Genomic DNA, 57,344 nt, shown 5'->3' with positions numbered 1-57,344 from the left:
ACGGCATTCTGCTCATTGTCTCCAACCCGGTCGATGTTCTGACCTATGCCGCCATCAAGATGTCCGGCCTGCCCGAGGGCCATGTCATCGGCTCCGGCACCGTGCTCGACACTGGCCGTCTGCAGCAGATGCTTGGTGCCCACGTCGAGGTTGACCCGCGCGATGTCCAGGCCTATGTCATGGGTGAGCACGGCGACTCTGAGTTTGTCGCTTGGTCCAGCGCCCAGGTTGCCGGCGTGCCGCTGAACACTTTCTGCGAGCTTCACGGTCATCTGGAGCATGAGGCTGCCGAGAAGCGCATCGCCGAGGACGTCAAGAACTCCGCCTACACCATCATCGAGAAGAAGCACGCCACCTACTATGGCGTCGCCATGGCCGTCAAGCGCATCTGCACCGCCGTCATGCGCGATGAGCAGACCGTTCTGCCCGTCTCCTCGCTCATGGTGGGCGAGTATGGCCTGTCCGATCTTGCCATCTCCATGCCGACCGTCGTCGGCCGCGACGGCGTCGTCTGCCGCGTCCCCGTGCCGCTGAACGATGACGAGCAGCATGAGCTCACCGCCTCTGCAAAGGCCCTCAAGGACATCATCGACAGCGTCGACTTCTCCTGCTAGATTAGGCTCGTTTGCCAGCAAGCTACAATGAAGGCGTCTGGGTCCACGCGACCCGGGCGCCTTTTTGGTGCAAGGGGGGACAGGTTGCTTTGCACCATTGTTGATGGGAGAGCCATGTCGGATTCGCCTAATTTTTTGACCTATGCCCAGACGGCGTTTGATCCGTTTGAGGAACGGTCGTTCTGCGCGGTTGATAGCCTGGTGTTTGCATGGCTGTCATATCTGCGTTTGCCGGGGGATATGCCGGAGCTTACCGGCTGGCAGGGACTGGACGTACGCGAGCTGCTGCGTGCCGAGTGCTATCGGGACATGATTGGCGACCTGTGGGATCCGGAGGGGAGCAGGGCCTTGTTGGAGGCTGTGGCAGCAAGCCCTCGCTTCCGTGGCGTTCGTGTTTGCGGCTATCGTACCGTGAGTAATGCCGAGACGACGGAGCAGTTTGCGGCTATGACGTTCCGATTTCCGGCGGGGTTTAGCTATCTTTCCTTCCGGGGGACCGACAGTACGATTGTGGGCTGGAAAGAGGACTTTAACATGGCATTCCGGTGTCCTGTGCCGGCCCAGGAATCCGCGGCGCGTTATGTGGACGAGGCGGTGGATGCGATTGACGGGCCACTTTTGTGCGGAGGTCATTCCAAGGGTGGAAACCTTGCGGTGTACGGTGCGGCGATGTGCTCCGATGTCGCCCGTGAGCGAATCGAACGGGTGTATTCCCATGATGGTCCTGGCTTCGTCGAGGAGTTTCTGAACGGCAACGCCTTTGCCGATCTTTCCGGCCGCATCGATAAGACGCTACCTCGGTCGTCGATCTTTGGCATGATGTTCGAGACGCAGGAGGACTATGCCATCGTTGAGAGCACCGAGTTCAGCCTGCTGCAGCACAATCCCTTTAGCTGGGTGGTTGATGGTCGCGACTTCGTGTACTGTGAGCGCCTGTCCGCCGGTGCTCGATACGTTGATGGCTCCATTCGCGAGATGCTGCTTGCAGTGGGGCCTAGCGAGCGCGAGCGTTTTGTAGATGCGTTGTTCTCCGTGTTTGAGGCTACGGGTGCTGAGCGGTTTGCGGATATCGCTGGGAATCTGCGCGAGAGCCTGCCCGTGATGCTCCAGACTGCGCAAGGTTTCGACAAGGATACACGACGCTTTGTCTCGCAGACCATCGTGGCAATCCTTAAGCGCGCACTGCTGCCCAAACGACCCCAGATCGACATGTCCGCCGCCGGTAAGAGTCTGGCAGAACAGCTCGAGGCTTGGCAGTCCGAGCTCTTGCGCTAGCCATTGGTGCAAAGCAACCTGTCCCCGATGCACCAATCTTCGATGCGCTCGGGGAGGGCTCGACCGCTATACTGGTTCGTGCCGAAATCGATCTAGAACGGAATGCCGTATATGAAAATCAATCACGCGATTCTGCATATCCTGGACTTTGACTCTGCCGTCAACGTTATGAGCCAGCGCGAGCTCGATATCGAGAGTCGTACCGTGCGCAACTTCGTGACCACGCATCTGCGCCGCGCACGTACCTCGGCCGACAATAAACGCGCCACGTTTGCCGAGAACTCTGCGTTTGGCGGCGAGCTCAAGGGCTATTTCTTTGGCGAGCGCGAGTTCGTGGACCTGTCGCAGCAGATTGCGGAGTTTATCTCCTCCGAGCTCACCAAAGCCGAGAAAGCCGAGTCCACCGACGTGCTCGTGGCCGATTTTGACGACGATGAGGATGCCCGCTGGTTTGCCGTGATGCTGCTGGGCTCCAAGCAGGCTTTTATGCACGAAGTGGGCCGCGAGGAGGGGGAGGTGCGCAACGACATCGCGCGCCATTACGCTATCCTGCCGAACCCCTCGCAGAAGGTGCCGAGCTATGCCATCGTGCGCGCGAGCACCATGGAGATCGGCTACGTAGACAAGAAGCGCAAGATTGCCGGCGAAGACCGCATGCTCATTCCCGATGGCCTGCTGCAGTGCGACACGGGCGTATCTGGCAAGGAGGTCATCGACACCGTGACGCGTGTGGTCGAGGAAGTCGCCGAGGAGCACGGCGCCAACACGGCCGTGGCGCTCGCCAAGGTTAAGGCCGCTGTGGCCGAGAAGGTCGAGGATGACGAGGAGCTTCCGCCTTGGGATATCGTCGATGAGGTCTTTGAGGACGAACCGGTCATCAAGGAAAGTGTGCGCGCGGCACTGACCGAGGAGAAGGTTCCCGAGCGCGTTCCCGTGGAGCGCAAGCAGGTCGAGCGCGCGGCGGTGCGCAATCATAAGATTCGTACCGATACGGGTATCGAGATCAGCTTCCCGGCCGAGATGGGTTCGAACTCCGAGTACATCGAGTTCGTCAACGAACCCAACGGCCTCATCTCCATCGAGCTCAAGAATATCGGCAGCATCGAGAATCGATAGCGGCTCGAGTAGATTGACCGTAACGAAAAGGCCAAAGCCCTTTGGGGCTTCGGCCTTCTTGGTAAAACCGCGTAACTATTAAAGCTGACGTAGTCCCTCTTCGAGGCCGGTCTTGCTGTCGGTTTTCTCATCGCGCATCTTGATGACGCGGGCGGGGACACCGGCCACGACGGCGCCGGCGGGGACGTCCTCGACGCATACGGCGCCGGCGGCAACGACAGCACCCTTGCCCACGCGCACGCCCTCCAGGACCACGGCGTTGGCGCCAATCATGACATCATCCTCGATGATGACGGGCGTGGCGCTCGCGGGCTCAACGACGCCTGCCAGCACGGTACCGGCGCCGATGTGGCAGTTCTTGCCCACGGTGGCGCGGCCGCCCAGCACGGCGCCCATATCGATCATGGAGCCCTCGCCGATAACGGAGCCGATGTTGATGATGGCGCCCATCATGATGACAGCGCGGTCACCGATCTCGACGCGGTCGCGGATGATCGCGCCCGGCTCAATGCGGGCGTTTATGCCCTTGAGGTCGAGCATGGGCACGGCGGAGTTGCGGCAGTCGTTCTCCACATCGTAGTAATCGATGGAATCGGCATTGGCATCGAGGATGGCCTTGAGCTCATCCCAGTCGCCAAAGACGGTCTTGCCACGACGGCCGCCGTAGACGTGCGCATCGCCCCAGGCAACCTTCATGCCGGGCTTCTCGCGCACATACAGCTTGACAGGCGTCTTTTTAGGCGCGGTGGCGATGTAATTGATAATCTCCTGGGCATCCATCTCGGCTGCGTTGCTCATTTGCTATCTCTCCTTTGGGCGGATTCGGTTGATACCTGGTTAGGCAAACATGACCTGGTCGAACGTATAGAAGCCGGGTTCACGGGCGACGAGCTTTTGAGCGGCGGCCAGAGCGCCGTTGACAAAGATCTGGCGGCTCGTAGCGCGATGGCTAAGCGTGACCTCCTCGTCCTGGCCAAAGAAGCTCACCTCGTGTACGCCGGCGACGGTGCCGCCGCGCAGCGAGTGCATGCCGATTTCCTTGGGATCGCGAACGCCGCACATGCCCTCGCGACCGTAGACGGGATGATAGCCAGCCTCTGGCTCGGCCTCGACCACGGCGTCGAGTAGCAGCTTGGCGGTGCCGCTGGGAGCGTCGACCTTTTGGTTGTGGTGCGTCTCGACAATCTCGCAGTCAAAGCCGGGCAGCTCGCGTGTGGCCTGTGCTACCAGATGACGCAGGGCTGCGATACCGATGGAGTAATTGCCGGAGTGCATGACGCGGACGTTCTGACCAAGCTCGCGCAGGCGGTCCATCTGATCGGGTGTGTAGCCCGTGGTGCCCGAGACCAACGCGGCGCCTGTACGCTCGACATAGGCGACGACGGCATCGAAGGTCACGACGTTCGAGAAGTCGATGATGACGTCGGCTGCCGGGGCGCTCTCGAGCTCGGACAGGTCAAAACCGATCTGGGCCACGATATCAAAAACGGGCTGCCCGGAGGCGTCGGCAATGCCTTCGGCGGTAGTGCGGATGAGCGAGCCCATGCGGCCCGTTCCCATAATGACGGTCTTAATCAAGCAGACCAGCTCCCTTCAGAGCATCGGTAAGTGCGGAACGCGTGTCGTCTGCCATGGGGCACAGCGGCATGCGGTAGTTGGCTTCGATCATACCCATCTGGGCGAGTGCTTCCTTGACGGGGATGGGGTTGACCTCGCTAAAGAGGGCGTTGATGAGCGGCTGGCCGGCAATCTGGATATCGCGGGCGCGCTCCACGTCACCGTCCAGATAGGCGCGGCACATGTCGTGCACGAGCTGCGGCTGAATGTCTGCCCACACGCTGATGGTGCCCGAGGCGCCCAGGCTCATGAGCGGTACGGTAAGTGCGTCCTCGCCTGAGTACATGCGGAAGTCGTCGGACAGCAGGTGAGCGATCTTGGCCGCGTAGGCGACGTTGCCCGAGGCTTCCTTAATACCCATGATGTTGGGGTGCGCGGCCAAGCGCTCTACGTTGCGCTCGCTGATGCCGCAGCCGCAGCGGCCGGGGATGTTGTACAGGATGCAGGGGATATCTACGGCATCGGCAACGGTCTTAAAGTGCTGGTAGATGCCCTCTTCGTTGGACTTGTTGTAGTAGGGGGTAATGAGCAGCAGGCCGTCGGCGCCCAGGCCCTGATAGGTGAGCGACTTGGTGAGCATGGTCTGCGTGGAGTTGGAGCCCGAGCCGGCGATGACGGGGACACGGCCTGCAACCTGCTTGACCACCGCGGCGACAACGGAGTTGTCCTCGTCGTCGGTCATCGTGGCGCTCTCGCCGGTGGTGCCCAGGGTGAGGATGGCGTCGGTGCCATTTTGCAGGTGGAAATCGATAAGGCGCTCGAGTGCGTCAAAGTCGACGCTGCCGTCTTTTTTAAACGGCGTCACAAGGGCGACGATTGAGCCCTCGAGATTGCGGATGTCCATGTTCTTCTCCTTCGCTCTCGCGATTTGGATGCGCTTGTTCCATTGGGCGGCGACCGCCAGGCGCTCGTCCTGGGCACGATGGCGGGCACTTTCGGCGCGCGACTTGGCCAGCAGCTCGCGGCCGCACGGCAGCACGTCGAGCGTGGCAAAGTAATCGCCCGGGCGCTCGGCACGGCGGATAAGGTCGGCCGAGCCATCGGGGCGCAGCAGCACCTCGGCGGAGCGCAGGCGCCCGTTGTAGTTGTAGCCCATGGAGTAACCATGCGCGCCGGTATCGTGGATCACGAGCACATCACCCATGTCGACCCGCGGTAGCTCGCGGTCGATGGCGAACTTGTCGTTGTTCTCGCACAGATTGCCCGTAATGTCGTACGTGTTTGTGACAGGCGCCGCGGTCTTGTCGGAGCCACCCGGCTGGCCCATCACCGTAATGTGGTGGTAGGCGCCATACATGGCAGGGCGGATCAGATCGACGGCGCTTGCGTCGACACCGATATAGTCCTTGTAGATTTGCTTCTCGTGGATGGCCTTGGTGACCAGGCAGCCGTAGGGGCCCATCATAAAGCGGCCCATCTCGGTGCAGATTGCCACATCGCCCATGCCGGCGGGAACCAGAATCTCGTCGTAGGCCGCATGCACTCCTTCGCCGATGGCATGGATATCGTTGGCCTGCTGTTCGGGCAGGTAGGGGATGCCGACGCCGCCGGACAGATTGATAAAGGCGACGTGTGCGCCGGTCTCGCGCTCCAGGCGCACGGCAAGCTCAAAGAGGATGCGCGCGAGCTTGGGGTAGTAGTCGTTTGTGACGGTGTTGCTGGCAAGGAATGCGTGGATGCCAAAGTCCTCGGCGCCCTTGGCCTTGAGCGTGCGAAAGGCCTCAAAGAGCTGCTCGGTGGTCATGCCGTATTTGGAGTCGCCGGGGTTATCCATGATGCCGTTGGAGAGCTGGAACAGACCGCCCGGATTAAAGCGGCAGCTGACCGTCTTGGGGATGGGGCCTGCGACGCGCTCAAAGAACTCGATGTGGCTGATGTCGTCAAAGTTTACGATGGCGCCCAGTTTATCTGCAAGGGCAAAGTCCGCCGCCGGCGTGTCGTTGGACGAGAACATGATGTCGTGGCCGGTGATACCCAGCGAGCGGGCGATCATGAGCTCGGTATAGCTCGAACAATCGCAGCCGCAGCCGTATTCGTTGAGGATGGAGATGAGCGCCGGGTTGGGATTGGCTTTGACGGCAAAGTATTCCTTAAAGCCCGGGTTCCATGCGAAGGCGTCGCGCACCTCTTGCATGTTGCGGCGGATGCCCGCCTCGTCGTATAGATGAAACGGCGTGGGGAACTGCTCGACGATATGCTCGAGCGTCTCCTTGTCCACAAACGGCTGCTTGGCCGCATACGCTTCGCTGGGGATCAATGCCATGTCCCGTAAACCTCGCTATCCAGACGGCGCCATCTGCGCATCGAATCCGCATAGCGTGGACCCAATGTCCGGATAGCGCTCCCGCATTGCTGCAGACAGTCCTGCGGGTGTTTCCCGCAGGCCCACCAGGTTGTTCGTGCCCGAAAAACCCAGTTCGGCGGGTTTCACCTCCCCGCGGGGTCAAAGTCTGCCGACTCGCCCGCGGCTCATCGTGCCCGCGCCTCTATCAAGTGGTAACGACCCTACCACGTTGCACTTTACCAAACAAGAGTATTCGTATATAACGTTTAAAAAATGCAGGGATATGCTAGAAACAAGGGTGCGGCAATCTTGCGGCACAATAAGACGGTAACTGGCGCGCACCTATGAAAGGAACCTTTATGACCGAGCTCCAAGAACTCCGTCGCTATCGCCGCGATCTCCATCGCATTCCGGAGCTCGACTTCGATCTTCCGCAAACCATCGCCTATATCGAGGGCGTGCTCGCCCCGCTCGCCTGCGAGGTGACCCATCCGTGCCCCAGCTGCGTCTGCGCTTTCTTCGATGCCGGCACGGGCGCCGCGCATGCCACGGCGATTCGCGCCGACATGGACGCCCTGCCCATCGCGGAGGCAACGGGCGCGGCCTTTGCCTCGACCCATCCCGGTAGGATGCATGCGTGCGGTCACGACGGTCACATGGCCATGGCGCTCGCGGCGGCGACTTTTGTCGACCGCACGATTCGTGAGCAGCCGGGCGCCATCAAGCGCAACGTGCTCTTTGTGTTTCAGCCGGCCGAGGAAACGACCGGTGGCGCCAAGACGGTGTGTGAGAGCGGCGTATTCGAGCGCTACGGGGCGGATCGCATCTTTGGCTTCCACGTATGGCCCGACCTGCCTGCGAAAACGTTGGCGAGCTGTTCCGGTCCGCTGCTGGCGCGCTCAAGCGAGACGCACATTCATATCCATGGCGCGAGCATCCATATCGCCAAGACCTACGGTGTTCCGGTCGAGGAATCGCATGATGCCGCGCTGGCAGCGGCCAAGTTCTTGGTTTCCGAGCGCGCGCTCATGGACGAGTTGGGTACCGACGAGCCCTGCATTGGTAAGTTCGGCCTGCTGCAGGCTGGCACCGTCTGCAATGCGGTGGCGGGGGAGGCCCATGTCGCGGGCAGCCTGCGCGTGTTTACGGACGGTATGTTCGACCGTGCGCGCGAGGGCGTGCGCCGCGTGTTGGACGAGGCCTGCGCCGCAACAGGCTGCACGTACGACCTCGACTTTGCCGAGGGCTATCCGCCGGTCGATAACGACCCCGAGCTGTTCGCCCACATTGCGCCTGCCTTGTCCGAGCTGCAACTTGTGGACGAGCCGCTGCTAATCGCCGAGGATTTCGCGTTCTATCAGCGTCATCTGCCGGGCGTGTTCTTCTTGCTGGGCACGGGCGTGCCGGAGGGTCAAGAAAACCCGAGCGATTCGGATGGCTGCCCCGCCTATGCCACGAGCGCTCTGCATACCGATACCATGCTCTTTGACGAGGAAATCCTGCTCAAAGGTCTCGATGTCTACAAACGACTGCTTTTGCTTGACTAAGGCGTGAAGGACTATTTGTTCTAGAAAATACGAACAAACGTACGATATAATAGAGATGTAAGTCTATAGAAACGTTTGACGTTACTAACGTAAGGCGATACTATGATTGCATCGTATAAAGATGAGGATACCGAACGCTTTGCCATGGGTGTGCGGGTCAGGAAGTTCGTGCCCTTTGAGCGTGTTGCGTTGAGGAAGATTCGCCAACTGCAGGTTTGTGCTTCGCTTGATGATCTTCGCGTTCCACCGGGCAACCGCCTGGAAGCTTTGAAGGGCGATCGTGCCGGGCAATATAGCATCCGTGTTAACGAGCGCTATCGGGTCTGTTTTGAGTGGAGACAGGAGATGGCTTGGAATGTCGAAATCGTCGATTATCACAAGTGATGAGACCTCGGCCGATTTGCTGTCGCCAGTGACTCCTGGTGAGCTTCTCAAAGAGGAGTTTCTTGTTCCCATGGGCATTTCTCAATATCGCCTTGCGAAAGAGACCGGGATTCCGGCTCAGCGTATCGGGCAGATTGTCTTGGGAAAACGTCGCGTGACGGCCGACACCGACCTCCGTCTTTGCCGTTATTTTGGCCTGACGGATGGTTATTGGCTGCGCGCTCAGATGGCGTTTGACCTTGAGGCCGAGAAAAGGCGGATCGAACCGGAACTCGATAAGATCGTTCCTGTTCAGCAGGCCATCGCACTGTAGTGCTCAGAGATGATGGGGGTGGCGCGGCGATGAAGCGACGCCGACAGTCTGCCGTGTATAGTCCTGGTGGGTGTGGGTGCGGCTTGCTGCTGCTCCCGGTTATTGCTGTGAGCATTGGCGTGATGTTTGCGCTTGCTGGGCTGGCTGCGGCGGCACTCGTACTGTTTATCACTGCCATCGGCGTGACGATTTGGCTCTGCCGCAATCGCGAGCGACGCCGTGCCGACGGTAAAACCAATGTCGGCTGGGTCATCTTTCTAATCATTGCGTACCTGCTGAGTGTCAGCTACCTTGTTTTCTTTGTCCTGTTGATGATCAGTGCCTTTACCGGGGAATCCGTCACGGTGGGTTGATCACCACTGGCAGACGGTCGCGCAAAGTGCGTTTGCTCGGCGCTTGGACAACTGCATTGGCCGTTTACCGCAACCTTAGCTCTCAGCTAATGAATTCAAGTTCAATCCTTCCTACGATGTGCTGTGTGCCGGCACGGTAGCCGGATCGTAGGAAGGATGAATAATGGCAAAAGAGGGAAAGAAGCCGATCGGCAAGATTGTCCTAGGCATCATCGTGGTGCTGGTTATCGTCGGTGCCGTGGGCTCTATGGGCGGCAACTCAACCGATTCGTCTGCGAGCGATTCGGCAAAACCTGCCGAGATGACACAGCAGGCTGAGGAGCAAAAAGAACCGCAAGAACCGTATACCATTGCTGACGAGGCTGAAGACACTTCCAATCAGTTTACCTATAAGATCACGGGCACGCTGACCAATAACACGGACAAGGAAAAGAGCTACATTCAGATTGAGTATGTTCTGTATGATGCCGATGGCAACCAGGTTGGAACGGCTCTTGCAAACACCAATCATCTGAAGGCGGGCGGCTCCTGGAAGTTCGAGGCGCTGGGTACGGTGTCTCCCGACCAGGTTGCTAGCTGGGAGCGTTCGGACGTAAGCGGTTTCTAGCATGTTGCATGCACTGGGGGAGGTGAAGTCGTATGCCCGATAAAAAGCTGACCGAGGAGTTGCTCAACGAGCTTCTCGATGCGCCGAACATCGATGGCTATATCAGGGAGCACGACTTTGCCGCCCCGTCGCTTTCGGACTATCTGAAGCAGCTGCTGCAGGAAAAGGGCTTGGAGCGTTCGCGCGTGGTTCGTATGGCCGATCTCAATGAGACCTTTGGCTATCAGATCTTTACTGGTGCGCGTCACCCGAGTCGCAATAAGGTGCTGCAGATTGCCTTTGCGATGGCGCTGACGCTCAAAGAGACCAACCGTGCGCTGACGGCTGCCGGGGTAAGCGTCCTTAACTGTAAGGATCGCCGTGATGCGATTATCATCTTTTGCATCGATCGCGGGTGTAGCCTCCAAAAGGTCAACGAGGAGCTGTATCGCTTTGGCGAGGAGACGGTGAGTTAGCGGCTGATATCTGAGCCGGCGGAGCTGCCGAACAACGATGCAAACGAACGGGGCGCGGATGCCATGGGGTGTCTGCGCCCTGCGCTATGATGGAGGCTATGGATACTCAGACCCCAACATATCCCGATGACGAGCTGACCGCAGCGCTTGCCGAGCACCTGGCGTCGCTCGATCGCGACGACAGCTATCGCGTGGAGCGTGTACTTAAGCGCTCGTCCGTTGAAACAACTGAGCTCGTGTACTTTGAAGGAACCGGCGGTGGTTCGCTCGGCCCCTTTGTCCGTAAACGCATCGATGCTTCGGCTCAAATCGGCGGGGCATACGAGCGTCTGTTTGCCGCTCAACGGGCGGGCAGGCGTTTTGAGCACCTGCCCAGAATCGTCGATTGCCGTCGTGTGGGCGACGAGCTTAACGTGGTTATGGAATATATCGAAGGAGAGACGCTCGGGGTGCTGGTGGACCGTCTGGGAGCCACCCCCGATTATGCATGTGAATTGTATCCTGCCCTTTGCGACGCCGTGGGCGAGCTCCATGCCGGTTTTGCAATGGCGGGGGAGACGTCGGCGCCGGTGATCCATCGCGACCTCAAGCCATCGAATATCATCGTGACAGGTGCGAGCCGTACGCTCGATGAGGGCCTGACGTTTTCATCGCTGGTGATTATCGACTTGGGGATCGCGCGCGTATGGCGCGATGGCGCCGATGCCGACACCGTCAAGTTTGGCACGCGACCCTATGCGCCGCCCGAGCAGTATGGGTTTGGGCAGACGAGTGTGCGCAGCGACGTCTACGCACTTGGCGCCCTGTTGTTCTTCTGCTTGACGGGAATCGACCCTAAACCAGGGCTCGACATGCGCGAGCAATGCGAGGCGCGTGGCATTCCCACTCCACTTGCCGATGTCATCTGCATGTCGATGGCGCTCGACCCGGCTAAGCGTTTTGCGAGTGCGGAAGCGTTGGGACGGGCTACGCGCGCGGCATACGATCTGAGTCGCCCCGTGCGGCCTCCTGCGCCTGCGCCTGTCCGTACTCCGGCCTCGGAGACGGTGTTGACGCCCCAAGGGCTCCAGAACCCCGCAGGGCTTCCTAGGCCTGCCGCCTCCGCTGCATGCGGTCTGCTCTCTCGCGTTCCGGAGTCTCTGGGGCGCATTTGGAATACGCTTGTCTGCTTCTCGCTACTTGTGTTCTTTGCCGGAAGTCACTTTGCCGTCTTTCACCCCACGGGAGCAAACCAAGGCTACCCGACGTGGCTTCTCATAATCGAGTATTTTTTCTTTGTCGATGGCCTTATGGTGCTTATGCATTTTGCGCTGCTCGATAAGCGCCGTCTTCGTCGGCGATTCGTACTGCTCGACAGCTATCGCGGCAAGAAACTCGCGAAACTCTGGCTCAAGGCATTGGGTGTGCTGCTCCTATGCATGATCGTCATAGTCGCGGTTGCCAATGCGACCGGCGTCGTCGATACCTCCGCTACCTAAAAGAAAGGGCCCCATTGGGGCCCTTTGCAGTTGCACCTAGATGCGGTTCATCTGAGCGGCGACTTTGTTGTACCAGTCCTGCCACGTGGGCGGGCAGTACTTTTTGGCCGCTGCCGGGGTAAGGGTGGAGCCGTAGTTGGCGCCCAGATAGGCAACGTGAGCGGAGATGCCCTCGCTCCAGCTGCCAAAGCTGCGCCAACCGCCGCCACGGGCACTCCAGCCCCAGGCGTTGTAAGAATTGGCGCAATAAGCACCCTTGGTGCTCTCGATGCAGGCGATGGCGGGGGACCAACGGGGGTCGACACCGGTATTCCAAGCGGCGACGGCAAAGTTATAGCCCTGGCCTGCCATGGGGGAGCCGGCGAGATAATTGTCGATGCGGCTCGTCCACTCATTAATGAACGAATCGTAATCGGAACTACCGGTATTGGAGTTGTTCACCGTGGTGTCTATGGTGGTGTTGGTGTTGGTGGCCTGGCTGCTGGAATTGCCGCCGCTTACGCCCTCGCCCGAGAGCTTCTCGGCGGCAGCGGCCTTATCGGCCTCAAGCTTGGCAAGCTCGGCGGCATTTTCCTGCTCGGCTTTTGCCTGTGCCTCGCTGCGGAGCTGCTGGGCCTGCGCCAGCGCATCCTCGGCGTTTTTCTGCTCTGCCTCAAGCTGTGACTTGGCCTGCTGGAGCTCGGCCTTGTTCTGCTCGAGTTCGGTTTGCATATTATTGAGCTCTTCGATCTCGTCGACGCTCGAGCTCGTGATCTGGTTGGTGTATTTGCAGGTCGTGATGAACTCACCCAGGCTCTGCGCATTGACCAGGAAGCTCACGATGGGATTGGTGCCTTTCTGATACTTGTACAGATCGCGCATGGCGGAGCTTGCCTTGGCCTGCTGCTCGGGAAGTTTAGCCTCGATTTCCTCGATGCTTGCCTCATTGGAGTCAATCTGCTTTTGCAGGTCATCGAGTTTGGTGCGGGCGTCGTTGTAGGCGCTCGTGGCGGCTTCGATCTTCTGCTGGGCTGCGGAAAGCTGATCCTGCGTTGCCTGCGAGGCGGCATAGGCCGCGACGGGGGAGAGCATCGGCGTGGCCGTCAGCGCGACGGCGAGCGCGGCGCTCGTGATGATACGAGCCGGCTTCGACGCGATGAGCGCTGCGGTGCGATGGTTCGAATGCTGCATCCAGTCCCTCTGCAATCAATCGTAGGTTATTGGTCGAGGTGTATTCTACTACTGCTTTCGACCTCAACTTGAACCTTAAAGGTTCTAAAGGGTCAAGTTGAACTTGAGGCTTTGGCCTTGACCTGCGGGAATGGTGAATTGTTGAGAAACCATAGAGTTCAACTTTAACGTTACGGCACCCTGTTTGTGAGGGTTTTGGCTGTAAAAGTTGCCCTCACGTGGGGTTTTGCAACTACAAGGTCCCATCGCGGTGAGTGCGGCCTTCGTGCTGGACGATTACGTCGATTGCCATAGATACGGTGGAGCTTTGGCGTCGGCGGCTTGGCACGCTAGAATAAATCAGTTGCGCAAAGACCGCCCGTTGTGTGGGCAGTTCATGATAGGAAGTTTCCATGGCATTGCAATTTACAGAGCGCGAGTTCATTCCCGTGCTGCTCGGTGGCGACATCAACGCCTATTCGGTGGCGCGCGCCTTCTACGAGGAGTACCAGGTCAAGAGTCTGGTCTTTGGCAAGTACCAGACGGGTCCCGCGTACCGCAGCCAGATTATCGACTACACGCCCAACGTGGATATCGACACCATGCCCGTGATGCTCAAGACCGTCAACGGCATTGCCCAAGCGCATGCCGACAAGACGATTGTCCTTGTGGGCTGTGGCGACAACTACGTTGCCCTCGTGGCTCAGGCCAAGGATGCCCATGAGCTGGCGGATAACATCGTCGCTCCCTACGCGCCCTACAGCATGCTCGAGCAGTGCCAGAAGAAGGAGATCTTCTACGAGCTGTGCGAGAAGCATGGCGTGCCTTATCCGCATACCTTTACCTTCACCATGGCGATGCTCAATGCCCAGGGTGAGGCGCCTGCCGAAGTGCTCGACCAGATCGATTTTCCTTACCCGATGATTCTGAAGCCTTCTGATGGCATCATGTGGTGGCAGCACGAGTTCGAGGGCCAGAAGAAGGCCTATGAGATTGCCGACCGCGCCGAGCTGGAACAGGTCATTCGCGATTCGTATGCCAGCGGCTACACCGACGATTTGATCTTGCAGGATCGCGTGCCCGGCAACGACGAGTACATGCGCGTGCTCACCAGCTATTCCGACCGCAACGGCAAGGTGCGCATGATGTGCCTGGGCCATGTGCTGCTCGAGGAGCATCAGCCTCACGGTGTCGGCAACCACGCCTGTATCATCACCGAGCCCAATGACGAGCTCATGGGCGGCGTGCGCAAGTTGCTCGAGGACCTTCACTTTGTGGGCTATTCCAACTTTGACGTTAAGTACGACGAGCGCGACGGCTCGTTTAAGTTCTTCGATTTCAACACGCGCCAAGGCCGCAGCAACTACTACGTCACCAACAGCGGCTTTAACGTTGCCAAGTATGTGGTGGACGAGTATGTGTTCAACCGCCCGTTTGAACCGGAGTTTGTGACGGCGCAGGACGAGGCGCTGTGGATGGTCGTCCCCATGGGCGTCGTTGACAAGTATGTCAAGGACCCCGAGCTGCGTGCGAAGGCACACCGTCTGGCCAAGGAGGGCAAGGCTGCCGATCCTTCGTTTATGAAGGGCGATTTTGTCTTTAACCGCTGGTTGCGCATGTGGCACACCAAGCTGCGTCACTTTAAGCTGTTCAAGACGTATTACAAGTAGATGAGCGCGGCGCCCGCCCGGCTTGCATCGGACGGGCGCGGGTATGATGCGAGCAATTGCGTGGGCGTCACCAAGGAGGCGGCGATGGAAAAGCTGGGAGTTATCGGCGGCATGGGCGCCGAGGCCACGTCGTATTACTACGACCAGGTGGTGCGCCATACGGCTGCTGCCTGCGATCAGGAACATATCGACATGGTGGTGCTCTCCAAGTCGACCATGCCCGACCGCACGCTTGCCATTAAGACCGGCGAGCATGCCAAGCTGCTGGCGACCATGAAAGAGTGTGCCCAGGCACTCGAGTCGCTGGGCTGTGCGCACATTGCCATTCCCTGCAACACGTCGCACTACTTCTACGACCAGATCCAGTCGTTTACGAAGGTGCCGATTATCCACATGCCGCGTGAGTCGGTGCGCTATGCCCTTGCGGGTGCGGTGATGGGGGAGTGCGAGTTCGACCCCAACCTGAGTATGCCGGCCGAGCCGGTGCACAAGATTGGCATTATGGGCACCGACGGAACCGTGGGCGCGGGCGTCTACGGCCGCGAATGCGAGGCTGCGGGTGTTGAGGTCGTCTATCCCAGCGAGAAACGTCAGAACGATGTGATGTCGCTTATCTACGATGATGTGAAAGCCGGACGTGAGCCCGATATGGATAAGTTCGACCGCGTGATGTGGGAGTTCGCCCGTAGCGGCTGCGACCGTGTCATTCTGGCCTGCACCGAGCTATCGGTGCTGCAGAAGTATCGAGAGATGCCCGAGATCACCCTCGATGCCATGGATGTCCTGGTGCGCGAATCCATCATCCGCAGCGGCGCCCCCTACCGCCTCTAGCTTCCGACCTGTCAAAAAGGGACAGGTTAATTTTGGTAGGTTTTATCTGATGAAACAGTAAAGGCCTCGGCTCGTTTGGTGCGAGCCGAGGCCTTTTGCGTTGGGCGGTTGCTGCCGGTGGCGAACTAGAACAGGAAGCCGATGGCGATGAGGGCGATGCTGACGATGAGCACGGCGATGTCCAGGCCCTTGATGGGGTAGCGCTTGTACGAGCTGGCGCGTGTACGCAGATAGAAGCCGCGCTGTTCTGCCGCCAAGGCTGTGGCATCGGTCTTGCCCACGCTCGAGATGAGCAGTGGCACGCACAGTGGCAGCATGAGCTTAAGCTTCTTGATGGGTTTCTTGGTGTCGTACTCGACGCCGCGTGCGGTCTGCGCTTCCATGATGGCGTTCATCTCCTGACCAAACACCGGCACAAAGCGTAGCGCCGTGGTAAAGGTGAAGGCATAGCGATACGGCACGTGCAGCACCTCGACGCAGGCGTTGGCGAGGTCGTTGAGCTTGGTCACCATAAGCATGAGGATGAGTGGCAGCGCCACGCCCAACAGGCGTAGGCAGGCCTTCGATCCGGTAATGAGGCCCGTGTCGGTGATAAAGCCCCACACTATGTTGCCGTCGCGCATAAAGGCCAGCTGAAGCACCAGCATGATAAGTGCGAGCGGAATCAGCAGCTTGAGTAGCGAGAGCAGACGGTCGACGACACCGGCATAGGCGCCCAGTGCGAGGGTGAGTGCCAAAAAGCCCAACAGCGCCACGTAGGTGTCGGACAGGAAGATGCCGATGATGATGGCGGCGGCAAGGCCCAGTTTGACGACCGGGTTCAAGCGGTGCAGCAGTGTGTCGCCCGGCATATAGTCGATGACGTTAACCACGGTGGACCATCTCCTCGGTAATGCGAACGATATCGGTGACCTCGCTCACCTGTGCAAAAGCGGGCGAGACGGAAGATGCCAGACGGCGCGAGAGTTCAATAACCTGGGGAGGCTCCACGTAGGCACGCCGCATGAGATCGATATTCGAGAATAGCTCGTGCGTGCGGCCGCGGTCGAGGATGCGACCGTCGGCCATTACTACGATACGCTCGGCAAAGTCGGAAACGACTTCCATGTCGTGACAGACCATAATCACGGCGCAGCCGCGCTCGGCCATGGTGCGCACCGTTTCCATGACGGTCATGCACTCGCGGTAATCAAGGCCGCTCGTGGGCTCGTCGAGCACGACGATCTTGGGCTCAACAACTACGACGGAGGCAAGCGCCACCATTTGTCGCTGGCCGCGCGAAAGCGAGAAAGGTGCCTCATCGGCAGGCAGGCCAAAGCGGTCGATAACGAGTCGAGCGCGACGCAGAGCCTCGGCAGGGTCGATGCCGGCAAGCTCTAGGCCAAAAGCGACCTCGTCGAGTACGGTATCCTTGCAGATCTGGCGGTCGGGGTTTTGGAAGAGGGTTGCGACTTCGCGGGCGATGCGGCTCGTGGGAACGGCTGCGGTGTCCAGCCCCGTGACGCGCACGCTGCCCGAGGCGGGCTTGAGCAGGCCTGTGAGCAGCTTGGTGAGCGTGGTCTTGCCGGCACCGTTTTGGCCGACGATGCCCACGAGCTCGCCAGGATAGAGCGTCAGGCTAAGGTCGTGGACGGCGGCGCCGCCATTGGGATAGGCAAACTCAACGTGATCGAAGGTGAGCACGGGCTCGGCGTCCTTGGCATGAGGGCGCAACGACGGTGCATGCGGGGAGCCGGCGGGCGCCTGGGCTTCGCTGGCCGCGTGTGCGGGGTCGACGATGCCCGAAATCAGGCGCTCGGCCTCGTCGACATCCAAGCAAGGGGTACCGCTTACCAGGCCATCGGCCTCGAGGCTATTGAAGATACGCGTGACGCGAGGGCAGTCGACGCCGATGGCACGGAGCTCGTCGGTATGCGCGAAGACCTCGTGTGGTTCGCCCTGCAGCGCGATTTCGCCATGGTTGAGCACGAGCGCGCGGTTGCAGTACTCCGAGAGCAGGGCGACCTTTTGCTCAACGACGACGATGGTAATTCCAAGTGCGCGGTTTGCCTCACGCAGCGTCTCGAAGACCAATGTGGAGCTGGCGGGGTCGAGTGCCGCGGTGGGCTCGTCGAGAACCAAGACGCGCGGACGCATGGCGAGGATGGCGGCGATGGCTACCTTTTGCTTCTGTCCGCCCGAGAGGGTGGCGATCTCGCGGTCGCGCAAGTCGCTGATGCCGACGGTCTCGAGCGTTTCGCTCACGCGCTGCTCGATCTGGTCGTGGGGAACGCCAAAGTTCTCGAGGCCAAAGAGCATCTCATCCTCGACGACCGAAGCGACCATCTGCGTGTCGATATCCTGCAGCACACTGCCGACGATTTGCGACACGTCGGTGAGCGAGGCTTCGCAGGTGTCGTGGCCGTCAACCATGACGGCCCCAAAGAACGTGCCGGTGTAGTGGTGGGGCACGGCACCCGACAGGCAGGCGGCAAGCGTGGACTTGCCGGCGCCCGAGGGCCCGATGATGCCGATGAAATCTCCCTTGTTCACGCTGAGCGAGATGTGGCTGAGCGCCCGCTCGGTCTGCGTGCCATAGGAGAACGAGACATCGTCGACGTTGATGATCGTTTCCATGGATACCTTTCATAGTCATTGGGGACGTTCTTTAATGACTAGTCGTTTAAGAACGTCCCCAAGAGCTAGCTGTTTGGGACAGTCTTTGCTGGTGGAGTGCGGAGACGCTTTACGAGGGGCCCCAGGTTGGCGCGAAAGGGGAGCGAAGCGTACTTGGGTACGCGAGCGACGAATGAACGCCAAGATGGGGTGGCTCGTAAAGCCGAGCAGGTTAGTTGAGCTTCAGGGCCTTCTGAATGGGCAGATAGAGGGCGCCGACCAGAATGGCGTTAAAGACGGCGGTCATGGCGACGACGGGCAACATAGCGGCGGCGAGCTCGCCGACCACGCCAAGCATGGCCATCTTGATAACCATGAAGATGACGCCGGAGACAAAGGTGGTCACGAAGGTAGCGACGATGGCGACGGCAGGCTTAACCTGACCGTTCTTGCCGGCGGCGTTGACGATGCCGGCCATGAGCATGGCGGCGATGCCCTCGGCGGCAAAATCGACGAACGGCGAAGTGGTGGTGATCTGGATCACGGCAGCCGAGATGAGGCCAATGACGAGCGCCTGGCCGATGTTGGGGCGAACGACCAGGATGGTGAGGCAGAAGGCCGAGATGATGAACTCGGGGCTGATCATGCCGCCCGAGATGCCCGAGATTGCCTTGCCGACGGTGAAGTTGAGGATGAAGCCGGCGGCGAGCAGGATGGCGAGCAGGACGAGGGCGCGGACATCGAGTTTGCCGCGATCGGCGGTCTGGACGGTGCGGGGCTGGGTGGCGGTGGTGTTCTGAGACATGGTGAAAATCCTTTCGGAAGGGGATTGCAAGAGAAAAGCGGAGGCGCGTGATGCGAATGCGATCGGGCTCGAGATAGAAAAAGGCCCCCGGTCGAAACCGGAGGCCTTCCAATCACCTAGAGCGCAAAAACAGGCGTGAGGGACTCACTGTCGACCGATCGTATTCGCATCACGCCACCACCAGTTGTTGAGAGACTTCATCGTGTTCTTCATGTTGGTGGCTCCTTTCGTGATGCCGTGGCGCGGTCGCACCTAGTTGCTGTTGCGTTGCACTATAGCACAGCGAAGTGTGTGCGGGGAAATCTTTTTTAAAAAGATTTCAGGCGGGTTTCCCGGGTTTCCCGTGGGTTTCCCGTCGGCCAAAAAGGCGGGTTAAGCGGGCGAGGCTGCCATTGCTGCCTTGCCCGCTCAGTTAGGACATGAGGGCCTTAGGCCTTCTTGCGACGATAGAGCACGAAGCCGCAGACACCGATGATGACGACGGCGCCAACGGCCATGGCGGCCATGTTGTTGCCCTCGGACTTCTCCTCGGTTGCCTCTTCCTTAACCTCGGGCTCGGCAACGTCCTCATCGGAGAGGGCCTCGTCGGCGTAGGTGATGGACTCGACCAGGCAATCGTTGTCGGCATCGTAGTCACTCGGGACGAACTCCTCGGAGAAATCCTCCTCCTTGAGGTAGTCACGCATCTCCTCGAGCATAGCCTTGCACTTGAGGTAGGTGTTCTTGGTGGCAGCCTTGCCGGCCTTGTTTGCCAGGGCGGTGCGGGCCTCGGTGCCCTCAGTGGCCTGCATAGCATCGTCGACGGTTAGGTTCTGCTCGATGAGTTCCTTCTGCAGGGCGTCGAGATAGGCGCGGACGCCGGTGGCGCAGTGGTCGCGGTTCTCATAGGCGAGTGTGTTGATGTCCATGAGGACGTAGTTGATGGAGTTCTTGGGCTCCTCGTTGTTCACGACGTCTTCCTCTTCGCAGTGATCGAAGGAGACATCCTGATCGCTGAAGTAGGGGCTGACCTCGGTGAGCAGTGCGGAGTAGAAGGGGATGGCGACGGAGAATTCGGCGTTGGAGAGCATCTCCCACTGAATGGTCGCGATCTCGGGGTCCATGCCCTGACGGATCTGGAAGGTGTGGATCTCGGTGTTGCGGTTGGAGCCAATGGCATAGGCGCCGTCGGTGTTGGCGTTGAGGCCGGCGACATTCTCGCCACGAGTAGCAAAGCTGCGGATCATCTCAAAGGTGTTCCAGTCGGACTTGCCGGGCTGGAAGAACAGCGGCTGCATCTCGTGGACCAGGGCGCCGGTCGTGGCGCGAGCATCTTCGCGCTCGTCCTTAACGATCTCGTAGTCGGTGCCCTCGGCAAGCGGAGCCATGAAGTAATCGCGGCCCTGGATATAGCGCGACCAAGAATGCATGGCTTGCTCGCTAATTTCCTCACCGTAGGTCTGGGCAACGTCGAACTGGCCGTCATCGAAGTACTTGGCAAAGCCCTTTTCTTCGGGCATGGTCTGAATGTCCTTGGAGTGGAGGCAGTTCTCGGTGTCGTCGAGGTTAACCTTGTAGTTAAGGTTGCCGATGTTGGGGTTGACCGAGGCGATGTCGTCGGTGAGCTTCATGGCAATCCACTGATGGCCAGAAAGTCCGGCGAACAGCCAGGTCTCGTTGTTGTCGGCGATGATGATCTGGTCGTTGGTGCAGATGCCCTGCTCATCGACCAGACTTCCGAGGAGCTCGACGCCCTCGCGGGCCGTGGCGCTCTCGCCCAAGATGACGCTGGCGTAGTTGTACTCACCGATGCCGGTCTCCTCGGTGAGGGGATCGGCCTCCTCAGCCTTCTCGTTGTAGGAGGTGCTCAGCGTGGCAGAGCAGGAGACGCCCTTCTCGTTGATGCCAGCCTCGGAATAAGCGTCATAGCGATCTTCCCACTGAGAGGGGTTGTCGCGAACGAAGGTGTAGCGATACGTGGGGCCCGTGGACTTGTACTCAAAGCCGGATTCGAGCGAGGTGTACTTGCTACCGTCCTTGTGCGCAGGCTCAATGCCAAAGTGCTTGATATAGCGTGTGCTAAAGTCCTCTGCGCGGCCGTAGTACGTGTTGCCGTCCGCCGTGAGTTTGCTGCCCATGTAGATCTGGGTGCAAGCGAGTGCCGAGGTCGGCATGGCCATAATGGCCGCAGCTCCGAATGCAAGGCCGCAGCCAAGCTTCTTGAGCGTGTTGACGGGATGAGTAAGCCTCATAATCCCTCCCAACCGTTGAAACCCCGCGGAACCGTGCAGGATTTCAGCTAATAAATACATCTATTAGCCTATCGGAAGTCTAAAGAGTATTCACTAGATTCGATGAAATACTCGATGAGTGTCATAAAATATGCGATGAGCGGATAAGAATACTCATTTTGTAGCTTTAGTTAAATAAAGGCACCCTGCATTTACTGCAGTGGAATAAAGCACCAGACAATACTCAAAAAAACTCTCCCGCTGTTTAGAATTTGCATAAACAGCGGGAGAGTCGATAACCGGATGAATATCATGCCAATGTGGTTTTACTTCTTCCGGCGGTGGATCACGTTGATCGCATAGCCGACGAGCATGGCCAAAACGATGACGATAAAGCCGAGCAGGGGATTGTCGTTCATGGGGTCCTCCTATTTTCCGAGCGGGGAGAATTCGTCGACGATGAGGTCGAGGCATTGCGGAAGTGCGCGGGCACCAAAGACGCCCGAGTTGCTGGAGATGATCTCGCCATCGAACTGCATGCCCAACGACGGCGTGCAGGTGATCTTGGCTTCCTTGGTCTGGATGATTTTGAACTGCGGGCGCCCGAGTACCTTGCCGGCGGGGTCAAGCGCAGCGGTGATCACAGTAGGCAGCAGCTGCACGGTGCGCACGGGTTCGATGACCGCAATGTCGACCATGCCATCGTTCATGCGGCAGTCGGGGAACAGGTTGATGTCGTTTTGGATGACCGAGGTGTTGCCGGCCATGCAGCAGATGCCGTCGAGCTCCTCGACAATGCCGTCATGCTCAATCGCAAAGTGCGCTACCGTAGGGTTGGGCGTGGCGAGCGCAGAGAGGAAGTAGGCGATCTCGCCGATGTCGTTTTTAGTGGGGGCGGCCTTCATCATAATCTCAGCGTCAAAGCCCGAGCCGGCGATGATGATGAAGCCGTGGCGCTTCTCGTTGCCGTCCTCGTCGAGCCAAAAGAGCTCGCCCATGTCTACTTTGACCGTGCGACCGGCGCGGCAAGCCTTGGCAAGCGCCGCTGCCTCGGGGGCATTACCGATGTTGTTAAAGAACAAGCAGGCTGTGCCGGAGGGGAAGACGAGCGTGGGGACACCGCACCCGCGCATCTGGTCGAGCACGTTGGAGACAGTGCCGTCGCCGCCCGAAACGACCACGCGGTCGAACTCGCGCACGTCTGCCACGGCGTCCTCGGGCTCCATGCCATCACCGATAAAACGCATCACGACCTCGTCGCCGCCCTGCGCGAGGGCGTGCGTGAATGCGTAGATTTCATCTGAGCTGGGGCCCGATGCCGGGTTGTGGATGATAAGGCAGCGCATACTTACGTTCCCGTTCTGTGACTAACCGAGTATAGTTGTAAGGCAATGCCGATATCCTACCCGTGTTTTTCGGGCCTAACCTTATTCGATGGGTTGATATGTACATTTCCACACATCAGGCTCTACTCGACTTTTGCCAGCGCGCCCGTGAGTTCGACGCGATTGCCGTCGATACCGAGTTTTTGCGCGAGCGCACGTTCCATCCACGTCTGTGTTTGGTCCAGATTGCCACCCCTGCCGAGAGCGTAGCGGTCGATCCCCTGGTAATCGACGACCTATCGCCGCTGGCCGAGCTTATGGCCGACGAGAGCGTGACCAAGGTCTTCCACGCGTGCTCGCAGGATATGGAGGTCATGCTCCATACCGTAGGCGTACTGCCGCGTCCCATTTTTGACACGCAGGTGGCCGCCGCCTTTTTGGGCGAGCGTCAGCAGATTTCGTATGGCGCGCTTGTCCAGACGTTCTGCGGCGTATCGCTGCCCAAGACCGAGTCGCTGACCGACTGGTCGCGCCGCCCGCTGACCGATAAGCAGATTGAGTATGCGATCGATGACGTCAAGTACCTGATCGTTGCCTATACCGAGATGATGAGCCGCCTGCGCGAGCTGGGTCGCGTGGACTGGGTGCTCGACGAGCTGCGCCCGCTGACTGACGAGTCGCACTATCGCGCCGATCGCCACGAGGCGTTCCGCAAGGTCAAGCGCATCAACTCGTGCAGCCGCCACCAGCTGGGCATCGCGCGCGAGCTCGCCGCCTGGCGCGAGGACCGCGCCGAGCGCCGTAACATCCCGCGCAAGTGGGTCATGTCCGACGACACGCTGCTTGCGCTCGTTAAGCGCAATCCCGTGCGCGTTGAGGAGTTCCGCAGCATCCGCGGCACCGATCAGCTGGGGGAGCGCGACGTGGACGGTGCGCTCATGGCTATCAAGCGCGGCGCAAGCTGCCCGCACGATCGCCTGCCGCTCATGGTGCGCGGGCATCGCCAGATCTCTCCGGAGTTGGAGAGCGTGACGGACCTGATGTACGCGCTCATCCGCCTGGTTGCCGAACGCTCGGGCGTGGCGACCTCGGTCATTGCCTCGCGCGATGACCTGGCCGACTATATTGAGCATCCCGAGCAGAGCCCCCTGCGCGAAGGCTGGCGTTTTGAGCTTGTGGGTTCGCGCCTGGACGATCTGCTCTCGGGCAATATGGGGCTGACGGTGAAGGACGGCAAAATTGAATTGCTATAGGTATATAGTTACGCGGTTTTACCAAACCGCGTAACAGCTCGACGCTGCAAACGGCCGAGAGCGGCAATCTGACGTTCAATCGTCGCTCGCGTACCAAAGTACGCGACGCTTCTCTTTCACGTCACCTTGCTCGCTCTCGACCGTTTTCGCTGACATTGCCAAAACATCGATGTTGATTTGCTGGTCAGTCGAGTGGGTAGAATGCCTCCAACGTGTAACTCGATTCGGAGGAATTCGCATGCCCTATTACTATGGTTACGGCTTTGGCATCGACCCGCTGTACCTGCTGGTTGTTCTTGTCTGCACAGTGCTTGGCCTTGCCGCACAGAACTATATCAACTCGACGTACAAAACCTGGTCCAAGGTTCGCTCGGACGGCGACACGGGCGCCACGGTCGCTCGCCGCATGCTCGACGCCAACGGCTGCAACGCCGTGGGTATCAAGGGTGTCGCCGGCGAGCTCACCGACCATTACAACCCGCAGGACAATAACCTGTATCTCTCGGACGCCAACCGTTCGGGCGGGTCGGTCGCAAGCGTTGCCGTCGCCTGCCACGAGGCGGGCCATGCCGCCCAGCGCCAAAGCGGTTACGCCATGATGAAGGTTCGCACCGCCCTCGTGCCGGTCGTCAACTTTACCCAGAACACCTGGACCATCGTGTTGCTCTTGGGCCTGTTTATGAACATTGCCGGGCTCACGACCCTCGCGCTGATCTTCTTCTCGTTTAGCGTGCTGTTCCAACTGGTTACGCTGCCGGTCGAGATTGATGCCAGCCGCCGCGCCGTGGCGTACATCGAGCAGTCGGGCATGAGCTCCAAGCAGGTCAACGGTGCCAAGAAGGTGCTGACAGCGGCCGCGCTTACCTATGTGGCCGCAGCGCTCACTTCGATCATTCAGCTGCTCTATCTTATGGCTCGTTACAACAGAAACTCCAACCGATAACAAGTGGGACCGACGGGCGCCGCGGGGATTTGTGTCCCCGCGGCGCTGTACTATGTGTTGGATTTGAATTAGCGCAGGGCCGGAGCCCATGTGCACGATGACGAAAGGGGGCTGCGTGGCAGGCTGGAATCTAACCGGCAATGCCGTTTCCGCCGAGTTCGACGGATCGGACGAGCAGGAGCGCAAAGAGCTCAGCGTGAGCCAAGCGGTGGAGATCGCTGCCGGTGCGCTCGATGCCATTCCGCAGCTGAGCGTTCTGGGCGAGGTCACGGGTTTCCGCGGTCCCAATGCCCGAAGCGGCCACTGCTACTTCCAAATCAAGGACGACTCGGCGGCCGTCGACTGCATCATCTGGAAGGGCGCCTACCTTAAGCGTACCTTCGATCTGCGTGATGGCATGCAGGTGAGCTTTAGGGGCAGTTTCAATCTCTACAAGCCTACGGGTCGCATGAGCTTCGTTGCCCGCTCGTTCTCGCTGGCGGGGGAGGGCTTGCTGCGTCAGCAGGTGGCTCAGTTGGCCGAAAAGCTACGCCGCGAGGGCCTGATGGACGAGGCACGCAAGCGTCGCATCCCGGTGTTTTGCTCGCGCGTGGCGGTCGTCACCTCGCTTTCGGGCGCCGTAATCGACGACGTCAAGCGTACGCTGCGCCGTCGCAACCCGCTCGTCGAGCTTGTCTGCGTGGGTGCAAAGGTCCAGGGCGAGGGTGCGCCGGCGGAGCTTATTGAAGGCTTGCGCCGCGCCGCCGCCATTACGCCGGCGCCCGATTGCATTTTGCTGGTGCGCGGCGGCGGTTCCTTTGAGGACCTCATGACCTTTAACGACGAGGAGCTTGCTCGTGCGGTGGCGGCTTGTCCCGTGCCTGTGGTGACGGGTATTGGGCATGAGCCCGATACCTCGATCTGCGACATGGTGAGCGACCGTCGCGCCTCCACGCCCACGGCAGCGGCAGAATCGGTGGCGCCGGCTATGACGGAGTTGGCCGACGTGCTCGAGGCGCGCCATCAGCGTCTGGGTGCCGCGATGGCATCGATGATTGGGTCGGCCCAGGTCGACCTGGAGATGCTCGATCAGCGCGGTCGCCGTGCCTGGGATACCTATACGGCTCGCTTGGGTGATGCGCTCGATGCCGCTGCGTGTCGCCCGTGCCTCAACGACCCCACATTTATGGTCGAGCGTCGCGAATCGGAGCTTGCGCTGACTGCCGATCGCCTGTCGGGCGCCATAGTACGCTCGGTCGGGACATTCCGCTCCAACTTCGAGCGTCTGCCCGAGCGCTTGATCGCAAGCACCTCGGGGCTCGATGGCAAGCGCCATGCGATCACGCTCGCGAGTTCCCGTCTGGAGCATCAGGGACGTACGATGCTCAGCAAACCCGCATCCGACCTGGGCCGTGCGGCAGCCTCGCTCGATGCCTTGTCGCCGCTCAAGGTGCTTGCCCGCGGTTACTCCATCGCGTACAGCGATGATGGTGTGGCTACGAGCGCCAAGACCTTTAAGCCGGGCGACGCCATCCGCGTGCGCATGGCGGACGGCAACGTGTCGGCAACCGTCAATGCGGTCGAGTAGGCCGCGTTTCACAGTGATAGACTCTTAGGAAAGGAAACAGATATGGCAGAGAAGACCCCGGTTGAGCAGCTTACGTACAAGCAGGCTTCTCAGGAGTTGGAGCTCATTATCCGCAGCTTGGAGTCGGGCGATATGGAGCTCGAGGAGTCGCTCGAGAGCTATACCCGCGGCGTCGAGCTCCTCAAAAGCCTGCGCACCCGCTTGTCCGATGCCGAGCAGAAGGTCTCGGTGCTCCTTAAGGACGTCGACGGCAACGACGTGCTCGCCGACGGCGAAGCCGCCAACACGGACGACAACCTCTCGTTCTAACCATCCCGACCAAATATAATTACCTTGGTCTGTGAGAAAGGAACCAGCCATGTGTGATTGCATCTTCTGCAAAATTGCCAACCACGAGATCCCCTCGACCGTTGTCTATGAGGACGACCAGGTCATCGCGTTCGACGACCTCAACCCCCAGGCGCCGGTCCACACGCTCGTGATCCCAAAGAAGCACTACAGCGACATCGCCGACAACGTGCCGGCCGAGACCATGGGCGCCATGGCTCACGCCATCCAGGAGGTCGCCAAGGCCAAGGGTCTGGAGGACGGTTTCCGCGTCATCTCCAACAAGGGCGTCAATGCCGGCCAGACCGTCATGCACTTCCACATGCATGTCCTCGGCGGCAAAAACCTGGGCGAGAACCTCATCTGAGGGCGCGTAGCCCGTCGACTTGGCTGCCTTTGGAGTAATCTATGCAGCTTTCTCAACTCGAATACCTTCAAGCGGTAGCGAACTATGGCGGCGTGCGCAAGGCAGCTCGCGCCGTTCATGTGAGCCCGCAGGCCGTTTCGTCGGCAATCAAAAAGTTGGAATCTGAGTATCAGATTGTTTTGCTCGACCGATCGGCGGGGGAGGCTGTTTTGTCTCCGTCGGGCAGAGAATTTGCGCGTCGTGCACGCGTGATCTTGGCACAAGTCGACGATCTCAAAAAGTACGCTCAATCGAGGGATGACGGCGTCTTGCCCGACGATCATTTTCGTCTTTACGCCCCCTGCCTTCATGGGCGGGGGCGTCTTTTTGACGAAAACTGGTACGACTCGTTTGAGAGTTCGCACCCTCAGATTCACCTTGATGTGTGGCATCAGCCAACGGCTACATGCTTTGAATCACTTGTGCTTGGCATTTCGGATGCGGCTATCTCATTCGAGGAACCACGGGACAGCGTCCTTTCTTCAAAATATTTGGGTGAAAAGGAGCTCAAGGTTCTTTCATGCCCAGCGGGTCATCAATCTGTGGGCGCCATGACCATTCGCGAGTTACTGGGCGGCAGGCTCGCTGTTCCCATTAATTTGTCACCCTGTCTCAATGCTATTAACCAATGCCCTGAAGCCCAGCTCGTCAATTTTCGCTTCCGTGATGTTGAATACGGAAGCAGGGCTCAGACTGAGTTTCTTCAAGCTGGGGGATTGATATTGAGTTTGTCTGGGTCCTCTCTCGCATCGGATGGGTCAGAAGTGAGTGAGTACTCCATTGAAGGTTCGCGTGATGTAACCTTGCCTATCTACTTTTGCTATCGGCAAAATTCCTGGACTGATCGACACCAGACGGTTTTTCTGCACCTATTGCGTCATCTTGCTTCGTGAAATTAATTGGCTTCGAGACGTCAAGTGATTATTGACGCCTTGTAACACATAGCTGACAGCTTTGCCCTCATGCTTTTCCAAGATTCCGATTTAGATTGCTGACTCTTGGAGGGCGGAGCATGAAAAACCGTACGGTTTTGCTTTATATGACGTTCGTTTTTCTGTCGAACTTCAGCACCATTTTGTATTTTTTGACGGTTTACCTTGAGTTCGTCGGGCTTTCGATGGTAGCGATTTCTGGCATGATGATTGCGTACCAGGTAAGCAAATTTGCTCTCGAGATTCCTACCGGCTATATCGCCGATAGATTTGGGCGAAAGATAAGTGGCCTGGTGGGTATCGCGGGAATGCTCGGATACTACGCTGCCCTGCTCCTCATACGATCTCCTCTGCTTTTGATAGGTGCGTTTGCCCTCAAGGGTTTTGCCGTCGCATGCGTGAGCGGTTCTATTGAGGCAATCTATATCGATTCCGTCTCCCAAGATCAGCTCGTTAGGCTTAATGTGGTTGAGCGATTCGTCTTTTACGCATCTTATGCTCTTTCCGCGTGTGTGGGCGGCTTCATCTCGTCAGAAGGTGCATATTTCATCGGTCTTTCGGCCGATATCTTTGCGATGGTATTGACGATACTTGTCGTTGCCTGCATTCCCGAAACGAAAGGGAAAGGTAGCGCTGCGGCTTCTATGAGCCAAATTAGCCCGAGGATGATTTGGACTGCCATTGCGGGCAATGGCACGCTTCGCTCGGCGTTCGTCATGGACTGTTCTCAGGCATTTGCTTTTGTCGCCCTGGAAGACTTTTTCTCACTGCTGCTTGCGGGTCGCGGAATGAATGCCGTCGCTTCGGGTGTGACCATTGCGGTTCAGCTCCTTGCCTCGGCCTCCATGGGACTTATTGTGCCCTGTGCGATTGCTCATGTCGACAAGGGCCGCTTTGCGCGTATTTGCGGCATCGTTCGCTTAGTATTGACAGCTTTGTTTTTGATCCCCCTTACTCCGGCTAATTTGCTGCCCGTGTTCTATGTGCTGCAGACGGTTGCGTACTCGTTATTTGCTCCAATTAAATACTCAATTTTTCAAAAGGCAGCCGATTCTTCGATGCGCTGTTCACTGATTTCGGTTCAAAGCCAGATGGTGGCGGTGGGTGCCGTTCTTTTCTATCTGCTCAACGCTGTGTTGAGTAGCGTTGCGGGCATTCGAGTCGTATTGCTTGTCGCGCTCGGGATTTCTTCCCTTGTGTATATCCCCGCGCTATTTCGTCTTACAAGCCAAAGGTCATGAGTATTTGGGCACCGATAACTTATATATCAACGCAATAAACCCGAGCGCGAGGGCGTTTGGGTTTATTATTGAAGCGTATGTAACCTGGCGGCGCCACACCGCCTGTTAGTAGGGAGACACATGAACGTTCTGGTCGTCAACGCAGGATCTTCGACCCTTAAGTATCAGGTCATCGATACCAAGTCCCACAAGGTGTCCGCAAAGGGCTCCTGCGAGCGCGTCTGTTTTACCGGCGGTACCTTCACCCACGCTGCCAACGGCTCCAAGAAGGTGACCGAGAACATCGAGTTCCCCGACCACAAGGTCGCCATCGAGGTCGTCCTGAAGGACCTCGAGGCCAACGGCGTCAAGATCGAGGGTATCGGCCACCGTATCGTTCAGGGCGGTTGGTACTTCGGTGATTCCTCCCTCGTCGACGAGGACGTCCTCGCCAAGATCCGCGAGGTTGCTCCGCTCGCCCCGCTGCACAATAACCCCGAGGCCAACGTTATCGAGTACTGCCTGGAGCAGTATCCCGACCTGCCCAACGTCACGGTCTATGACACCGCTTTCCACTTCAACATGCCCGAGGTCGCCAAGACTTACGCTCTGCCCAAGGATGTTTGCGACAAGCTGCACATTCGTAAGTACGGCGCCCACGGCACCAGCTACCGCTACATCTCCAAGAAGGTCGCCGAGATGACCAACGGCGGGGCCCGCAAGGTCGTCGTGTGCCACATCGGTTCCGGTGCCTCCCTGTGCGCCATCGAGGACGGCAAGTGCATGGACACCACCATGGGTCTCACCCCGCTTGACGGCGTCATGATGGGCACCCGCTGTGGCTCCATCGACCCGGCTACCGTGTGCTACCTGCAGCGCGAGGGCGGCTACACCTTCGACGAGGTTGACGAGATGATGAACAAGAAGTCCGGCCTTTTGGCTGTGACCGGTGGCAAGACCAACGATTGCCGCAACGTCGAGGAGCTCGCTGCCGCTGGCGACCCCGAGGCTCAGCTCGCCTTCGACATGTTTGTCTACAAGATTGCCGCCAAGGCTGCCGAGATGGCCACTTCTATGTGCGGTATGGACACCCTGGTCTTTACCGCCGGCATCGGCGAGCACGCTCCGGCCGTCCGCGCCGGCGTTGCCGACCGCCTGGCCTTTATGGACGTCAAGATGGATCATGCCCGCAACGCCCTGCGTGGTGACGGCGCTTGGTGCCTGTCTGCCAAGGATTCCAAGGTCAAGATTTTCGTCATCCCCACGGACGAGGAGTTCATGATCGCTTCCGACGTCGAGCGCATCGTCAACGGCAAGTAATTGCAAGAGGGGAGGGGCTGGACGACCGAGCGCCGTTCAGCCCCTCTTTTGAACTCGTTGGGCGATATGCCTGATAGCTATTTATCAAGTTGTGATAACTTCTTATTAACATACGGCCGCCTTAAGGGGTCTGCGCCGACCGTATCGCACTGCAAAGGAGTCTCATGAACGTACTTGTTGTCAACGCCGGCAGCTCGAGCCTTAAATATCAGCTTTTGGATACCGATACCCGCGAGGTTTTCGCCAAGGGCAACTGCGAGCGTATCGGCTCGGACATGGGCATCTTTGGCCACTCCGAGAACGGTGGTGCCAAGCAGACCGAGGAGATTCCTTTTCCCGATCATCGCTGCGCCATTGCGCGCGTGCTCGAGGAGCTCGAGAAGACCGACTTTACGATCGATGGCATCGGCCACCGTATCGTTCAGGGTGGCTGGCACTTCGATGATTCCGCGGTCGTCGACGATGAGGTCATGGCTAAGATCCTCGAGGTTGCTCCGCTCGCCCCGCTGCACAATTACGGCGAGGCCGCGGCAATCGAATATTGCCGCGAGAAGTATCCGGAGCTGCCCAACGTGGCCGTCTTCGACACCTCGTTCCACATGACCATGCCCGAGGTCGCCTACACCTACGCGCTGCCCAAGGACGTGTGCGACAAGTACCACGTGCGCAAGTACGGTGCCCACGGCACGAGTCACCGCTATGAGTGGATGATGGCCAAGGAGATCCTGGGCTCGCGCTGCCACCGCCTGCTCTCGTGCCATTTGGGCAACGGCGCCTCGCTTGCCGCCATCGAGGACGGTGTATGCCGCGATACCACGATGGGTCTCACGCCGCTCGACGGCCTGATGATGGGCACCCGTTGTGGTTCCATTGACCCGGCTACCGTGTGCTACCTGCAGCGCGAGGGCGGCTACAGCTACCAGGAAGTCGATGACATGATGAACAGGCAGTCTGGTCTGCTTGCCATCTCGGGCATCTCCAACGACGCCCGTGACATCCGTACGCGCGCCTCCGAGGGCGACGAGCGCTGCCTGCTCGCCTTCGATATGTTCGCCTACAAGGCCATGCAGCAGGCCGGCTCCATGATCGCTTCCATGGCGGGCGTCGACACCATTACCTTTACCGCCGGCATCGGCGAGAATGACTGGTCGATCCGCAAGGCCTTCTGCGACTGCTTCGAGTGGCTGGGCGTGCGCATCGACAACAACAAGAACCGCGAGGCCGTGGGCAACGGTCCGCAGGTCATCAGCGCCGCCGGTTCCGCCGTCACGGTCATGGTCATCCCCACCGACGAGGAATACATGATCGCCCACGACGTCGAGCGTCTGACCGCGAATAACTAGTGCGTTCGCTTGCGATTGAACGAAAGGCCTCCTGAGCAGCAGCTCAGGAGGCCTTTTTGCTAGCAGGCGGAAATTCCAGTCCCAAAGTGATCATCACCAGTAACGCCTGCGCTCCCAGCAACGACACCCATCCATTCAGATCCTCAGCCCCAGCTCGTAGCCAAGCCGCCGTCCACTCCAGATGCTCTGAATGCTTCGTAGCAGTAGAAGGCCGTACGGGCTAACCCCTGAAAACATTCCGCAGAACCAGAAACGCCCCCGTTCGTAGCTCCGAAGGAGCAGAACGGGGGCGTTTCATTGGTCGGGGACGTTTTCAGGGGTTAGCCCGTACGGCCTTCGGGCGAGTGCGTCCGCTACTCAGCCATCTGAGCCTGGACGGCGGTGATGGCTACGACACCCACGATGTCGTCGGCAGAGCAGCCGCGCGAAAGGTCGTTAACCGGCTTGGCGATGCCCTGCAGGATGGGGCCGTAAGCGTCGGCGCCGGCGAAGCGCTGGACCAGCTTGTAGCCGATGTTGCCGGCCTCGAGATCGGGGAACACAAGCACGTTGGCCTTGCCGGCAACGGAGGAGCCGGGGGCCTTGAGCTGGGCGACGGTGGGAACGATGGCGGCGTCGAGCTGCAGGTCGCCATCGATGGCGAGCTCGGGAGCCTTCTCCTTGCAGAACTTAACGGCCTCCTGGACCTTCTTGGCGACCTCGCCGCCGGCGGAGCCCATGGTGGAGTAGGAAAGCATGGCCACGTGCGGCTCGACGCTGCCCATAAAGGTGGACCAGGAGTGAGCGGAGGCGATGGCGATCTCGGATAGCTCGTCGGAGGACGGGTTGATGTTGAGGCCGCAGTCGGCGAAGATCAGCGTGCCGTCGGTGCCGAACTGCGGGGTGTCGGTGCACATCACGAAGAAGGCCGAGACCAGCTTTGTGCCCGGGGCGGTCTTGAGGATCTGCAGCGCGGGGCGCAGGGTGTCGGCGGTAGAGTGGCAGGCGCCGGAGACCAGGCCGTCAGCATCGCCCATCTTGACCATCATGGTGCCAAAGTAGGTGGCGTCCATCACCTGGGCTCGAGCCTGCTCGATGGTAACGCCCTTCTTGGCGCGGAGCTCGGCAAACTTCTGCGCGTACTCCTCGTGCTTCTCGGCGTTGCGCGGATCGATGACGGTGGCGCCGGGGACGTTGATCTCGTTGGGATCGCCCAGGATGACGATGTTGGCCAGGCCTTCCTCGATGATCTTGTTGGCCGCGACGATGGTGCGCGGATCCTCGCCCTCGGGCAGGACGATGGTCTTAAGGTCGGCCTTGGCGGCAGACTTCATACGGTTTAGGAAATCGCTCATGTTACTCCTTGCAAGCGTTTCGCTAAGCTCCAGGCGCCCGGCTGTTCACGAATAAACCCGCTGCTAGCGGGTTTACCTTTCAATTATGTACGCCGCGGTGCTTGAGCTTTCCTTGTGTGGCAAGCTCATTATAGGACGCATTAGCGCTATAATCGCTCTGATAAATATGTCTCGAAGAATGTTCGAGAAAAGCCCAGCTAACGAGCCCGTGGCTTTTGACAAGGAGTATCGATGCAGATTACCTCAGGCCTGCCTGAAGGCTTTAACGCCGGCGCGTACGACATGATTGTCGTCGGTGCTGGATATGCCGGTGCCGTTTGCGCCCGCCGTCTTGCCGAGACCATCGGCTATCGTGTTGCCGTTTTGGAGCGCCGTAGCCACATTGCGGGCAATGCCTATGACTGCACTGACGAGGCCGGAATCCTGGTCCACGAGTACGGTCCGCATATCTATCACACCTTTAACGAGCGCGTGCACAATTTCCTGTCGCGCTTTACCAAGTGGACGGATTATCAGCACAAGGTGCTCGCCAACATCAACGGCACCCTTATGCCCGTGCCTTTCAACCATGCGAGTCTCAAGCTCGCCTTTGGTGACGAGCGCGGCGAGGAGCTGTATCAGAAGCTCGTGGAGACCTTTGGCAAGGATGTCAAGGTGCCCATCATGGAGCTGCGTAAGAAGAACGACCCGGATCTTGCCGAGGTCGCCGATTACGTCTACGAGAACGTCTTTTTGCATTACACCATGAAGCAGTGGGGCCAGACGCCCGATCAGATCGACCCCTCGATCACCGGCCGCGTTCCCATCTTTGTGGGCGATGATGACCGCTACTTCCCGCAGGCTCCCTTCCAGGGCATGCCGCAGGACGGCTATACCGCGCTGTTCGAGCATATGCTCGACCACGATCTGATTGATGTGTTCTGCGACGTGGACGCCCGCGACCTCTTCGAGATCGACGAGACCACCGTCAAGATCGACGGTAAGGTCTATGGCGGCGAGATCGTTTATACCGGTCCGCTCGATGAGCTGTTCAACCTCGACCTGGGCGCTCTGCCGTACCGTACGCTCGATATGAAGTTCGAGACGCTCGATATGGACCAGTTCCAGCCTGTGGGCACCGTCAATTACACCACGAGCGAGGATTACACGCGTATCACCGAGTTCAAGAACATGACTGGTCAGGTCCTGCCCGGCAAGACCACCATCATGAAGGAGTACTCCAAGGCCTATACGCCCGGCTCGGGCGAGACGCCGTACTACGCCATTCTTGAGCCCGAGAACCGTGAGCTCTATGAGCGCTATCTTGAGCGCGTCCAGAACCTGACGAACTTCCACCCGGTGGGTCGTCTGGCCGAGTATCGTTACTACGATATGGACGCCGTGACCAATTCCGCCCTCGATCTTTCGGATGAGATTATCGCCTGCCATGCATAAAGTCATAACATTCGGTATTCCCTCGTATAACGCCGCCAAGGACATGGACCATTGCATCACCTCCATTTTGGAGGGGAGCAATTTCGCCACCGATATCGAGATTATCGTGGTGGACGACGGCTCCAAGGACGAGACGGCCGCCAAGGCCGACGAGTGGGAGGCCCGTTATCCTGGAATCATCCGCGCGGTGCACCAGGAGAATGGCGGTCACGGTATTGCCGTCCTTTCGGGTCTGCGCGAGGCGCAGGGCACCTACTACAAGGTTGTCGACTCGGACGACTGGCTTGACGGCGCTGCCCTTTCGACCATGCTGTCGATTCTGCGCGGCTTTGAAGAGCGCGACCAGCGCGTTGACCTGTTTATCTCGAACTACGTGTACGAGAAGGTTTACGAGGGTACTCATACTGCCATTGGTTACAAGTTTGCCCTGCCGCGAAAAAAGATCTTTACCTGGGACCAGATCGGCCATTTCCGTTTGGACCAGAATCTGCTCATGCACAGCCTGTGCTATCGCACAGATGTGCTGCGCGAGTCCAACCTGCCCATGCCGCCGCACACGTTCTATGTGGACAACATCTACGCCTACGTGCCGCTGCCGCGTTGCAAGACCATGTACTACGCCGACATCGACCTCTATCGCTACTTTATCGGTCGCGAGGGCCAGAGTGTCAACGAGGCCACGATGGTCAAGCGTCTGGACCAGCAGTTCCGTGTTACGCGTATCATGATGGAGTCGTACCACCTGTACAGCGATGTCGAGTCGTCGCGTCTGCGTTCGTACATGATGGGCTACTTCACCATGATGATGGCGATCTGCTCGGTGCTCACCAAGCTTTCCGACGAGGATTTCGCCGATGAGCGCCTGAAGACGCTATGGAGCGATTTAAAGGCCTACGACGAGCGCATGTATCGTCGTGCTCGCTACGGCGTGGTCGGCTTCTTCACTAACCTCCGCGGTCGTGCCGGAGACAAAACCACACTCGGCCTATACCGTCTTGCCTCAAAGATCTTCAAATTCAACTAACTGCCGAGTAATCGCTGCTGTTAGGTTGACTGGGCCCCTTGGCCTTTAGTTTGCTACTGCGAACAGTCCTGCTCGCACGGAAAGCACATTAAGTGCTTTCCGGCTCGTGCGGAACTTGTATCAAACTAACGGCCAAGGGGCCTCTGCTATATGAATCGATTGTCAGGTTAGTTGAATTTGAAGACCTTAGACGCGCGGTACACAGGGGCCTGAGCTGAAAAGAATAAGGTTGGAAGTCGGTCGGAGGCGGGCGGGCATTACGTTTGTCGCGAGTTCCGCATGCAAAGAAGGCCACTTAATGTGGCCTTCGTCTTGCATAGGACTGTAGAGCAGCAAACGTAATGCCCGCCCGCCTCCGACCGACGGACGAGTGAGATTACCTCGCGGCGCCGGGGATGCCGTGGGAGGTTTTGGCGGTTTTGGCTCCATTTACGATGGCGGTTTCCAGGGCCCTTACGGCGAGCATGCCCAGCAGGTCTAGGGGAACGGCGGCGCTTGCCTGGGCGCCCAGTTTGCCGCTGGCAAGGGTGTAGATGGTGTCGCCGTCGTTGGTGGTATGCGTGGGGCGAATGGCGTGCGCGTAGGCGTCTGCTGCCATCTGGGAGACCTTGGTGGCCTGGGCCTTAGTGAGTTCCACGTTGGTGACGATGCAGCTGATGGTGGTGTTGGTGCGGTCGAGCGGCATCTGCATAGAGCCGGCGGCGGCAAAAGCGGCGAGCTCCATGTCGACGATCTGGTCGCTATCGGCTGCGGCGCGCATGCCGGCTACCCACTCGCCCGTGGTCGGGTCGACGACGTTGCCGCAGGCGTTGACCGAGACCACGGCACCCACCTTGACAGGGCCGAGCGCCACGGCGGCAGCGCCAAGGCCGGCCTTCATGCAGGTGGCGGGGCCCATGAGCTTTCCTACGGTAGCACCGGTGCCGGCACCTACATTGCCCTGCTCGAGTGTGGTGGGGGTGTTGTCGAGTGCCTCGCGCACGGCGGCGATGCCGGCTTCTATGTCGGGGCGCACGGTGGGATCGCCAAAGGCGAGGTCGAAGATGCAGCTGGAGCACACGATAGGCACCTGCGTGGGGCCGACGGGAAGGCCGATGCCGCGGCTCTCGAGCTCGCGGGCGACGCCGCTTGCGGCCTCCAGACCAAAGGCCGATCCGCCCGAAAGGCAGACGGCGTGGACCTTGTCGACGGTGTTCTCGGGTCGCAGCAGGTCGGTTTCGCGCGATGCTGGAGCACCGCCGCGAACGTCAACGCCGCCGGTGGCGCCCTCGGGTGCCACGATTACGGTGCAACCGGTGCCGGCCTCCTCGTCCGTATAGTTGCCATAGCAAAAGCCATCGACATCGCAGACGTCAATGGCCTCGAGCAGTGTATCCATGTTTAACTCCTATCGGTTTTCCGCCGCGCCATGTGCCCGGTCGGGATCCGTACGGTACGCCAAAATTGTAGGCGCTGGGGGATACCCAGCGCCAGATGCAATTACGAGAGCTTTTGAATCGCGCGCGCGACGCGAGCGATGGGTAGGCCCACCACGTTATAGAAGTCGCCCGATATATCATGCACGAGCATGCGTCCTCCTGTGCCCTGAATGCCGTAGGCGCCGGCCTTGTCCATGGGCTCACCCGAGGCGACGTAGTGCTCGATCTGCTCGTCGGTGAGCTCGTAGAACGTCACGTCGGTCACATCGACAAAGGACAGGCTCTCGGCGGCATGTGGGGCGGCCGTATCGCCTGCCTTAACGATGCAGACGCCGGTTGCGACCTGGTGCGTGCGGCCCGAAAGCTCACGGAGCATGGTACGCGCCTCGTCCTCGGTTGCCGGCTTGCCCAGAATCTTGCCGTCAAAGGTGACGATGGTGTCGGCCGCGACCGTCAGCTCATTGGGCTCGGCATGCTCGGCGGCAACGGCGGCGGCTTTGGCGCGTGCTAAGCGTTCAACGAGCGTAAGCGGGGCCTCGCCATCAAACGGCGTTTCGTCGATATCGGCAGGAATGATGCGAATGTCATAGCCCGCCTCGCGCATCAACTCGATGCGGCGCGGTGATTGCGAAGCCAAAATCATAGCTGAATGCCCTCGGCGACCTTCTCGACGGCCTTGTCGCCGGCGAGCGTGCGCAGCAGCTCAAGCGCAAAGGGGAGCGACTGGGCCATGCCGCTGGCGGTGATGATGTTGCCGTCTTGCGTAACCTTCTCGCCGGTATAGGCGCCTTTGGGGAAGCTTTTCTCAAAGCCAGGGAAGCACGTGGCGTGGCGCCCCTCGAGCAGGTCGAGCTCACCCAGGATAAACGGGGCGGCGCAGATGGCGGCGACGTGCTTGGTCGCGGCGAACTCGCAGACCACGTCGCAGACGCGCTGGTCGGCGCGCAGGTTGGTGGCGCCGGGCAGACCGCCGGGCAGCACGACGCAGTCATACTCGTTAAAGTTAATCTCGTCAAAGAGTACGTCGCAGGTTACGGGAATCTGCAGCGAGCTTACGACCTCGCGCGTGGGCATGATCGAGACGAGCGTGGCGCGCACGCCGCCGCGACGCATGACATCGACCATGGTCAGGCATTCAATCGTTTCAAAGCCATCGGCGGCAAGAACGGCAACGCTGGGCATAAGGGTTCCTTTCAAAAAACGGCATACAATTAGCCGTCTTATACCCCGAAGACCTCCGCTTGCCACGCTCGATTTCCCAATGTTTAAAATAGCCCCGTCCGAATTAGCTACCCCCACCCATCCTCAACAATCTCAATCTGTAACATCCATCGACCAAAACTAGCCCCAACTGTTACAGATCGAGACAGTCCCCAACAGCACCGCCCCGTTCGGGGAACGACCGCCACAGGTACGGCGGGCAGAGGCTCGCTTTTTTCCTCGGTTTTTCTTGACAGAATCTCACCTGTTGTAGTACTTTGTCCCAGTCTAAAAACGCGTGGACTTTTCTGGGCGCTAGCCACCTTTTTGCCACGCAACCGAGCAGTCGGTTGCGTGGCTTTTTTCGTCTTGGCAGCAGGTGCCACATGCACCGCCAGAAGACCGCACGAGCCCACCTTCCGACTGCAGGGAACAGACGCACGAGATGTGCGTCTGCAAGACAGCAGACGGAAGGGAGCCGAATGGCAGGAACAAACACAATCAAGCAACAGGCCGCCGGGGCGGGAGCCACGGGCGCGGGACAGGCCAAGGCGGCGCTCCAGGTCTTTGCGGGCGGCGCCTGCTACGGCGCGATGGCCACGACCTACAAGCTCGCCTACGCCGCGGGCTTCACCTCGGCACAGGTGGTGGCGAGCCAAGCGTGGCTCGGCTGCCTCTTCTTCGCCCTCGCCACGCTCGCAGGGCACGCACTCGGGCACCGCTGGCAGCGCGTGGGCTGGAAGCTCGCCCTTAAGCTCATGGGCCTGGGAGCCCTCACCTGCCTCACCTCAATCCTCTACTGCTACGCCATGAGCGTGCTGCCCGCCCCGGTGGCGCTCACGCTCCTCTTCCAGTTCACGTGGCTGGGGCTCGTGTGGCAGACCGTCATGACGCGCCGGCCGCCGAGGCCCCTCCAAGTGGCCTCCGCCCTGGCCATCGTCTTCGGGACGGTGTTCGCGAGCGGCGTTTACAAGACCGGCATCACCGGGTACGACCCCGTGGCCCTGCTCTGCGCGCTGGGTGCGGCCGTGTCCTGCTCCCTCTTTGTCACCCTCTCCGGCAAGGTCGAGGCCCCCTGCTCGTCCGAGCAGCGCGGCGTCATCGTGTGCGCGGGCTCCGTGGTCATGTCGCTCACGGTGTGCCCGGACTACGTCGTCTCGGGCGTCCTCGCCCAGGGCATCCTGCCCTTTGCCGTCATCGCCGGCTTCTTTGGCATGCTCTGCCCGGTCTTGCTCTTCGGCATGGGCTCTCCGCACCTGCCCGCGGGTCTCTCCACTGTCATGGCCGCCGCGGAACTCCCCGCCGGCCTGCTCATCGCCATGATCGTCCTCGGCGAGCCGCTCGGCGTCGTCGAGTGGCTGGGCGTCGCCATCATCCTCGCCGGCGTGTGCCTGGCACAGGTCCCCTCCCTGCTTGGAGGCCGGGAGGCACGTCGCGCCGCCGCAGGACAAGCCGTCGGCTAGTCACCCCTTCACGGGCGGCCCGCGCGCATCAGGGAAAGGGCCACGGGCCCGGCGCGTGAGGTCGCAAGGACGTTATAAAGCGTCCCCGCAGAGGTGGGGGCGCCAGAGAGAAGGAGGCACCATGCCATTTCCAAAAGGGTTCCTTTGGGGAGGAGCCACCGCTGCTAACCAATGCGAGGGAGGTTATGACGAGGGCGGCCGCGGCCTTGCCAATGTCGACGTCATCCCACACGGGTCGGAGCGCAACGACGTAAGTCGCGGCCTGAGGCGCATGCTCGACTTTGAGCCCGGGTACTACTACCCGGCCCAGACGGGCATCGACTTCTACCACCACTACCGCGAGGACATAGCCCTCTTCGCGGAGATGGGCTTTAAGGTCTTTCGCCTCTCCATCGCCTGGAGCCGCATCTTCCCCAATGGCGACGAGGAGGAGCCCAACGAGGCCGGGCTCGCCTTCTACGAGGACGTGTTCCGCTGCTGCCGCGAGCACAGGATCGAGCCCCTCGTGACCATCACGCACTTCGACTGCCCCATCCACCTCGTCAAGAAGTACGGCGCCTGGCGAAACCGCGCCCTCATCGAGCTCTACAAGCGGCTCGTGAAGGTGCTCTTCAACCGCTACCGCGGCCTCGTGCATTGGTGGATCACGTTCAACGAGATGAACATGATCTTGCACCGTCCCTTCATGGGTGCCGGCATCGTCCTCGAGCCCGGGGAGAATGCCCGCGAGGCCGAGTACCGCGCCGCGCACAACGAGCTCGTGGCGAGCGCCTGGGCCACCAAGATCGCCCACGAGGTCGACCCGGAGAACAAGGTTGGCTGCATGCTCGCCGCGGGAAGCTACTACCCCTACTCCTGTCGTCCCGAGGACGTCCGTGCAGCGCAGGTCAAGAACCAGGAGGACCTCTTCTTCGTGGACGTGCAGGCACGCGGGCACTACCCCGGCTACGCGCTCAAGATGCTCGAGCGCGAGGGCATCGACGTGGGCATGACCGCCGAGGACGAGCGCATCCTTGCGGAGAACACCGTCGACTTCATCTCGTTTAGCTACTACTCCTCGCGCTGTACCGCGGGCGACCCCGATTCCGTGGGCGGCGTCGCCGAGGGCAACGCCTTCGCCGGCGTAGAGAACCCCTACGTGCGCACGAGCGACTGGGGCTGGGTCATCGACCCGCTGGGGTTCCGCATCACGATCAACGACCTCTGGGACCGCTACCAGAAGCCGCTCTTTGTGGTGGAGAACGGCCTCGGCGCCTATGACGAGGTGCTTCCCGACGGCACGATCGAGGATGACTACCGCATCGCCTACCTGCGCGAGCACATCGAGGCCATGCGCGACGCTATCGAGCAGGACGGCGTCGAGATGCTCGGCTACACCACCTGGGGGCCGATCGACCTCGTGAGCGCGGGCTCCGGCGAGATGGAGAAGCGCTACGGCTTCATCTACGTGGACCGCGACAACCTGGGCAACGGCACGCTCGAGCGCAGGCGCAAGAAGAGCTTCTACTGGTATCAACAGGCCATCGCCACCAACGGAGGCGACCTGGGCTAACCACCCGGGCAATATCACTAAGGAGAAAATAATGGCTGAAAAATACGACGACCTGGCCAGATCCATACTCGAGAACGTAGGCGGCGCTGAGAACGTCGCCAGCGTCGCGCACTGCATCACGCGCGTGCGCTTCAAGCTCAAGGACGAGTCCCGCGCCAACACGGCCAAGATCGAGGCCCTCAAGGGCGTCATCCAGGTCATCCAGGCCAACGGCCAGTACCAGGTGGTCGTGGGTAACATCGTCGAGGACGTCTACGACGCGGTCCTGGAGGCCGGCAACTTCTCGAGCGGCGCAAGCGCCGACGACGAGCCCCAGGGCGAGAAGACCGTGGCCTCCGTCATCATCGACCTCATCTCTGGCATCTTCCAGCCCATCCTGGGACCGCTTGCCGCCGCAGGCATCATGAAGGGACTGCTTGCCCTCATCACCTACTTCGTCCCGGACTTTGCAAACGACGGCCTCTACACGCTGCTCTACACCGTGGCTGACGGCTTCTTCTACTTCCTTCCCGTCGCCCTGGCGTTCAGTGCCGCGCGCAAGTTCCGCATGAACGAGTTCACCGGTGTGGCAATCGGCGTGGCGCTCCTCTACCCGACGATGGTCGCCCTGACCTCGGGCGAGGCGCTCGGCAGCATCGACCTCGGCGTGGCCGGCACGTTCTCGTGGTACGCCACCGCCCTCGGGATCCCCATCATCATGCCCGTGTCCGGCTACGTGAGCTCGGTGATCCCCGTCCTTCTCATGGTGTGGTTCGGCTCTATCCTTGAGCGCTGGCTCAAGAGCTGGATGCCGGCTGCGCTCAAGATGTTCCTTGTCCCGCTCGCCACGATGACGGTCTCCATCGTCTTGGGCTACCTCATCATCGGCCCGGTGGCCACCCTCATCACCAACCTGCTGAGCGCGGCGTTCTCGTTCATCTTCCAGCTCCCCGTGGTTGGTTCCGTCCTGGGCAGCGCCCTAGTCGGCGGACTGTGGATGTGCCTCGTCATCTTCGGCTTCCACTGGAGCCTCATCCCCATCTCCATCATGAACCTGAACACCCTCGGCCACGATAGCGTGCTCGCCGCCACCATCGGCCACGGGTTCGCACTCGGAGCGGTCATCTTTGCTATGTACCTCAGAAACAAGGACGAGCGCTTCCGCGGCATCGCCCTTCCCGCGATGATCTCCGCCTTCTTCTTCGGCGTCACCGAGCCGGGCATCTACGGCATCGCCCTCCCCAACAAGCGCGCGTTCGTCGTGGCATGCCTGAGCTCCGCCGTGGGCGGCGCCATCGTGGGAATGACTGGCGCTCTCATGTACATCTCGGGCGGCCTCGGCGTCTTCAACCTGCTCAACTTCATCGACGGGACCCCTGGTGGCGCCGGGATCTCCCATATGATCTTCGCGATCATCGCCTCGCTCATTTCCGCCGTCCTGGCCTTTGTTATCGAGTTCATCACCTACCGACCCAACGACGAGGAGGAAGGCGCCCACTAGCTTGCGCCCTCCTCAATCAGCTCTATGTAATTGAGGAGCAGTTGAGGTGGGTGAGGGCCGAGGGCGATCAAGGTGGCCGCCCTCGGCCCGGGACAACCTGCCAGAAGGCGTTTAGCTTTCTCGGGCGGCGCTGAAATGAACTGCGCCCCGATACTTGGACGGGCCAATTAGCGGCCTATGCCGCACATGGGGACTGATTTCGGAACTCCTCCGGGGCCAGTCCCTTTTGCTTAACCCGCCTCCTCTTGTTCCAGTGAACGGTGTAGGCGTGGAGGTCCCGCTTGAACTCCTCGAAGCTCCGCCACGTCCGGTTTCTGTAGAACTCGTCCTTCAGGCGCCCGGGCAGCAGCTCCGTCGCAAGAGCTCGCCCTCGCGCGCCGCCGGCCCCGGCCGGGTCCGGGCGCCCTTCGGCCTTCGGTGCGCCCGTATCCCCTGTCGCAAAACTCTGCTGCAAGAGTCCTCAGCGTGGCGTCGTGTCCGACTTTCCCGTCCATAAAGAAGCCCCCCATTTCTAATGTCCAAGAAATGAGGGGGCGGTTCAATTTCGGGACGGGGATTAAATAATCATTCAGAACAATTTTTTATCCCCGTCCCAGAAAAATCATCGGGCGTGGTCTTGGGCAAACGGTCTAGTTACGCTTGAGGTGGACGACGGTTTCGCAGTGGAAGGTTTGCGGGAACAGGTCGACCGGTGTGATCTTGACGGGGGAGAAGGTGCCTTCCTCGACAAAGCGCTTAAGGTCGCGCGCCAGGGTGGCAGGGTCGCAGCTCACGTAGGCGACATCGCGGGCACTCGTGCTCGCGATGAGGTCGATGGCCTCGGGCGCCAAGCCTGCGCGTGGCGGATCGACTACCAGGACATCGGCGTCCTGATCGGGGAACTCGCGCACCGCGTCGCCGCCGATGACGTCGACGTTATCGAGTTTGTTGATCTCTAGGTTACGGCGCAGGTCGCGTACGGCCGGTCCGTAGGCCTCGACAGCGGCAACAAAGTCGCAGCGGCGGGCGAGCGGCAGGGTGAAGGTTCCAGCTCCGCAATACAGGTCTACGGCAAGTTCGTCTTCCTGCGGGTCGAGCGCCTCCATGACAAGCTCGATCAAAATCTCGGCACCCTTGGTGTTGACCTGGAAAAACGACGGGGCCGAAAGGCGCATCTGGCCGTCGGCGATGTTCTCGGTCCAGGAGCCCTCGCCGGCGAGCATCTCAACCTTGGAGACGCGGCGGGCCTTCTTCTCACCCTTGCTCATAACGCGCACTATGCTCGTGGGGTGTGCGGCGTCTGCCAGCACGCGCGAGACCTGCGAGCGCGGAAACGAGCCCGTGGGCGTCCAGAGCGCGATTTCGAGCGCCTTGGTGCGACGCGAGGCGCGAATGCCCACGCGCTCCAGGCCTAGGTCGTGGCTGCCGCTCAGATAGTTGAGCGCGCCGACGACCGACTTGAGCGCCTTGGGAAAACGTTTATCGAACAGCGGACACGAATCGACGGTCACGATCTTGCTGGGGTCGACACCGTGCATGCCAAGGCGCACGCGACCGTTGACGACGGTCGGCTCCAGCTCGATTTTATTGCGGTAGCCCCAGTCGTCCTTGGTATGGCGGATGGGCTGTACCAATTCATCCGCCTGTTCGGGAGCGAACTTGCCGATGCGCTCGAGCGTGGAGCGCAGGTTTTGCTCCTTGGCGGCGAGCTGTGCCGTGCGTGAGAGATTGCCCCACGAGCAGCCGCCGCAGATGCCCACGAAGGGGCAGGGGGGCTGAATGCGATCGGGGCTCGGCTCCAGAATCTCGGTGGTGCGGGCGCGCATGAACGATTTGCCGTCCTGCACGATCTCGGCCTCGACGGTGTCGCCTGCCACGGCGCCCTGCACAAAGACGGCCTTGCCGTTGTCGGCGTGCGCCAGCCCGTCGGCGCCGTAGGTCATCGATTCTATAGTGAGCTTCATATTCCTGCCTGTCATTCGCGGTCTTGTCCGCAACCATGGTAGCAGGGAAAAGCGCCCCGTATCTGGGGCATTCCTCAAATACGGGGCGCTTCTACAAACGTCTATTTCGTCTTGCCGGTAATGAGCGTCTTAAGGCCTAGGCCGATCAGGCCCAGACCCATACGCACGCGGCCGGGGCGATGGCGCTCGATGGCCTTGGTCTTGCCGGCGGGTTTCTCGCGGCGGGCGCTTGCATGGGGCGCGGACTTGACGGTCTGCGGCTGAGGCTGGGGCTGGGGCGCAGGCTCGGGTTCGGATTCCAGGTCGGGTTCAATGACGGTTGCCTGGACCTTCTGGACCTTGGGAACGTCCGCCTGGGGCTTGGGCTTGGGGCCCAGAACAGGTGCGGATTCCGGTTTTGCTTTGGCGACGGGCTCCGAAGCCACGGCTGCGGACTCGGCGTTGCGATAAGCGCGCTCCAACAGGAACTCCTGCGAGTTAAAGGGCTTCTCACCCTCTTTTCGCTCTACGGGAACCCAGGTGCCGTCGCTCGTCAGGCTACGTGCCTTCACGTTGTCGCGCAGCTGCACGCCCATGTACTCGTGCACCAGCGCGCGGCAGGTGGGGTCGAGCACGGGGAAGGCGATCTCCACGCGGTGCTCGGTGTTGCGCGTCATCATGTCGGCCGAGCTCAGATAGATCATGTCCGAGTCCACGCCAAAGGCGTAAACGCGTGCATGCTCCAAAAAGCGCCCGACGATAGAACGGACATGCACGTTCTCGGTCTTGCCCGGAACGCCGGGCTTGAGGCATGAGATGCCGCGGATGATCATGTCCACGCGGACTCCTGCACACGATGCCTCGGCGATCTTGTCGATGACCTCGCGGTCGGTGAGCGAGTTGAGCTTAAAGAACACACGGGCTGGCTCGCCAGCGAGGGCGCGCTGGATCTCGCGATCCAGGCCGCGCATGATGAGCGGCTTGAGGCCCACGGGCGCCACGCCCAGGAAGCGGTAATCGCCGCGCAGGTTGCCCAGCGACAGGTTGCGGAAGAACAAGTTGGCGTCCTCGCCGATGCCGGGGTGGGCGGTCATGAGCATAAAGTCGCTGTAGAGCTTGGCCGTCTTCTCGTTAAAGTTGCCGGTGCCCAACAGCGTCAGGCGTGTAAGCGCCATGCCCTCGCGATAGGTGAGCTGGCAGATCTTGGAGTGGCACTTAAAGCCTTCGGAGCCGTAGATGACGGTGCAGCCTGCCTCTTCCAGACGCTCGGCCCACTCGATGTTGTTCTGCTCGTCGAAGCGGGCGCGGAGCTCCATGAGCACCGTGACCTCTTTGCCGTTCTCGGCGGCATCGATCAGCGACTCGCACAGGCGGCTTTGCTTGGCCACGCGGTAGAGCGTGATGCGCAGTGAGATGCACTCGGGGTCGTAGGCGGCCTCGTGCACCAGATCCAGGAAGGGGTTCATAGCCTCATAGGGATAAAAGAGCAGCTTGTCGTGCTGAAGTACCTGCTCGCGGATGGAGCGGGTCATATCGATGGTGGGATTGGGCTGCGGCTTAAACGGCGTAAAGAGCAGCTCGTTGCGCAGGTGCTCGGGAATCTTGCCCTCGATGCCAAAGACATAGCCCAGGTTGAGCGGGATATCGCAGGTAAAGACCGAGCGACGCGGGAGCTCGAGCGCCTTGCGGATAGTCTTGAGCGTCGCTTTTTCGAGTGAGCCCGAGACGGCGAGCACTACCGGCTGCAGGCGCAGGCGCTTCTTGAGGATACGCTTCATGTGCTGGCGGTAATCCTCTTCCTCCTCGACGCCCTCGCCGTCCGGGTCGATATCGGCATTACGGGTGACGCGGATGAGCGCGCGGTCGAGCGGCTTATAGGAGCCAAAGCAGCTGTCCAGGCAGGCGAGGATGACGTCCTCGAGCAGAATGTAGGAGTAGGTGCCGGTGGGCGAGGGGATCTCGACCACGCGGTTCATCGAGGCGGGAATCTCGATCAGGCCCAGCAGACTTTCCTCGTCGGTGACGCCGTCCAAGCCGCAGGCCAGGTAGAGCGCGCCGTTGCGCAGGTTGGGGAAGGGGTGGCGCGGGTCGATCACCAGCGGCGAGATGACCGGCGACACGTAGGCCTGGAAGTAGCGGGTGACAAAGGTGCGCTCCTCGGGCGTAAGCGAATCGATGCGAGCGCGGTGAACGCCTAGGGTGTCGAGCTTGCCCTCGATGCTCTTAAAGATGGACTCCCATCGGGTAAGGAGCCCGGGCATTTCGGTCATGACAGCATCGACCTGTTCGGAGGCGGTCATATTGCTCTTGTTGTCGACAGGCTGTTTTTTGAGCTCCGCCAGATCGGACAGGCCGCCCACGCGCACCATGAGAAACTCGTCGAGGTTAGACTCGAAGATCGACACGAACTTTAGACGCTCGAACAGCGGAACGGTCTCGTCGAAGGCTTCGTCAAGCACACGGTTATCAAAGCGCAGCCAGCTGAGCTCTCGGTTCTGCGTGTACGAGAAGTCGCGCGGCGGTTTGCGCAGCTTTGCGGCGGCTTGCTTTTTTTCGATTTTGCTCGGCATATGCATCTGTCCGTTCAGTCCCCGCAGGGGACGGTTGCCTAACACTATTCACTATTGTCTCAATTTAGTCGACTTGTGGCACGGACGTATTGTGCGAACGGTATCTTAACCTACTTCTTACGCTGTCAAGCCATAGAGCTGACGCCCGTCGCGTTGCGAAAAACGGTCTAGATCCTCACTCAACTGCTGAGTATGTGTGAATAAGAATGATAGATAGCTGAATATCATCGAATACAGGCAGAAACGTAAACAAGCGTCATTTATATACATAAAACCGTTGTAGATATGCAATTCTTAATCGAAAGATTGGAGTTGTAATTGCGAATGATTTTTGAGAAAAAAGAGCGTTTACCTTAGAAAAGCTACTTTAGAACGCCGAAGTGCATTATGGGGGAATCATATTCGATATACCGTTCATCGAACTTTGTTGACCGTTCGGGGGCGAGGTGGAATTGCGGTTGGAATTTGGATATAACTAGAGCTGTCAGTAAGCAGCACCCGTTACGGAAGGGTGCTGAGAGATTCGGCCGAAAGGCCCGAAAGAAAGGTAGGAGGCCATGACGAAAGGTCTGCACGTGCCTTCCGAGATCGGCAAGCTCAGGAAGGTCTGCCTGCACCGTCCCGGCGACGAGCTCCTCAACCTGCCGCCCGACGAGCTCGAGCGACTCCTGTTCGACGACGTCCCGTTCCTGGAGGTCGCGCAGCAGGAGCACGACACCTTCGCCCAGATCCTGAGGGACCAGGGCGTGGAGGTGCTCTACCTCGAGAACCTCGTCGCAGAGGTGTTCGACCAGGTCCCCGGCGCCCGCGCCGAGTTCACCGACCAGTACATCGCCGAGGCAGGCATCCGCGGCCAGCACATGCCGCAGATCGTCCGCGAGAAGCTGGACTCCATCGAGGACAACCTCGAGTTCGTCAAGAAGACCATGGCCGGCATGACCAAGGCCGAGATCGACATGCCCCTCACGGCGTCCACGACCCTCGACTCCCTGGTCAACTCCGAGTCCGAGTCCGACCTGATCATCGACCCGATGCCCAACCTCTACTTCACCCGCGACCCGTTCGCGGTCGTCGGCGAGGGCGTCAACCTCAACCGCATGTACTCGGTCACCCGCAACCGCGAGACCCTGTACGGCAAGTACGTCTTCAAGTACCACCCCGACTACAAGGACGTCTCCCTGTACTTCCGCCGCGACTGCCAGTTCCACACCGAGGGCGGCGACGTGCTGAACATCAACGAGAAGACCCTCGCCGTCGGCATCTCCCAGCGCACCCAGGCGGCCGCCATCGACGTCATGGCCCAGAACATCTTCTGGAACTCCGACTCCAAGGTCGAGCGCATCCTGGCCTTCGACATCCCCGTCTCGCGCGCCTTCATGCACCTCGACACGGTCTTCACCCAGATCGACGTCGATAAGTTCACGATCCACCCCGCCATCATGGGCACCCTGCGCGTCTACGAGCTGACCGCCGGCAAGAACCCGGGCGAGGTCAACATCCGCCTGATCGAGGACACCCTCGAGCACGTCCTGGAGGACGCCACCGGCGTCGACCAGGTCAAGCTGATCCCCTGCGGCGGCGGCGACCCGATCGCGGCCTCCCGCGAGCAGTGGAACGACGGCTCCAACACCCTGTGCGTCGAGCCCGGCAAGATCTGCGTCTACGCCCGCAACACCGTCACCAACGACGTGCTGTACAAGGAGGGCCTGGACCTTCTCGTCGTGCCCTCCGCCGAGCTCTCCCGCGGCCGCGGCGGCCCGCGCTGCATGAGCATGCCCTTCTGGCGCGAGGACCTCTAAGTCTTTAACGTTCCGGTGCGGTCCCCCTACAACCGCACCGGTTTCGCCCGTCAAACGGGCACCACTTTTTAGTAATTCACTTTTTCGAAAGGATACGAACCATGGGTGTTAACCTCTCCGGCCGTAGCTTCCTCAAGCTCCTCGACCTCACCACCGAGGAGATCGAGTACCTGCTCAAGCTCTCCAAGAACTTCAAGGACATGAAGCGCGCCGGCGTTCCTCACCGCTATCTCGAGGGCAAGAACATCGTCCTGCTCTTCCAGAAGACCTCCACTCGTACCCGCTGCGCCTTCGAGGTCGGCGGCATGGATCTGGGCATGGGCGTCACCTACCTCGATCCGGGTTCGTCGCAGATGGGCAAGAAGGAGTCCATCGAGGACACCGCCCGCGTTCTCGGCCGCATGTATGACGGCATTGAGTTCCGTGGCTTTGCCCAGGACGACGTCGAGGAGCTTGCCGCTAAGTCCGGCGTGCCCGTGTGGAACGGTCTGACCACCGAGTGGCACCCCACCCAGATGCTCGCCGACATCCTGACCGTCCAGGAGAACTTCAACTACGACATCAAGGGCAAGACCCTCGTCTTCATGGGCGACTGCAAGAACAACGTCGCTCGCTCCCTCATGGTCGTCTGCTCCAAGCTCGGCATGAACTTCGTGGCCTGCGGCCCCGAGGAGTGCATGCCCGCTGACGACGTCATCGAGGCCTGCAAGCCCATCGCCGAGGCCAACGGCTGCACCATCAAGCTGACCACCGACGTCAAGGACGGCGTCACCGGTGCCGACGTTCTCTACACCGACGTTTGGGTCTCCATGGGCGAGCCCGACGAGGTCTGGGCCGAGCGCATCGCTCAGCTCACCCCGTATCGCGTTACCTCCGAGGTCATGGCTATGGCCAACCCGGGTGCCATCTTCCTGCACTGCCTGCCCAGCTTCCACGACACCAACACCACGATTGGCGCCGAGAAGTGCGAGCAGTTCGGCATCACCGAGCAGGAGGTCACCGACGAGGTCTTCGAGAGCCCCGCTTCCAAGGTCTTCGACGAGGCCGAGAACCGCATGCACACCATCAAGGCTGTCATGTACGCTACGCTCAAGTAAGAGCATCTAGCATCTCGCTCGGGGTGCATTGCTGCGCACCCCGAGCACTTTTGTCTGGTAAAAATCTCGCACCGAACGACATGCACGGCACGGAAGAGCCGCTTCGGGCGAGATCAGTAAATGATTTATGAAGGGGGGATGAGAACTATGACTGAGACCGCTAAGAAAAAGCGCGGTATGCCTTCATCGTTCACCATTCTTCTTGCTCTGCTGGCAATCGTCGCGGTTGTTACCGTTATCGTCTCCGGTACGTCCGGTGGCGCGGTTACCGCTGCCCGCTTGAGCGATTTCTGCACCGCCCCGGTCAAGGGCTTCGCTGACGCTCTGCCCGTCTGCCTCTTCGTTATGATCCTCGGCGGCTTCCTCGGCATGATGACCGAGACCGGCGCCCTGGACAACGGCATTGCCGTTCTGGTGCAGAAGCTTAAGGGCAATGAGATCATGCTCATTCCCGTGCTGATGCTCATCTTCTCCCTCGGTGGTACCACCTATGGTATGTGCGAGGAGACCGTTCCCTTCTACGCCCTGCTCGCCGCTACCATGATGGCTGCTGGCTTCGACCCCATGGTCGGCGCTGCAACCGTCCTGCTCGGCGCTGGCTGCGGCTGCCTCGGCTCCACGGTTAACCCGTTTGCCGTCGGCGCTGCCGTCGACGCTCTGACCGGCGTTGGCATTGAGGTCAACCAGTCCATCATCATCGGCCTCGGTGCCGTCCTGTGGATTGTTACCACCGCCATGTCCATCTTCTTCGTCATGAGCTATGCCAAGAAGGTCAAGGCTGACAAGGGTTCCACCATCCTTTCGATGCAGGAGCTCAAGGACGCCGAAGAGGCTCACGGCAAGGCTGCTTCCGAGGTTCACAAGGAGGTCAAGCTCACCGGTCGTCAGAAGGGTGTTCTGATCGCCTTTGCCTTCACCTTCGTCGTCATGATCGTCGGCTTCATCCCGCTGGCCGACCTTAACGAGGGCGTCGCCAACTTCTTCGATGCTGGCGCTGTCTATGACGCCGACGGTAACGCCATCGTTCAGGGCTGGTCTGCCCTGATCACCGGCCTGCCCATTGGTCAGTGGTACTTCGACGAGGCTTCCACCTGGTTCTTCCTCATGGCTGTCCTGATCGGTATTATCGGCGGCCTGTCCGAGAAGCAGATCGTCAACACCTTCATCACCGGCGCTGCCGACATGATGTCCGTTGTCCTCGTCATCGCCCTCGCCCGTGGTATCTCCGTCCTCATGGCTAGCACCGGCCTCGACGTCTACGTCCTCGACGCTGCCGCCAATGCTCTGGCTGGCCTGTCCGGCGTGATCTTCGCTCCCATGAGCTTCCTGGTCTACTTCGGCCTGTCCTTCCTAATCCCCTCGACCTCCGGTATGGCTACTGTCTCCATGCCCATCATGGGGCCGCTGGCTGTTAAGCTCGGCTTCTCGCCCGAGGTCATGGTCATGATCTTCTCCGCCGCCATCGGCGTCGTGAACCTGTTCACCCCGACCTCCGGCGCCATCATGGGCGGTCTTGCCCTGGCCAAGATCGAGTGGACGACCTGGCTCAAGTTTGCTCTTAAGCTCATCGTCGCTCTCTCCGTCGTCTGCGCCATCATCCTGACCGTCGCTTGCGTGATGCTCTAAGTACCCCTTGGGTACCCCACGGAAACCATGACGATCCTGTAAAGGATCACCTGGTCATCGTCTGTCCGGTGGGGTAACCCCACCGGTAGACTCCTACCTTTAGCCTCCTCCCGTTCCGTGCGCGGGAGGGGGCGCACTTATGTTGCGCGGTTCTACGAACCGCGCAACCAGTTGACGCTGCGCGCCGCCCAGGACGACAATTTGTCATTCAAAAGGCAAGGCATGACCAAAAGGTCTATGCCTTGCCTTTTTCATGCCAACTTGTACGTCCTGGACGGCGCTCGCTGTCCGTCCTCTGCCTGCGGCGCTTTCCATTGTTGGTGCAGGGGCGCTTTGCCTACTCTGGCGGGCTTTCGCTGGCTTATGCTCAACCTGCGACGTTTTCATTGTTGGTGCTGAGTGCCTTGTTTCCCGTTCCAAATGAGCCACCCCGGGTCCCCGGCGGTTGCGGTGGGCGTGTTTGGTTGGTGCCTGTTGATGGCCTGGGCATCGGGGGGGGCAGGCTCCGTTATAATCGCGTAGGAACTTAATTTACGAAACGGGACGGGAGCCATACATGCGCCAGGGTTTCGACAACGCGAAGTATATCGAGCTGCAGGCTGCTCACATTAAGGAGCGCATCTCGCAGTTTGGCGGCAAGCTCTATTTGGAGTTTGGCGGTAAGCTGTTCGATGACTATCATGCGAGCCGAGTGCTGCCGGGTTTTGAACCGGACAGCAAGTTCCGCATGCTCAAGAGCATCGCCGACGATGTCGAGGTTATCATCGCGATCAACGCGAACCACATCGAGAAAAACAAGGCTCGTGGTGACCTTGGCATTACCTATGACGAGGATGTGCTGCGCCTGGTTGACCTGTTCCGCGGCAACGGCTTTGCTGTCGCGGCCGTGGTCATCACCCAGTACGCTGGACAGCCCGCTGCCGATGTGTTCCGCAACCGCCTGAACGCGCTCGGTATTCCCGCCAAGCTGCACTATCCCATCGAGGGGTATCCGCACGATGTCGATCTGATCGTGTCCGACGACGGCTATGGCAAGAACGAGTTTGTCGAGACCACCCGACCGCTCGTTGTCGTGACGGCGCCCGGCCCTGGCTCGGGCAAGCTCGCCACTTGCCTGTCTCAGCTCTATCACGAGCACAAGCATGGCACGGCCGCCGGCTATGCCAAATTCGAGACCTTCCCGGTTTGGAATCTGCCCCTTACGCATCCGGTCAATATTGCCTACGAGGCCGCCACGGCAGACCTCGATGACGCCAACATCATCGACTCCTTCCACCTGGAGGCCTACAACAAGACCACGGTCAACTACAACCGCGACGTCGAGGCCTTCCCGGTAGTCCGTGCCCTGATGGAAAAGATCCTGGGCAAGAGCCCCTACCAGAGCCCTACGGACATGGGCGTCAATATGGTCGGTTTTGCCATCACCGATGACGATGCCTGCCGCGACGCTTCCAAGATGGAGATCGTCCGCCGCTACTTTACCGCGGTCGAAAATGTGCGCCGTACCGGCGTGGGCGATGAGCAAGTCGACCGTCTCAAGATTATTATGAAGAAAGCCGGCATCGATAAGAACTACTCACCGGCGCGCTCGGCGGCCCTCACCAGGGAGCAGCTGACGGGTGGTCCCGTGGGTGCCATGGTCATGCCCGATGGCTCCGTGGTGACCGGTAAGACCTCCACGCGCCTGGGCGCCGCAAGTTCGCTCATTATGAACGCCCTCAAGCATGTCTCGGGCGTCGACCTTGAGCTCGAGGTCATTAGCGATGAGGCGATCGAGCCCATCAGCAAGCTCAAGACGCATTTCCTGGGCAGCAAAAACCCGCGCCTCCACACCGACGAGACGCTTATGGCGCTGTCGATCACCTCGGCCACGAGTGAGACGGCCGCTCGCGTCCTTTCGGGCCTGGAGCAGCTGCGCGGTTGCGATGCCTTCTTTAGCGTGATTATCTCGCCGACGGACGAGACGGTACTGCGCAAGTTGGGCATCAACGTGTGCTGCGAGCCCAAGTTTGAGCGCCGCGGTTTCTTCCATCGCTAAGTTTGAAGCACCGCGGTAATTGCATTGCATTTTGGCCGTATCGGGTTAGCGCCCGGTACGGCTTTTTGATCAATAAAGCGTCTATTTCGGCGAAAAATAGCTGTTTACCTGCCTAGAAACAATTTGAGCGGTATACAATAACCGTAACTGTTTCATCCTTAGCGGGATGCCGCATGATGGATATTACCTGCCATCGTGAGGTGTGTCGGTCGCGCACGGCGCGTTAGATGCTCGTGCTCGGTTTGAGGAGGCTGCTATGGCGGGCAAGGGTCGTGCGAGTGTCAACGATATGAAGCGTGTCGAGGTGCTGGTGTTGATGGAGATCGACCAGCAAACCGAAGACAATGGCGGGCCGTATGGTTTCTCGCGCAAAACGCTTGCCGAGCGCGTGGGGGTTTCGCCGTATCGTGCCCGCGCCGCAATCGATCGCTTGGATTCCGAAGGTATGATTGATGTCGTCTCGCGTTATAGCGACGACGGCGGTCAGCTTGCAAATGGCATTTGCCTCACCGAACGTGGTGAGTGGTATCTTGAGGGCGTCCGTACCGGCATGCTCGTTCAAGAAATGCTTGAGGACGAGGTTGCTGATCGATAGCAGCATGTAACCCTTGCCATAGTGACGCCGCCTGGGAAACCGGGCGGCGTTTTGTTTCAAGATTGAGAAATGCAATCGCACGCGAGAAAAAATGCGGACGGTCCGCGGCGCGAGTATTACAATGAAGACCCGTAAGATGTGGATAAACAACTTCTACGGGAAGCGCAGGTAACTCAATATGACCAAGCATGTGTTCGTAACCGGTGGCGTGGTTTCGTCCCTGGGCAAGGGTATCACCGCGGCCTCGCTGGGCCGTCTGCTCAAGTCGCGTGGCTACAAAGTAACGATGCAGAAGGCCGACCCGTATCTGAACGTCGACCCCGGTACCATGAGCCCGTTCCAGCATGGTGAGGTCTTTGTAACCGAGGATGGTTACGAGTCCGACCTGGACCTGGGTCATTACGAGCGCTTTATTGATGAGAACCTGACCCGCGATTCCAACTTTACGACCGGTGCCATCTACAAAAGCCTAATCGCCCGCGAGCGTCGCGGCGACTTTTTGGGCGGTACCGTGCAGGTGATTCCTCACGTCACCAATGCCATTAAGGACAAGTTTCGCCGCATCGAGGAGCAGACCGGCTCCGATGTAGTCATCACCGAGCTGGGCGGCACGATCGGCGACATCGAGTCCCAACCGTTTGTCGAGGCCATCCGTCAGTACCGCAAGGAGGCCGGCTCCGAGAACGTCTGCTACATCCACGTGTCGCTCGTTCCCTATATTGCCGCCGCCCACGAGGTCAAGACCAAGCCCACGCAGCATTCCGTCAAGGAGCTCCGCAGCTTTGGCATCCAGCCCGATATCATCGTGCTGCGCTCCGACCACCATATCGATGACGCTATCCGCGGAAAGATCGCAAGCTTCTGCGACGTCGACACCGATTGCGTCTTTACCAATGAGGACTGCGCGAGCATCTACGACGTGCCGCAGCTGCTTGCCGAGCAGGACTTTGACCTGCGTATTTGCGAGCGCCTGGGCCTGGACCCGCGTGAGCGCGACATGAGCGAGTGGAATGAGTTCCTGCGTAAGCAGAACCATGCCAACCATCACGCCGATAAGGTTAAGATTGCCGTCGTGGGTAAGTACACGCAGCTGCCCGATGCGTACCTGTCGGTTATCGAGGCCCTGCACCATGCGGGCGTCTTCTACGATCGCCATGTGGACGTCCAGCTGGTCGACGGCGAGAGCCTCGACGAGCAGAATGTCTCCGAGGTTCTGGGCGACGCCTCGGGCATCCTGGTCCCCGGCGGCTTTGGCAAGCGCGCCCTGGAGGGCAAGATCCTCGCGGCCGAGTTTGCCCGTGAGCACAAGATTCCGTATCTGGGCATTTGCCTGGGTATGCAGGTCGCCGTGTGCGAGTTCGCCCGCAACGTCGTCGGCCTTGCCGGTGCCAGCTCCTCTGAGTTCGATCCGGACGGCCCGTTTAGCGTCATCGATCTGATGAGCTCGCAGGAGGACGTGACCGAGAAGGGCGGCACCATGCGCCTGGGCGCCTATCCGTGCAAGCTCGCCGCCGATACCCTTGCTCGCGAGGCATATGGCGAGGAACTCGTCTACGAGCGTCACCGTCACCGCTTTGAGTTCAACAACGCCTTCCGCGACCAGCTCGAGGATGCCGGCTTGGTTATCTCTGGCCTCTCGCCCGACGAGCGCCTGGTCGAGATGGTCGAGCTGCCGCGCGACGTGCATCCGTGGTATGTGGCAACCCAGGCTCACCCCGAGTTCAAGAGCCGTCCGACTAATCCGCAGCCGCTGTTCCGAGAGTTCGTGCGCGCTTCGATCGGCCAGCACGAGGGTGTCGACCGTCTGCAGGTGACGCCCATGAACCTCGCTACGGACTAAGGGTGCCGGCGAATAAGGAACATACCGAAGCTACTCCCTCGTCGCTCGCCGTGGCGGCGGGGGAGTATCTCGATTACCTCGCGGTCGAGCGGGGCTTGGCGCGCAACACGATTGTGGCCTATCGTCGTGACCTGACGACGTACTGCGCCTATCTGGAGCGGGCGGGTATTGTGTCTTTTGAAGAGGTGACCCGTCAGGTCGTGGAGGGCTTTGTCGCCGATCGCCGCGGCGGAGGCTATTCCGACGCCTCGGTGGAGCGCGCGCTTGCTGCCGTGAAGGGCCTGCATGCCTTTTTGGTGCGCGATGGGATTGTGGCCCAAAATCCAACGGCGGCGTTGCGCCTGCCTAAAAAGGCTGAGCGTTTGCCGGAGTATCTATCGGTGGAGGATGTCTCGGCGCTGCTCGATCAAGACTTTCCCGAGGGCGAGATGGGACTGCGCGACCATGCCATCTTGGAAGTGCTCTACGGATGCGGTTTGCGTGTGAGTGAGCTGGTTGGGCTCGATGTGGGCGATATCCATATTGACGATGGCTTTGTACTCGTTCGCGGTAAGGGCTCAAAGGAACGCCTGTCCCCACTGGTGGGAAGCGCGGCGCGAGCTCTGACGCTCTATGTAACTGAGGGACGTTCTCGCTTGGCGGCCCATGCCCGCGGAACCGAGACCTCGGCGGTCTTTTTAAATAAGAACGGACGTCGCCTGTCGCGCCAGGGCATCCATGCCATCTGTGAGCGCTACGGGCGCCAGGTGGGGCTGGTGGGACTCCATCCCCATACCTTGCGCCACTCCTTTGCCACCCACATGCTCGCGGGCGGTGCCGACCTGCGTGTGCTGCAGGAGATTTTGGGCCATGCCGATATTTCGACCACGCAGGTCTACACGCATGTCGACCGAACGCAACTGACCGAGGTCTATCTGGCGGCGCATCCGCTAGCACATCGCTAGCACCTCGCTGACCTGCATATTTATAAATACTAAAGGGGACGGGCCCCAGATTGCCGAGACGCACTTTTG

Annotated in this window: 49 protein-coding genes and 1 riboswitch (1 of these 50 running past the window's edge); of the genes, 33 read left to right on the top strand and 16 right to left on the bottom strand. The window is 60.0% G+C overall.

The features are described 5' to 3' along the window. From DXC79_RS05465 to DXC79_RS05455, 3 genes are all read left to right on the top strand, one after another. Window positions 1-614, top strand: the 3' portion of a protein-coding gene (locus DXC79_RS05465; RefSeq protein WP_006234343.1) for an L-lactate dehydrogenase. 337 nt of this gene lie to the left of the window's left edge; the window shows 614 of its 951 coding nt (coding positions 338-951); its start codon lies beyond the left edge, outside the window; it ends in the stop codon at window positions 612-614. Between the two features lie 114 nt (window positions 615-728). Next, window positions 729-1,889 (top strand): DUF2974 domain-containing protein, encoded by a 1,161-nt coding sequence (locus tag DXC79_RS05460; protein ID WP_117635418.1) that lies wholly within the window; start codon window positions 729-731, stop codon window positions 1,887-1,889. Between the two features lie 111 nt (window positions 1,890-2,000). After that, complete coding sequence (locus tag DXC79_RS05455) at window positions 2,001-3,005, top strand: nucleoid-associated protein (protein ID WP_022094136.1); 1,005 nt, start codon at window positions 2,001-2,003, stop codon at window positions 3,003-3,005. A gap of 78 nt (window positions 3,006-3,083) precedes the next feature. Here DXC79_RS05455 and dapD read toward each other — a convergent pair whose 3' ends face one another. From dapD to dapA, 3 genes are read right to left on the bottom strand one after another with little or no spacing between them, the layout of a single operon-like run. After that, entirely contained in the window at window positions 3,084-3,803 is a 720-nt protein-coding gene (dapD, locus tag DXC79_RS05450) for a 2,3,4,5-tetrahydropyridine-2,6-dicarboxylate N-acetyltransferase (protein WP_082437754.1), read from the bottom strand. A 39-nt stretch (window positions 3,804-3,842) separates the two neighbouring features. Then, on the bottom strand, window positions 3,843-4,583 hold the full coding sequence (dapB, locus tag DXC79_RS05445) for a 4-hydroxy-tetrahydrodipicolinate reductase (RefSeq protein ID WP_199408651.1): 741 nt from the start codon (window positions 4,581-4,583) through the stop codon (window positions 3,843-3,845). Next, window positions 4,576-6,885, bottom strand: a complete 2,310-nt coding sequence (dapA, locus tag DXC79_RS10180) for a 4-hydroxy-tetrahydrodipicolinate synthase (protein WP_117635417.1) — start codon at window positions 6,883-6,885, stop codon at window positions 4,576-4,578. The genes dapB and dapA overlap by 8 nt, the downstream gene beginning before the upstream one ends. 65 nt (window positions 6,886-6,950) lie before the next feature. Beyond that, window positions 6,951-7,119, bottom strand: a riboswitch (Lysine riboswitch). Between the two features lie 146 nt (window positions 7,120-7,265). Between dapA and DXC79_RS05435 the strand changes: the two genes are divergently transcribed. The 7 genes from DXC79_RS05435 (at window position 7,266) to DXC79_RS05405 (ending at window position 12,043) form a co-directional block, all read left to right on the top strand. Further along, on the top strand, window positions 7,266-8,453 hold the full coding sequence (locus tag DXC79_RS05435) for an amidohydrolase (RefSeq protein WP_117635416.1): 1,188 nt from the start codon (window positions 7,266-7,268) through the stop codon (window positions 8,451-8,453). Window positions 8,454-8,555: 102 nt separating this feature from the next. Further along, window positions 8,556-8,837: a type II toxin-antitoxin system RelE/ParE family toxin gene (locus tag DXC79_RS05430; RefSeq protein ID WP_117635415.1), complete on the top strand. Its 282-nt coding sequence runs from the start codon at window positions 8,556-8,558 to the stop codon at window positions 8,835-8,837. Next, window positions 8,809-9,150, top strand: coding sequence for a HigA family addiction module antitoxin (locus DXC79_RS05425; RefSeq protein WP_117635414.1), 342 nt, complete (start codon window positions 8,809-8,811; stop codon window positions 9,148-9,150). The genes DXC79_RS05430 and DXC79_RS05425 overlap by 29 nt, the downstream gene beginning before the upstream one ends. Window positions 9,151-9,179: 29 nt before the next feature. Next, complete coding sequence (locus tag DXC79_RS05420; protein ID WP_158550972.1) at window positions 9,180-9,503, top strand: hypothetical protein; 324 nt, start codon at window positions 9,180-9,182, stop codon at window positions 9,501-9,503. 163 nt (window positions 9,504-9,666) lie between these two features. Next, a complete protein-coding gene (locus DXC79_RS05415; RefSeq protein ID WP_117635412.1) occupies window positions 9,667-10,110 on the top strand; it encodes an FxLYD domain-containing protein in 444 nt (147 codons plus the stop codon). A 32-nt stretch (window positions 10,111-10,142) separates the two neighbouring features. Next, window positions 10,143-10,565 (top strand): XRE family transcriptional regulator, encoded by a 423-nt coding sequence (locus DXC79_RS05410; protein WP_117635411.1) that lies wholly within the window; start codon window positions 10,143-10,145, stop codon window positions 10,563-10,565. Between the two features lie 98 nt (window positions 10,566-10,663). Further along, a complete protein-coding gene (locus DXC79_RS05405) occupies window positions 10,664-12,043 on the top strand; it encodes a protein kinase (protein WP_158550971.1) in 1,380 nt (459 codons plus the stop codon). 36 nt (window positions 12,044-12,079) lie between these two features. Here DXC79_RS05405 and DXC79_RS05400 read toward each other — a convergent pair whose 3' ends face one another. Then, window positions 12,080-13,213 carry a glucosaminidase domain-containing protein gene (locus tag DXC79_RS05400; protein ID WP_117635409.1) on the bottom strand — a complete coding sequence of 378 codons (1,134 nt, stop codon included), beginning with the start codon at window positions 13,211-13,213 and terminating at the stop codon, window positions 12,080-12,082. Window positions 13,214-13,605: 392 nt separating this feature from the next. Between DXC79_RS05400 and DXC79_RS05395 the strand changes: the two genes are divergently transcribed. Then, on the top strand, window positions 13,606-14,862 hold the full coding sequence (locus DXC79_RS05395) for an ATP-grasp domain-containing protein (RefSeq protein ID WP_117635408.1): 1,257 nt from the start codon (window positions 13,606-13,608) through the stop codon (window positions 14,860-14,862). 84 nt (window positions 14,863-14,946) lie between these two features. Next, on the top strand, window positions 14,947-15,693 hold the full coding sequence (locus DXC79_RS05390; protein WP_055287235.1) for an aspartate/glutamate racemase family protein: 747 nt from the start codon (window positions 14,947-14,949) through the stop codon (window positions 15,691-15,693). Window positions 15,694-15,818: 125 nt separating this feature from the next. Here DXC79_RS05390 and DXC79_RS05385 read toward each other — a convergent pair whose 3' ends face one another. The 5 genes from DXC79_RS05385 to DXC79_RS05365 form a co-directional block, all read right to left on the bottom strand. Then, window positions 15,819-16,565 carry an energy-coupling factor transporter transmembrane protein EcfT gene (locus DXC79_RS05385; protein ID WP_117635406.1) on the bottom strand — a complete coding sequence of 249 codons (747 nt, stop codon included), beginning with the start codon at window positions 16,563-16,565 and terminating at the stop codon, window positions 15,819-15,821. Further along, window positions 16,558-18,309, bottom strand: a complete 1,752-nt coding sequence (locus DXC79_RS05380; RefSeq protein WP_117635405.1) for an ABC transporter ATP-binding protein — start codon at window positions 18,307-18,309, stop codon at window positions 16,558-16,560. Before DXC79_RS05380 ends, DXC79_RS05385 begins: the two co-directional genes overlap by 8 nt. 211 nt (window positions 18,310-18,520) lie before the next feature. Continuing rightward, entirely contained in the window at window positions 18,521-19,093 is a 573-nt protein-coding gene (locus DXC79_RS05375) for a hypothetical protein (protein WP_117635404.1), read from the bottom strand. A gap of 428 nt (window positions 19,094-19,521) precedes the next feature. After that, entirely contained in the window at window positions 19,522-21,324 is a 1,803-nt protein-coding gene (locus DXC79_RS05370; protein WP_158550970.1) for a C69 family dipeptidase, read from the bottom strand. A gap of 407 nt (window positions 21,325-21,731) precedes the next feature. After that, a complete protein-coding gene (locus DXC79_RS05365; protein WP_117635402.1) occupies window positions 21,732-22,649 on the bottom strand; it encodes a diacylglycerol kinase family protein in 918 nt (305 codons plus the stop codon). Between the two features lie 98 nt (window positions 22,650-22,747). Between DXC79_RS05365 and rnd the strand changes: the two genes are divergently transcribed. The 9 genes from rnd to DXC79_RS05320 all read left to right on the top strand — a co-directional run bounded on the left by rnd (window position 22,748) and on the right by DXC79_RS05320 (window position 31,939). After that, a complete protein-coding gene (gene rnd, locus DXC79_RS05360; RefSeq protein ID WP_117635401.1) occupies window positions 22,748-23,881 on the top strand; it encodes a ribonuclease D in 1,134 nt (377 codons plus the stop codon). A gap of 238 nt (window positions 23,882-24,119) precedes the next feature. Further along, entirely contained in the window at window positions 24,120-24,824 is a 705-nt protein-coding gene (locus tag DXC79_RS05355; protein WP_117635400.1) for a zinc metallopeptidase, read from the top strand. A 115-nt stretch (window positions 24,825-24,939) separates the two neighbouring features. Further along, on the top strand, window positions 24,940-26,391 hold the full coding sequence (gene xseA / locus DXC79_RS05350) for an exodeoxyribonuclease VII large subunit (protein WP_370445753.1): 1,452 nt from the start codon (window positions 24,940-24,942) through the stop codon (window positions 26,389-26,391). A 42-nt stretch (window positions 26,392-26,433) separates the two neighbouring features. Beyond that, a complete protein-coding gene (xseB, locus tag DXC79_RS05345) occupies window positions 26,434-26,700 on the top strand; it encodes an exodeoxyribonuclease VII small subunit (RefSeq protein ID WP_006234311.1) in 267 nt (88 codons plus the stop codon). A 49-nt stretch (window positions 26,701-26,749) separates the two neighbouring features. Then, window positions 26,750-27,085, top strand: a complete 336-nt coding sequence (locus tag DXC79_RS05340; RefSeq protein ID WP_035137921.1) for a histidine triad nucleotide-binding protein — start codon at window positions 26,750-26,752, stop codon at window positions 27,083-27,085. A gap of 41 nt (window positions 27,086-27,126) precedes the next feature. Next, complete coding sequence (locus DXC79_RS05335; protein ID WP_117635399.1) at window positions 27,127-28,017, top strand: LysR family transcriptional regulator; 891 nt, start codon at window positions 27,127-27,129, stop codon at window positions 28,015-28,017. 119 nt (window positions 28,018-28,136) lie between these two features. Next, on the top strand, window positions 28,137-29,297 hold the full coding sequence (locus DXC79_RS05330) for an MFS transporter (protein WP_117635398.1): 1,161 nt from the start codon (window positions 28,137-28,139) through the stop codon (window positions 29,295-29,297). A gap of 120 nt (window positions 29,298-29,417) precedes the next feature. Then, window positions 29,418-30,596, top strand: coding sequence for an acetate/propionate family kinase (locus DXC79_RS05325; RefSeq protein WP_117635397.1), 1,179 nt, complete (start codon window positions 29,418-29,420; stop codon window positions 30,594-30,596). A gap of 164 nt (window positions 30,597-30,760) precedes the next feature. After that, window positions 30,761-31,939, top strand: coding sequence for an acetate/propionate family kinase (locus DXC79_RS05320; protein ID WP_117635396.1), 1,179 nt, complete (start codon window positions 30,761-30,763; stop codon window positions 31,937-31,939). Window positions 31,940-32,292: 353 nt separating this feature from the next. Here DXC79_RS05320 and pta read toward each other — a convergent pair whose 3' ends face one another. Next, window positions 32,293-33,273 carry a phosphate acetyltransferase gene (gene pta, locus DXC79_RS05315; protein WP_117583929.1) on the bottom strand — a complete coding sequence of 327 codons (981 nt, stop codon included), beginning with the start codon at window positions 33,271-33,273 and terminating at the stop codon, window positions 32,293-32,295. Between the two features lie 231 nt (window positions 33,274-33,504). On the opposite strand from pta, the gene glf reads away from it, so the two are divergent. Both glf and DXC79_RS05305 read left to right on the top strand, forming a co-directional pair. After that, window positions 33,505-34,707, top strand: coding sequence for a UDP-galactopyranose mutase (gene glf, locus DXC79_RS05310; protein ID WP_117635395.1), 1,203 nt, complete (start codon window positions 33,505-33,507; stop codon window positions 34,705-34,707). Continuing rightward, window positions 34,700-35,731 (top strand): glycosyltransferase family 2 protein, encoded by a 1,032-nt coding sequence (locus DXC79_RS05305; RefSeq protein WP_117635394.1) that lies wholly within the window; start codon window positions 34,700-34,702, stop codon window positions 35,729-35,731. The genes glf and DXC79_RS05305 overlap by 8 nt, the downstream gene beginning before the upstream one ends. Before the next feature lie 376 nt (window positions 35,732-36,107). On the opposite strand, the gene DXC79_RS05300 is transcribed toward DXC79_RS05305, so the two are convergent. The 3 genes from DXC79_RS05300 to DXC79_RS05290 form a co-directional block, all read right to left on the bottom strand. Beyond that, entirely contained in the window at window positions 36,108-37,109 is a 1,002-nt protein-coding gene (locus DXC79_RS05300; protein ID WP_117635393.1) for a P1 family peptidase, read from the bottom strand. 101 nt (window positions 37,110-37,210) lie between these two features. After that, complete coding sequence (locus DXC79_RS05295; RefSeq protein WP_117635392.1) at window positions 37,211-37,792, bottom strand: nucleoside triphosphate pyrophosphatase; 582 nt, start codon at window positions 37,790-37,792, stop codon at window positions 37,211-37,213. Continuing rightward, on the bottom strand, window positions 37,789-38,331 hold the full coding sequence (locus tag DXC79_RS05290; RefSeq protein ID WP_117635391.1) for a DJ-1 family glyoxalase III: 543 nt from the start codon (window positions 38,329-38,331) through the stop codon (window positions 37,789-37,791). Before DXC79_RS05290 ends, DXC79_RS05295 begins: the two co-directional genes overlap by 4 nt. A 500-nt stretch (window positions 38,332-38,831) precedes the next feature. Between DXC79_RS05290 and DXC79_RS05285 the strand changes: the two genes are divergently transcribed. The 3 genes from DXC79_RS05285 (at window position 38,832) to DXC79_RS05275 (ending at window position 42,844) form a co-directional block, all read left to right on the top strand. Then, window positions 38,832-39,812, top strand: a complete 981-nt coding sequence (locus DXC79_RS05285; protein ID WP_117635390.1) for an EamA family transporter — start codon at window positions 38,832-38,834, stop codon at window positions 39,810-39,812. A gap of 121 nt (window positions 39,813-39,933) precedes the next feature. Then, entirely contained in the window at window positions 39,934-41,364 is a 1,431-nt protein-coding gene (locus DXC79_RS05280) for a 6-phospho-beta-glucosidase (protein WP_117635389.1), read from the top strand. A 31-nt stretch (window positions 41,365-41,395) separates the two neighbouring features. Further along, a complete protein-coding gene (locus DXC79_RS05275; protein WP_117635388.1) occupies window positions 41,396-42,844 on the top strand; it encodes a PTS transporter subunit EIIC in 1,449 nt (482 codons plus the stop codon). Between the two features lie 175 nt (window positions 42,845-43,019). On the opposite strand, the gene DXC79_RS10285 is transcribed toward DXC79_RS05275, so the two are convergent. The 3 genes from DXC79_RS10285 to ppk1 form a co-directional block, all read right to left on the bottom strand. Then, a complete protein-coding gene (locus tag DXC79_RS10285) occupies window positions 43,020-43,298 on the bottom strand; it encodes an IS3 family transposase (RefSeq protein WP_199408649.1) in 279 nt (92 codons plus the stop codon). 175 nt (window positions 43,299-43,473) lie between these two features. Beyond that, the gene (rlmD, locus tag DXC79_RS05265; RefSeq protein ID WP_117635387.1) at window positions 43,474-44,802 is read right to left on the bottom strand and encodes a 23S rRNA (uracil(1939)-C(5))-methyltransferase RlmD; all 1,329 of its coding nucleotides are present in this window, start codon (window positions 44,800-44,802) and stop codon (window positions 43,474-43,476) included. Between the two features lie 86 nt (window positions 44,803-44,888). Further along, window positions 44,889-47,336 (bottom strand): polyphosphate kinase 1, encoded by a 2,448-nt coding sequence (gene ppk1 / locus DXC79_RS05260; protein ID WP_233503007.1) that lies wholly within the window; start codon window positions 47,334-47,336, stop codon window positions 44,889-44,891. Between the two features lie 557 nt (window positions 47,337-47,893). On the opposite strand from ppk1, the gene arcA reads away from it, so the two are divergent. From arcA to xerD, 7 genes are all read left to right on the top strand, one after another. Further along, window positions 47,894-49,135, top strand: a complete 1,242-nt coding sequence (gene arcA, locus DXC79_RS05255) for an arginine deiminase (RefSeq protein WP_117564676.1) — start codon at window positions 47,894-47,896, stop codon at window positions 49,133-49,135. A gap of 101 nt (window positions 49,136-49,236) precedes the next feature. Beyond that, on the top strand, window positions 49,237-50,232 hold the full coding sequence (gene argF, locus DXC79_RS05250; protein ID WP_117584234.1) for an ornithine carbamoyltransferase: 996 nt from the start codon (window positions 49,237-49,239) through the stop codon (window positions 50,230-50,232). 138 nt (window positions 50,233-50,370) lie between these two features. Continuing rightward, window positions 50,371-51,858, top strand: coding sequence for a YfcC family protein (locus DXC79_RS05245; RefSeq protein ID WP_369831814.1), 1,488 nt, complete (start codon window positions 50,371-50,373; stop codon window positions 51,856-51,858). A 556-nt stretch (window positions 51,859-52,414) separates the two neighbouring features. Further along, the gene (locus tag DXC79_RS05240; protein ID WP_006234276.1) at window positions 52,415-53,896 is read left to right on the top strand and encodes a DUF1846 domain-containing protein; all 1,482 of its coding nucleotides are present in this window, start codon (window positions 52,415-52,417) and stop codon (window positions 53,894-53,896) included. Between the two features lie 256 nt (window positions 53,897-54,152). Continuing rightward, entirely contained in the window at window positions 54,153-54,491 is a 339-nt protein-coding gene (locus DXC79_RS05235) for a hypothetical protein (RefSeq protein WP_040358312.1), read from the top strand. A gap of 178 nt (window positions 54,492-54,669) precedes the next feature. After that, entirely contained in the window at window positions 54,670-56,331 is a 1,662-nt protein-coding gene (locus tag DXC79_RS05230; protein ID WP_117635384.1) for a CTP synthase, read from the top strand. A gap of 2 nt (window positions 56,332-56,333) precedes the next feature. Further along, the gene (gene xerD, locus DXC79_RS05225; protein ID WP_199408648.1) at window positions 56,334-57,275 is read left to right on the top strand and encodes a site-specific tyrosine recombinase XerD; all 942 of its coding nucleotides are present in this window, start codon (window positions 56,334-56,336) and stop codon (window positions 57,273-57,275) included. Window positions 57,276-57,344: the final 69 nt, after the last annotated feature.

It is taken from the genome of Collinsella sp. TF08-11AT (assembly GCF_003437035.1).
In the GTDB taxonomy this organism is placed as follows: domain Bacteria; phylum Actinomycetota; class Coriobacteriia; order Coriobacteriales; family Coriobacteriaceae; genus Collinsella.
This window is presented reverse-complemented; position numbering and strand designations above follow the sequence as displayed.

What these genes read in the sequence shown, in the direction of transcription:
- DXC79_RS05460 (WP_117635418.1), top strand. Translation starts at nt 729, where the DNA reads ATGTCGGATTCGCCTAATTTTTTGACCTATGCCCAGACGGCGTTTGAT.
- DXC79_RS05455 (WP_022094136.1), top strand. Translation starts at nt 2,001, where the DNA reads ATGAAAATCAATCACGCGATTCTGCATATCCTGGACTTTGACTCTGCC.
- dapD (WP_082437754.1), bottom strand. Translation starts at nt 3,803, where the DNA reads ATGAGCAACGCAGCCGAGATGGATGCCCAGGAGATTATCAATTACATC.
- dapA (WP_117635417.1), bottom strand. Translation starts at nt 6,885, where the DNA reads ATGGCATTGATCCCCAGCGAAGCGTATGCGGCCAAGCAGCCGTTTGTG.
- DXC79_RS05435 (WP_117635416.1), top strand. Translation starts at nt 7,266, where the DNA reads ATGACCGAGCTCCAAGAACTCCGTCGCTATCGCCGCGATCTCCATCGC.
- DXC79_RS05430 (WP_117635415.1), top strand. Translation starts at nt 8,556, where the DNA reads ATGATTGCATCGTATAAAGATGAGGATACCGAACGCTTTGCCATGGGT.
- DXC79_RS05425 (WP_117635414.1), top strand. Translation starts at nt 8,809, where the DNA reads ATGTCGAAATCGTCGATTATCACAAGTGATGAGACCTCGGCCGATTTG.
- DXC79_RS05420 (WP_158550972.1), top strand. Translation starts at nt 9,180, where the DNA reads ATGAAGCGACGCCGACAGTCTGCCGTGTATAGTCCTGGTGGGTGTGGG.
- DXC79_RS05415 (WP_117635412.1), top strand. Translation starts at nt 9,667, where the DNA reads ATGGCAAAAGAGGGAAAGAAGCCGATCGGCAAGATTGTCCTAGGCATC.
- DXC79_RS05410 (WP_117635411.1), top strand. Translation starts at nt 10,143, where the DNA reads ATGCCCGATAAAAAGCTGACCGAGGAGTTGCTCAACGAGCTTCTCGAT.
- DXC79_RS05405 (WP_158550971.1), top strand. Translation starts at nt 10,664, where the DNA reads ATGGATACTCAGACCCCAACATATCCCGATGACGAGCTGACCGCAGCG.
- DXC79_RS05400 (WP_117635409.1), bottom strand. Translation starts at nt 13,213, where the DNA reads ATGCAGCATTCGAACCATCGCACCGCAGCGCTCATCGCGTCGAAGCCG.
- DXC79_RS05395 (WP_117635408.1), top strand. Translation starts at nt 13,606, where the DNA reads ATGGCATTGCAATTTACAGAGCGCGAGTTCATTCCCGTGCTGCTCGGT.
- DXC79_RS05390 (WP_055287235.1), top strand. Translation starts at nt 14,947, where the DNA reads ATGGAAAAGCTGGGAGTTATCGGCGGCATGGGCGCCGAGGCCACGTCG.
- DXC79_RS05380 (WP_117635405.1), bottom strand. Translation starts at nt 18,309, where the DNA reads ATGGAAACGATCATCAACGTCGACGATGTCTCGTTCTCCTATGGCACG.
- DXC79_RS05375 (WP_117635404.1), bottom strand. Translation starts at nt 19,093, where the DNA reads ATGTCTCAGAACACCACCGCCACCCAGCCCCGCACCGTCCAGACCGCC.
- DXC79_RS05370 (WP_158550970.1), bottom strand. Translation starts at nt 21,324, where the DNA reads ATGAGGCTTACTCATCCCGTCAACACGCTCAAGAAGCTTGGCTGCGGC.
- DXC79_RS05365 (WP_117635402.1), bottom strand. Translation starts at nt 22,649, where the DNA reads ATGCGCTGCCTTATCATCCACAACCCGGCATCGGGCCCCAGCTCAGAT.
- rnd (WP_117635401.1), top strand. Translation starts at nt 22,748, where the DNA reads ATGTACATTTCCACACATCAGGCTCTACTCGACTTTTGCCAGCGCGCC.
- DXC79_RS05355 (WP_117635400.1), top strand. Translation starts at nt 24,120, where the DNA reads ATGCCCTATTACTATGGTTACGGCTTTGGCATCGACCCGCTGTACCTG.
- xseB (WP_006234311.1), top strand. Translation starts at nt 26,434, where the DNA reads ATGGCAGAGAAGACCCCGGTTGAGCAGCTTACGTACAAGCAGGCTTCT.
- DXC79_RS05340 (WP_035137921.1), top strand. Translation starts at nt 26,750, where the DNA reads ATGTGTGATTGCATCTTCTGCAAAATTGCCAACCACGAGATCCCCTCG.
- DXC79_RS05335 (WP_117635399.1), top strand. Translation starts at nt 27,127, where the DNA reads ATGCAGCTTTCTCAACTCGAATACCTTCAAGCGGTAGCGAACTATGGC.
- DXC79_RS05330 (WP_117635398.1), top strand. Translation starts at nt 28,137, where the DNA reads ATGAAAAACCGTACGGTTTTGCTTTATATGACGTTCGTTTTTCTGTCG.
- DXC79_RS05325 (WP_117635397.1), top strand. Translation starts at nt 29,418, where the DNA reads ATGAACGTTCTGGTCGTCAACGCAGGATCTTCGACCCTTAAGTATCAG.
- DXC79_RS05320 (WP_117635396.1), top strand. Translation starts at nt 30,761, where the DNA reads ATGAACGTACTTGTTGTCAACGCCGGCAGCTCGAGCCTTAAATATCAG.
- pta (WP_117583929.1), bottom strand. Translation starts at nt 33,273, where the DNA reads ATGAGCGATTTCCTAAACCGTATGAAGTCTGCCGCCAAGGCCGACCTT.
- glf (WP_117635395.1), top strand. Translation starts at nt 33,505, where the DNA reads ATGCAGATTACCTCAGGCCTGCCTGAAGGCTTTAACGCCGGCGCGTAC.
- DXC79_RS05305 (WP_117635394.1), top strand. Translation starts at nt 34,700, where the DNA reads ATGCATAAAGTCATAACATTCGGTATTCCCTCGTATAACGCCGCCAAG.
- DXC79_RS05300 (WP_117635393.1), bottom strand. Translation starts at nt 37,109, where the DNA reads ATGGATACACTGCTCGAGGCCATTGACGTCTGCGATGTCGATGGCTTT.
- DXC79_RS05295 (WP_117635392.1), bottom strand. Translation starts at nt 37,792, where the DNA reads ATGATTTTGGCTTCGCAATCACCGCGCCGCATCGAGTTGATGCGCGAG.
- DXC79_RS05290 (WP_117635391.1), bottom strand. Translation starts at nt 38,331, where the DNA reads ATGCCCAGCGTTGCCGTTCTTGCCGCCGATGGCTTTGAAACGATTGAA.
- DXC79_RS05285 (WP_117635390.1), top strand. Translation starts at nt 38,832, where the DNA reads ATGGCAGGAACAAACACAATCAAGCAACAGGCCGCCGGGGCGGGAGCC.
- DXC79_RS05280 (WP_117635389.1), top strand. Translation starts at nt 39,934, where the DNA reads ATGCCATTTCCAAAAGGGTTCCTTTGGGGAGGAGCCACCGCTGCTAAC.
- DXC79_RS05275 (WP_117635388.1), top strand. Translation starts at nt 41,396, where the DNA reads ATGGCTGAAAAATACGACGACCTGGCCAGATCCATACTCGAGAACGTA.
- rlmD (WP_117635387.1), bottom strand. Translation starts at nt 44,802, where the DNA reads ATGACAGGCAGGAATATGAAGCTCACTATAGAATCGATGACCTACGGC.
- ppk1 (WP_233503007.1), bottom strand. Translation starts at nt 47,336, where the DNA reads ATGCCGAGCAAAATCGAAAAAAAGCAAGCCGCCGCAAAGCTGCGCAAA.
- arcA (WP_117564676.1), top strand. Translation starts at nt 47,894, where the DNA reads ATGACGAAAGGTCTGCACGTGCCTTCCGAGATCGGCAAGCTCAGGAAG.
- argF (WP_117584234.1), top strand. Translation starts at nt 49,237, where the DNA reads ATGGGTGTTAACCTCTCCGGCCGTAGCTTCCTCAAGCTCCTCGACCTC.
- DXC79_RS05245 (WP_369831814.1), top strand. Translation starts at nt 50,371, where the DNA reads ATGAGAACTATGACTGAGACCGCTAAGAAAAAGCGCGGTATGCCTTCA.
- DXC79_RS05240 (WP_006234276.1), top strand. Translation starts at nt 52,415, where the DNA reads ATGCGCCAGGGTTTCGACAACGCGAAGTATATCGAGCTGCAGGCTGCT.
- DXC79_RS05235 (WP_040358312.1), top strand. Translation starts at nt 54,153, where the DNA reads ATGGCGGGCAAGGGTCGTGCGAGTGTCAACGATATGAAGCGTGTCGAG.
- DXC79_RS05230 (WP_117635384.1), top strand. Translation starts at nt 54,670, where the DNA reads ATGACCAAGCATGTGTTCGTAACCGGTGGCGTGGTTTCGTCCCTGGGC.